A 54737-nucleotide genomic window follows, 5' to 3' on the forward strand; every position below is an offset into this window, starting at 1 on the left:
CTCGGTGAGCAGATCCAACCCGAGGAACTGCAACTGGGCGAGCGCGAGGTGTTGGCGGCGGAGCAGCTCCACCACGTCGTGCTCGGGCAACTGCCACAGGTTCTCGAAGGTCTTGCGGACCTCGCACAGCGCGGACTCCAACTCCGCGAATGCCTGCACCGGCCCGGTGTCCATGAGACGAACCTACGCGGCACCACCGACAGTTCCGGACCTGAATTCTCATCCCCACAAGGAATCTGACAAAGGGTCAGTCAAAGATGATCACCGGCCGCCCCGACGTCGCGCTCCCGCCCCCACCGACCCGTCTCGACTTCGCGCACCCGCCCCCACCAGCCCGCACCGACCCCCGTGGCGCACCCGCCCCCACCTCCAGGCCGCCCTAACCCGCCACCAACCCGGGCGTAGAACCCCCCATCCTCCAGGCCGCACTAACCCGCCACCAACCCAGCCACAGAACCCCCACCCACCGGCCACATTCCGATAACGTCCAAACGATCTTGACCAGTACCCCGCGATGTTCTGACCACACCCGGCGCTGGCGTTAACCGCTTGGGAGGTGACACGCAACCGCCTCCGGGCATTGGATTTGATCATGGACGTCCGGCGCGCATTCGGCCTCCTGGGCCTCACCGGCCTCGTCGGCGCGATGCCGCTGTTCCTCTGCTCTGCACCCATCCGCCCCCCCGCCCACGCCCGGCCGAACGCGATCGCCCTGACCTCCGTCGCCCGGGCGCTCTACACAACACCCGACCTCCGCGCCCTACCCGACGTCACCGCCGACGTCCCCGTCGTCCAAGCCCAACCGCACCCCGACTGCCTGGTCCTGCGCTGCGTCGCCCTCACCTTCGACGACGGCCCCGGCCCCTACACCACGCGCCTGCTTGGCCTGCTCGCCGCGGCCAACGTACGCGCCACGTTCTTCCTCATCGGCGAATCCGCCCGGGACTTCCCCGACCAGGTACGCGCCGAGCAGGCGCAGGGCGAAGAGGTGGGCGACCACAGCTGGTCGCACCCTCAGCTCACCCACCTCGACGACCCGCAGGTCGCCGACCAGTTCAACCGCACCGCCGACGAGATCGCGTCCCTGGACGGACAGCGCCCGACCCTGATCCGCCCGCCGTACGGCGCAGTGGACGCCCGGGTGAACTCCGTGCTCGGCGACCAGGGTGCACCGGAAATCCTCTGGTCCGTGGACACCCTGGACTGGCTGCACCGCAACCCGGACTCGGTCTACGAGCGCGCCATGCACGACGTGCGGCCCGGCTCGATCATCCTCATGCACGACATCCACCCGACCACCGTCGACGCCGTGCCGCGCCTCATCGACGCACTGAAAAGTCAGGGGTACACCCTTGTGACGGTCAGTCAGCTATTCGGCGGCACCCTGGAGCCCGGTAAGCTCTACTTCGGCCGCGAAAAAGAATGGACTGAGCACAACCAGCCCGAGCAGACGCCATCGCCGGACCCGTCCATCGCCGCGGCACTGACTGAGTAGCTCACCCCACATTGCGGCCCGCGCCGCCGTCTCCGGGAACTCCTGAATACGCCGGGCGATCCCCGCGAGCGCCGCCCGGTCCTGTTCCTCGCGCACCGCGATGGAGAACTCGATATCGGTCACCACGTCCCACCGCGTGGATGTGCAACGGTGTCTGCGGCGTGCGCAGACCCGGGTCCACCTTGCCCAGCGGCAGCAGCGTTTCGAGGTGCATCCCGCCAGACTGTCAGGCCAGCTCGAGCGCCTCGGCCAGTGCCCGATGCCCGGCGGACAGCTCGTCGCCGAGCACCTGAATGCTCACGTGGTTCGCGCCCGCCTCGGTGTGCGCGCGTAGACCGGCGGCGACGGTCTTTGCGTCGCCGTGCAGGGCGAGGGCGTCGACCAGTCGATCCGAGCCGCCGTTGGCCAGATCGTCCTCGGTGAAGCCAATACGCAGCAGACTGCGCCGGTAGTTCACCAGTTGCAGGTAGAACTGGACGGTGGGTCGGGCCAGCGCGCGCGCTCGCTCCGGGTCGGTGTCCAGCACGACCTTGTGCTCGGGGGCGAGCAGCACGTTCGGGCCCACAATCTCCCGTGCCTCGGCGGTGTGCCGCGGCGTGGTCAGGTAGGGGTGGGCGCCCGCGGTGCGCTGGGCGGCCAACTTCAGCACCTTCGGCCCGAGCGCGGCCAGGCACATCCGGTCGGCCGGTACACCCTCGGCCGCGCAGCGCTCGAGGTACTCCACGGTGGTCTGGTACGGGTCGCGGAACTGCGAGGTCTTCTCGGGGTGCCCGATGCCTACGCCGAGCAGAAACCGGCCCGGGTGCTTGGCCTCCAGGCGGTGATACGACGCGGACGCGTCCTCGGCCGGCACGGCCCAGATGTTCACGATGCCGGTGGCCACCTTGATCCGCTCGGTGGCGTCGAGGATGTCCTCGACCTCGGTCAGCTTCGCCGCGGGTGATGCGCCCACCCAGATCGAGCCGAAGCCCAGTTGTTCCGCCTCGACCGCGACGTCCGGGGTCGCCTTCGCCGTGGACTGCCAGATGCCATAGCTGCCGAGATCCATGCCGCTCTCCTTTAGTTGCCGCTCCTACCCAACCAGCGGCAACACAAGGGGCTCAACTCGGATTCCGCACACGGTCAGGACTTCGGGCAGCCGCCGGTCTTGCCGTGCCCGCCGATCGAGCCGGTGTCGTAGTTCGCCCAGGCCCCGTTGTCGTTCTGTACGCACATGCTCCATTGCTTGGTCTTGGGGTCGAACTTGTACGAGGCCAGGGAGTCCGACGGGTCCATGTACAGCCCGCCCTGCGTCATGGACTTGGCCAGCCCGGCGAGGTCGGTGGGGTAGCCGTGCGCGGCGAAGTACCCCCCCAGCCTGGGCGCGACCTGGTTCACGTCGGCCATGGCGATGGCCTCGGCTGCCTCCGGCGACAGCGTGGCGGTCGCACCGGGCGCGGCGCCGGTGGTGCCCGACGGCTTCCCCGAGTCAGTGTTGGACTTCCCACCACCGCAACCGGCCAGCAGTGCGGTGGTGGTGGTGAGAACGAGAACGAGCGCGGAAGGCTTCACCGGACCATCGTCACCGATTTGCCGCGCTCAGATGACCGAATCGACGTCGTGTCGCACCAGGTTGTCCAGCGCACGCTCGGCGACCGCGGCGATGGTCATCGACGGATTGCACGCCGCGGTGGTGCCGGGCATCAGCGCGCCGTCGAGCACATACAGCCCGCGTTGGCCGTGCACCCGCCCGTCGAGGTCACACACGGGGCCCAGGCATGCCCCGCCCAGCGGGTGCCAGGTGGTGGTGTCCAGCGTGGTGGTGTTCAGCAGCAGCGACGTGGCTCCGGCGATGCGGGTCAGCCGTTCGTGGATGCGCCGGGCGACTGCGGCATCCGACCCGGCCGGGAAGTCCAGCAGGGCCTCGTCCTTGCCGCTGTCGTAGCGGAAGGTGCCGCGTCCGGCGCTCACCCCGTAGCCGACGAGCATGGTGGTGCGGTCATTGCCGGGCACCGGCGGCACCGAGGCCTGGATGACCGTGGTGGCGTTGGCCGGTTCCGCCCACTCCTTGCTGGAGTAGATGACCGGGCCGCCCTGCGGCGCACCGAACGACTCGGTCAGGTCGGTCCAGGTGTAAATCTGGTCGCCGTTGGAGCCCCAGCCCGCGCCGACGCCGTCCGGTAGGTCGGTGATCTGCCCGCGCCCAGCCGCCTGCACCAGCAGCTTGGTGGTGTTCGCGCTGCCCGCGGCCAGTATCAGTGTGCGGGTGCTGATCAGCTTGGTCTCCTGCACCGTGCCGCTGGTGTCGATGCGTTCGACGTGCACGGTCCAGCCGTGGCGCTCGCGCGCGATATCGACCACGTGGTGCAGCGGAGCGACCTCGACCAACACGGTCGCCTCGGCCTGCTTCAGGTAGGTCACGTCGACGGTGTGCTTGCCGCCGTTGTTCACCCCGAGCGCGCAGTCGCCGTTGGTGTAGGACGGCTTCATGTCCCCGTGCAGCTCGCGCAACGCATACGACCAGTCGATGGGCATCGGCACCTTCTCGACGCGGTATCCCGCCGCCCGCGCGTGGCTCGCAAACAGCCGGGCCGCGGCGTAGTTGTCGTTCTCGATCAGTGCATCGGGCGCGGTGGCCAGGCCGAGCATGCGCGCCACCCGCGGGTAGTAGACACGGTCCATGCACTCGTATTCGATGCCGGCCGGGAAGGTGGCGGCGAACAGTTCGGCCGTCGGTTGCAGGCTCATGCCCTGGTAGGCCAGCGACCCGCCGCCCACGCCGGCCGCGCACATGATCGCCATGCCGGAGCCCTGCACCCGCTCCAGTAGCCCGGTGTACCGGCGCGGCGAGGTCGGCAGGTCGAAGAACAGCCCGGAGTTCATCCAGGAAGCCCGTTCGTCCAGCGAAGCGATGCCGGGGAAGGTGTTGGCGTTCGGCCCGGTGGGCCAGCGCTTGCCCCGTTCCAGCACCAGCACCGGGACGCCTGCCTGCGCGAGGCGCAACGCGGTCACCCCGCCGCCGAAGCCGGACCCGACCACCACGACGCGTCGGGTGTCTCGACTGAGCGGAATGCGGCGGGTGGCGGCCGCGGCCCGCGGCGTGCGCAGCAAGGGGGTGACGGAGGCCGCTGCGGCCAGCGTCCCCGTCAGGAATGCCCGACGGCTGTACATCGGCGGCCCCCGTTTCCCCATCCCCGACAGGGAGAAATGTCCCAACTTACAGCGTAAGTGTCAAGGCATGTGTCCGCTTTGGGAGGTATATACATTTCCTGTGCGCTACATATGAATCGGCATCCTTCGCTAGATTCAGGGACCATCGCTCTGCCTGTCGACGTTGTGATCAACATTGGCGCCGCTCCGACGCCCGCCGTCACAACTAAGGAGTGTGAATTCCATGCCTTCGCACCGTCGTCCACGCGTCCGCAGGTCCCGCATCGCCGCCGTCACCACCGGTGCCGCACTGGCCCTGAGCACTGTCGCTGCAGTCGCTCCCTCGGCCTCGGCTGCGGACAACCCCGGCGGCCCACTCGGCGCGCTGGTCGACCCGGGCGGAAAGTGGGCGCCGGCCGCCACGGCGACCGTCCACCCCGGCGTCGTCACGCTGACCAAGGACGCCCAGTGCACCGCCAACTTCATCTACACCGCCAACGGCCACACCTATCTGGGCCAGGCGGCGCACTGCTCCGGCACCGGCCAGTCCACCGATACCAACGGCTGCACCTCGAAGTCCCTCCCGCTGGGCACGCCGGTGAGCATCGTGGGTACCAACGTGGTCGGAAAGCTCGTGTACAACTCCTGGCTGACCATGCAACGTGACGGGGAGAAGGACCCGAACGTCTGCGCCTACAACGACCTGGCGTTGATCGAGATCCCGTCCGCCGCGGTGTCGCAGGTCAACCCGTCGATCCCGGTGTTCGGCGGTCCCAACGGGCTGAACACCACCGGGACGAAGGCCGGGGACCCGGTGGAGTCCTACGGCAATTCCCCGCTGCGCCACGGGATTGCCGTGCTCTCACCGAAGACCGGCGCCAGCATCGGTGACGATGGTGACGGGTGGACCCACTCGGTGTACACGCTGACTCCGGGTATCCCGGGGGACTCCGGTTCGGCGTTCCTGGATGGTTCCGGGCGTGCGCTCGGTGACCTGTCGACGTTGTCCATCGCGCCGACCCCGTTGAGCAATCAGGTCAGCGACCTGGCCCATGAGCTGGCCTACGCCCGCGCGCACTCCAACCTGAAGAACCTGCGGTTGGTGGCCGGCACCGAGAAGTTCACCGGCGCAATGCTGTAAGCGACGGCGGCGGCGGAGGTGCCTCGGGGCACCTCCGCCGTTTGCTGTTTCAGGGCGCGTCGTGGAACAGGATGCCCAGCGCGACCCGCCGTCCGCTGCGCACCACCGACACCCCGTGCCGGACCGGAGACGCCGACCAGCCGCGGGCCGAGCGCACCGGCCGATCCCGGGTGGTGAACACCAGGCCCCGGCCGCGGGGCAGCGCCAGCACCGTTGCCCGGGATTGGGCCCGCGGACGCTGCTCAACGAGCACGAACTCGCCGCCGGTGTGGTCGACCTCCGGGGTGGTCAGGTTGATCACCACCTGCAGCGGGAACACCAGGTCCCCGTACAGGTCGCGGTGTAACGCGTTCCAGTCGCCGGGGCCGTACCGCAGGATCAGCGGCGTGGGCCGGGTCTGCCCGGCGGCGTGACACTGCGTCAGCCACTCGGTGAAGTCGTCCGGCCAGGGCGTCGGGCGGCCGAGCTTGGTGTACCAGTCGCGCGCGATCGGCAGCAGCCGCGGATACAGACTGCGGCGCAACTCCGCCACAGCCGCCGGCAGTGGATTCGCGAAGTAGCGGTACTCGCCCTCGCCGAATCGGTAGCGACGCATGTCGATGGTGGACCGGAAGGCGTCGTCGCAGTCGTAGCCATCGATGAGGTGCTCGGCCTCGGTGGCGCCGAGCAACCCACCGGTCAACGCGCACCCGTGCTCGTCGAGCTCGGCGGCGATGGCGGACCAGTCGTTGTCCGCCACCCGCTCGGCGTATGCGGCGGCGCGATTCTTGGTGGCGGGGCTCATTGGTGCACCATCCCGCCCGGGTGCTCCACGGGGCTCATGCGGCGGCCTCCAGATCAAGCAACTGCCGTTTGATCTGCGCACCGCCGAGGTACTCGCCCATGCCGCCGTCGGCCCGGATCACCCGATGGCACGGGAGAAGCAACGGCAGGGGGTTGGTGGCGCACGCGGTGCCGACCGCGCGCACGGCCCTCGGGTTGTCCACGCCGGACGCGACGCCGGCGTAGCTCGCGGTGTGCCCGTAGGAGATCAGCGGCAGGTACTCGAGCACCCGTCGCCGGAAGCCGGTGGCCAGCGCCAGATCCACGGGCACGTCGAAGCGTTTCCGCTTGCCGGCGAAGTACTCCTCGAGCTGGCGGGCGAGCGGATCGAGCCGACGCGGTGCGGTGAGAATCCGCGGGCTCAGCCTGGCGGCCAGGATGGTCAGCACGTCGTCCAGACCCTCTCGTTCATAGGCGACGCGGACGGCCCCGGCCGGCGTCGCTGCCAGCAGCAGGGTGCCGACGGGGGAGTCGACGGTGCGGTAGGCGATGTCCAACAGCCCGGCGTGCTCGGCAGCCTCCGACAGCCGCACCCGCAGCGTGTCGAGATCGGCCGCGGTCGGAGCCGGGACGTTCAGCAGGTCGATGTCGTGCTTCTTGGCGTTCATCTCAATCCCTCTGTCTTGCGCAGGTTGGCGATGCCGTCGGCCGCGGCGCGGCGCGCAGCGGCTGCGGTGCCGCCGACGATCTCGGCCACCTCGCCGTAGGGCAGGCCGATCAGGTAGTGGTAGACGACGCAGAACCGTTGTTTGTCCGGTAGGGCGGCCAAGGCGTTGTGCAGGTCCAGGTCGCGGGTGACCGTGTCGGCCGGAACAGCAGGCAGGTCAGGCACGGGTGTGGCCTGCCGCGCCGCCCGGCGCAGCAGGTCGACGACCTTGCGGTGGGCGATGGTCACCAACCAGGCCTCGACGTTCGCGTCGGCCGGCAACTTCGGGTAGGCCTCCAGCGCGGCCAGGAACGTGTCCGCCCAGGCGTCGTCGGCGTCGGCGGGACGCAACGCGGCTCGACACACCCGCAGGATCGTGGGGCCGTGCGTGGTGACCACGGCATCGAAGGGCTGTTTGGCGTTCACCTGAGGTAGACGCTACGGGAGCGGCATACGTGAGGTGCGGTCCTCAGAGCGCTTGCAGGAGCTCGCGCAGGGGTGGCAGCCGATGCGCCCCACGCCGGATGGTGTCAGGGCTTACCCGGTGGTGATGGACTGCACGATGCTCATGGCCCTGGCGATGGGGATGGCGAACGCTGCGGTGGCGGGCTTGCCCGGTGCGGGGAACGTGCCGGCCGTGTCCACGCCGAGGACCTGGCCGGCCGTGTTCACCAGGGCCCCGCCGGAGTAGCCGGGCACGATCGGGGTTGTGGTCTGCAGCATCCCGGTGAGTGACTCCGAGGACTTGACGTGCTCGTTGGTGGCGTTGACCGAACGGCCGGTATCGGTCACCGATCCGGAGGCCCAGGCCGTGCCGCCGCCGCCGTTGGCATTGCCGATCGCGAACACGCTCTGCCCCATGGTGGCCGCCTTGTCGGCCAGCTGCGCGGTGGGCAGGCCGGTGGCGCCGGTCAACTGGAGCACCGCGATGTCCTCGGTGGCGTCGTGGCCGACCACGGTGGCCGGGTAGCTGCGCCCGGTCCCGATGTCGGTGGCGATGATCCGGGTGGCTCCGCTGATCACGTGGTAGTTGGTCAACACCTCACCGGTGGGGGTCAGCACGATGCCGGTGCCGGCCTTGGGGCCGGTTGCGGTGTCGGCGAGCACGTCGACGAGTGCCGGGGCGACGGCGTCGGCGGCTGCGGTGGCCAGCTTCTTCGTGGCGGCGAGGCTCAGCGTGGGCATCGCGGCCGGGGTCGGCTTCGCGCTCGTCTTCGTACTCGACGCCCTGGCCGGGGCGGCGGTGGCCTGGGTCGTGGACGCAACCGGCGGGATGGCCCGGGCGGTGCCCACGTCCGCCACGGTGCCGACCAGTGCTGTCGTGACGGCGCATATCGCAACCCCGATGACCCACTTCTTGGACATGGCAGGGCTCCCCCTCGGCCGTGTGCCCTCGAGACCCCCCCGTGGCAACCGGCGCAGAATCGATTATTCCCGCAGTAACTGCGCTGTCCCTGAGGATGGACTTGGTCGTCTCTGTGAACGTTCGCAGTCGAGGCGGCCCACCTCTTTTCCTGCAGTGCCTTGACGATCTCGGCAGGATTTCCGTGGGATTGTCCGACGAGGTGGGAAGGAGAACGTTATGACCGTCGAGGAGATCCTGGCCGCCGAACCCCGGGTGCTCACCCGCGCGCAACAGGAGTCGTACTTCTCCAACGGCTACCTGCTCGTCGAGCGGGCCGTGCCGCAGGAGTGGCTCGACCGGCTGCGCAGCGTCACCCGGGAGATGGTCGACCGGAGTCGGGCGTTGGCCCGCTCCGATGCGATCTTCGACCTGGAACCCGGCCACACCGCGGAGAATCCCCGCCTGCGGCGGCTGACCAGCCCGGTCGACCAGCACCCGGAGTACTGGGAGTTCGCCTCCGCCGCGGACTCGCCGCTGCCCGACATCATGGCCGACCTGGTCGGGCCGGACGTGAAGTTCCACCACTCCAAGCTCAACTTCAAGTGGGCCGCGGGCGGTGAGGAGGTCAAGTGGCATCAGGACATCAGCTACTGGCCGCACACCAACTACAGCCCACTCACCGCGGGGCTCTACCTGTATGACTGCGGCCCCGACCAGGGCCCGCTGATGGTGGTGCCGGGCAGCCACAACCGCGAGCTCCATTCCCAGTACAACGAGCGCGGCGAGTGGGCGGGCTGCCTGTCCGAGGCCGACGTCAAGGACGCGCGGACCGAGACGGCCGCGGAGTTGGAGGGGCCGGCCGGTTCCATCACCATCCACAACTGCCGGGTCGTGCACGGCTCCCGGCCGAACCTGTCCGACCAGGGGCGCCCGCTGCTGCTGAACGCCTTCTCGGCCGCCGACGCCTTCACCTACACGGCCAACCCGCTGAACAGCAGCCACGCCGGCGCCATCGTGCGGGGCCGACCGGCCCAGTGGGCGCGACACGACCCGCGGCCGTGTCAGATCCCGCCGGACTGGTCCGGCGGGTACACGTCGCTGTTCGCGTTGCAGCAGGGCGAGCAGTGGGAGGCCGACCAGTACAGCAAGGGCGCCAGGTAGCTACCGCACGGTGAACTCGCACGGCATGCGCTTGATGCCGTTGATGAAGTTCGACTGCAACCGCTCGATCGGCCCGGTGATCTGAAGGTCCGGCAGATTGCGGAAGATCTCGTCGAACAGCACGTGGATCTCGCGTCGGGCCAGGCTGGCGCCCAGGCAGTAATGGCCGCCGCCGGCCCCGAAGCCGATCATCGACGCGGCGTTCTCCCGTTCGATGTTGAAGCTGTTGGCGTCGGTGAACACCGTCTCGTCCCGGTTGGCCGACCAGTACCACATGACGACCTTCTCGCCGGCCGCGACCTTGGTGTCGCCGACGACGGTGTCCGCCAGCGCCGTGCGCCGCATATGGATGACCGGGGAGGCCCAGCGGACGAACTCCTCGGTGGCCCGCGGCGCCATGGCCTCGTAGTTGGCCTGCAGTCGGGTGCGCTGGTCGGGGTGCTCGGTGAGCTGCTGCATGCCCCAGGAGATGGCGTTGCGGGTGGTCTCGTTGCCGGCGATGGCCAGCAGCACGAGAAAGCAACCGAACTCGAACGGGTCGAGGCGTTCGCCGTCGATCTCGGCCTGCATCAGCCGAGAGCTGAGGTCATCGCGGGGATCCTCGGCGCGCTGCACCCCGAGTTGCGCGGCGTACTGCAGGAACGCCGTGGCGGCGTCGGTCAGCGCGGTGAGGTCGGGGGTGAACTCCGGGTCGCCGATGCCGAGCAGGACGTTGGTCCAGTGAAAGACCTTCGCCTCGTCCTCCGCCGGGATGCCGAGCATGTCGCAGATGACCTGCAGCGGCAGCGGAGCGGCGAAGGCCTGCACGAAGTCGCAGGAGCCCCCGGTCGCCTTGGCTGCCTCGATCAGGTGGTGAGCCCGCTGCTGCACGGACTCCTGCACCGACTGCAGCGTGCGTGGGGTGAACGCCTTGGCCACCAGGCGACGCAGCTTCACGTGCTTCGGGTCGTCCATGACGATGATCGAGCCGACCGCCAGGTAGCCGGGGTCGGGTTCGGTGGAGATGACTCCGGAGGCGGAGGAGAAGTTCGGGTTGTGGGTCGTGGCGCGCACGTCGTCGTAGGTCACCGCGGACCAGTAGCCGGGGCCCACGAAGGCCCCGCCCATGGGTGTGACCTCCTCGTGGAAGCACATGCCGCCACCGCGCCGGGTGTCCTCCCGCAGCGCGGCGAACGCCTCGTGCCGCTCGGCGAGCGGCCGCCGCCAGAACTCCACGTCACCGAGGAAAATGTCGTTGACGGTTCGGTAAGCAGGCACGGCTCCACGCTCCCTCGGCGCCCCCGGTGCCGGGGCACACGGCGCCAGCGTAGGCAGGGCGGGTTGCGCCGCGGAAGGTCCCCTGCAGATCAGTCCTCCGGCGGCTCGGCGGGTTGGCCGCAGATCGCCTTGGCGGCATCGGGGTTGTCCTTCACCGGGGGCTTGGCGTCCTTCGCGATCATCGCGGCGCAGTCGTCGGTCTTGCCCGCCTCGCCCTGCTCGCAGGCCGAGGTCGCGTCCGGCTTGTGCAGGCCCGCGTGGTGGGCACCCTGCAGGCAGGTGTCGTAGTCGTTCGCGAACGCCGCCGGTGCGGCCAGCACCCAGGTGCCCGAGGCCACCACCATCGCGCCGAGAAACGACGTCATTCGAGCGATCGGCATGCTGCGTCCCTTCCGTCACCAGCTCGATGACGCAGCCTGTTCTGCCGGGCCCCGTGCCGTCATCGGCCCGCAGCCGACGTTCGCCGGAAGTTCCCGTGCGCGTTGCAAGCGCGCAACCGGCGTTCCCGCGGCGGACTACCGGTGGGCGTGGTGACCGCCGGCCCCCCTCGAGTCGGCGGTCGTGCGCTTGCCCTGGTCGGTCACCGGGGTGCATTTGCCGTCCGGGCCGCAGTAGATCAGCGGGGTGCCGTCGGTGGGGGCGTCGGTTCCGGTGCATCCGGACAGATGCTGCGGCGTGCACGGGCCGGCCTGGTACGAGACCGGCACGAAGGTGCTGTCGCCCGCGGACGCCACGGGGAGCGGGCGCGTCATGCCGAACGCGGCCATCGCCACCAGACCCAGGACGTACAGACCCATCCGACGGGATCGGCGGGTTCTGGGCATGCGCATGACAACTCCTGGCAGCTCAATGGCTTCGCGCGCCCTCGCGCGCCGGTGCGACCTCGAATCGCGCAGGTCTGGGATCTACCCGCTCGGCCCCGGCGCTACGCGCCGAATCGATGTCGCGTGATCGTTTGGACGGGCCGAACGGTGGATGCGGTTCCCCGAATAACAACTTATTTCTCGAACTGTCAGCCGATAGCGCGACATGTGTTGATGAACCCGCGCTCGCTGCGGCTCACTCCTGCGCCGGTCGGACCCACCCGGATGCGCCCCGGCAACCGGCACCCTTGACAGCGCAGCGTTGATTACATGTAATCAACCTATGGCCGAGGTAGCGAGTTGGTTCAGTGGGCGGCTTCCGGAGTGGTTCGACGGCGCCCCGCAGGTATGGGTCGATCGCGACGAGATCCTGGTCGTGGGCACGCTGCCGCGTCCGGAATTGACGGAGGGTCAGCAGGTCGACGCGGTCGAGGCCGGCCGCATCGCGCGGTTCCGCGAGGACACCCGCGCCGAGCGCATGCGGATCGCCGATGAGGCCGAGGCCCGCTTCGGCCGCAAGATTGCCTGGGGTGCGCGCTGCGGCGACACCCAGCAGATCTTCACCTCACTGGCCGTGCCGGTGATGACCCGGCTGCGCCAACCCGAACGCCAGGTACTCGACACGCTGGTAGCGGCCGGCGTCGCGCGCTCCCGGTCAGACGCATTGGCCTGGGCGGTGCGCCTGGTGGGCAAGCACGAGGCGGACTGGATTGAGGGCATGCGGGCGGCACTGGAGGCTGTCGAACAGGCCCGAGCGGCGGGTCCGGCGGCCTGACGTACCGTCAGTCCCGCACGGACGCGTGGCGTTGTCCCGGCGGGGTAGATGGCTGGTCCGGGCGAGTTGCTCGGCAGGTGAGGAGGTCGAGATGGACCCGAAGAAGATGACCCCGTCCCCCGGAGAGGACGAGTCCGTTCTCGACCAGGCCGAGGATGCGCTGGTCGGTGACCACGAGGACGGGCAGCACCCCGGCGCCGAGGACAAGCACGACCATGAGGACACCCGAGACAGGCCGTTCCTGAAAAGTCCGTGACCCGTAGGCTGCCCAGCGCAGGACGTGCGCCCCGCGAAGGGTCCGCGATGGTGGGTCTCCCCAACAGCGTCCAGATCGTCGAGTTCGGTCCGCGGGACGGCCTGCAGAGCCAGCCGGTGCCGGTGTCGACGGCGAGCAAGGTCGCGCTCATCGAGCAGGCCCTTGCGGCAGGCCCCGCCAACTGACTTCCTTGAATGGTGTGAGCGGGATGATGTCCCGCAACTCCGAGGAGTTCTGTCAGTTCGCGAGGAGAGGCCATGTCCGGAGTAGATGCCGTAGTCCCCGCTGAACACCCCGTGTGGGTGGCGATGCACGCCCGCCGTGCCGCTGACGTCCAGCTGAGGATCGCCGATGCGATCACCAAGTTCGCCGGGTCCATGGCGTTCGTCTACCTGCACGTCGCGATATTCGCGGTCTGGATGGTGCTGTTCGAGAAGAGCCCCTGGCCCACGTTGACCCTCGTCGTCTCGCTGGAGGCGATCTTCCTTTCCACGTTCGTGATGATCGGTCAGAACCGGGCGGCGGCGTTCCAGCAGGCCAAGGCCAGTCACGACTTCATCGAGCAGGAAACCGAACTCAAGACCAATACGCAGCTCACCCGAGAGATCCACGTGCTCACCACCGAGCTCTATCGGCGCCTCCCCAACGCCGGTTCGACGTCGTAGACGTCGGCGGCTGGGGCGGCGCGCAGTCGGTCGGACACCTCGGTCTTCAACGTGGTCAGCCGGGCCTCTTCGGTGTCGGTACGACTCTCCCGGCCGGCGAGGTCGAGGAATTCGTCAGGAACGAAGCCGTCGCGCAGCACGGCCGTCACCACCACGTCGCGGTAGGTGAGCCGGAAGACGAAATGCGCGAAGGCCGGCCCGCGTTGCGGGCGCCCCAGCGACAGGTCAATCACGAAGCGCTCGTCGGTCACCGCGCGGGTAACCAACTCGAAGGAGTCGCGCCCGCCGGGGCCGCGGAAGGCCGTGCGCACGCCGATCTCGCGCCGTTGGGGAGGTCCGTCGGGGTCGAGCAGGGGCAGCGTCCGCTGCATCGCCTTGAAGGCATGGGCGACACCGGCGGCGGAGCCGCCGCCGTTGTAGTTCAACAACTCCGCGAAGGTGAACCGCAGCAGTTGCGATCCCTCCCGAACCTCCAGTGCCGCGTCCGTCATCTGCCCATACAAGCGCCAATGCGTTCCCGCGGGAACGTTTTCGTGGGAGCTGGAACGGTTCACCCGTAGGCTGCCGAGCGCAGGCGCGCTCAGGTGAAGGGTCCGCGATGGGTCTCCCGAACAGCATCCAGATCGTCGAGGTTGGCCCGCGGGACGGGTTGCAGAATCAGCCGGTGCCGGTGTCGACGGCGGACAAGGTCGCGCTCATCGAGCGCGCCATCGCAGCCGGCGCCCGCCGGGTGGAGGCCACCGCGTTCGTGCATCCGAAGTGGGTGCCGCAGATGGCCGACGCCGAAGCGGTGATGGCCGCCGTGTCCCGTCGAGCCGACGTCTCCTACATCGGCCTGGTGCTCAACCGGCGCGGCTTCGAACGCGCCGTCGAGGCCGGTGTCGACGAGGTACACATGGGCGTGTTCGCCACGGACACCTTCAATCAGAAGAACCAGGGCAAGAGCACCGAGGAAAGCCTGGCGGATTGGATTGAGATCGCCGGCTTGGCGCATCGGGCCGGGGTGCGGGCCAGTGTGAGCATCGCTGCCGCGTTCGGTTGCCCGTTCGAGGGCGAGGTGGCGGCGGCTCGGGTCATCGAGTTGGCCCGACGGCTGGCCGATACCGGACCGGCCGAGATCGGTCTGGGGGACACCATCGGCGTGGGCGTGCCGACCCAGGTCGGCGAGCTGATCGGCGGCATCCAAGAGGCCGTCGGGGCGATGCCGTTGCGCTGCCATTTCCACAACACCCGCAACACCGGCTACGCCAACGCAGCCGCGGCGGTCGCCGCCGGGGTGGCCGCCCTGGACGCCAGCGTCGGTGGCCTCGGCGGATGTCCGTTCGCGCCCTCGGCGACCGGGAACATCGCCACCGAGGACCTCACCTACCTGCTGGAACGCATGGGTGTGTCCACCGGCATCTCGCTGGACACCATGGCCCGGACGGGGCTGTGGATGGAGGAACTCGGCCTGAAACCCGAAGCCCTGCTCGGCCGCGCGGGACCGTTCCCGCGCTGAGAGCGGTGACGAGCCGGCGCGCCACGCCGGGTCGGGTCAGCCCTTGCCCTGAAAGGCCTCCAGCAGAAACACGAGGACGGCGCCGAGGAGGAGGATCAGGAAGACCTGTCGGGTGGTGGTCACCGCTTGTTTGTATACCCATCCGTCCCACCGTGACCATGCCCAAACCGTTCTCACTGCAGGTCGCGACCACGAGGCGCGGGGCGTCAAGGGCGCCGCTTCTTCATCGCGTGCTGGTATTCCTCGAACCAGATGCCCTGACACGGCCCGAACCCGATGACCCCGGCGTCGGTCTCCCAGCGGTAGACGCTGTCGTAGGCGAAGGCGTGCGGCCAGGCCACGATGGGGGAGGCCGCGATCGCCCGACCGGTCATCGCCAGCACGTTGTGCTCGCTGTCCTCGGCCTCGATCCGCTGCGCCAGCGGGAAATACAGGCTCGGATGCGTCTGGGTGACGGTGCGTTCGACCCGGATGAGGTTGCGGATCTCATCGCCGCGGCCGAGGAAGGCGAACAACGGGTCCGCCGCCTCGAAACCCACCTGGTTGAAGTACTGCCCGTCGTCGAAGTACACCGGGGTCCAGCACACCGGTGCATCGAAGCGACCGCGGCGGTCCTCGTTGCGGTCCTGGTTCCAGGACCGGTCCCGGATGGTGTTGCAGTCGATGTCGTATGTCCGGCCGTGCAGGGTGAGTTCGCCGACGCAGTGCATGAACTGCTCGCTGCCGCCGGGCTGCATCGCGCGCAGGTGGTCCTCGCCGGGAATCACCGCCGCGCGGCCGACCAGGGGGCTGAGCGCGGTCTGCTCCACCTCGAACGCGGCGCGCCCGTCCGCGCTGAGGTAGCTGATGCGCACCTTGCGGCCGAGTTCACCGAACTCGATGCGGTACCCGCGGCAGGTCGAGATGGTGGCACCGTCGACCCGGGGCCAGGGCAGCGTCATGGAGTAGTCGAGGTGCGCCATGTCCAGCACGCAGGTGTTGTCCATGCCCTGGAAGATCTGCACGCTGCCCTGCATCAGCGGGAAGTACGGCTGGTAGCGGATGTAGCTGTAGCAACCGATCTGCGCTTCGGGGATCTGGAACCCGAAGTAGTGGGTGTGCGTGGTGTGCGGCTGGTAGCGACCGGCGTGCTCGGCCGGGTCGAGCCCGATCAGATCGCTTTCCGGGGGTGCAATGTGATGGGGCATCAGCGGTGCCCGGCCCATCCGGTGACCGGCTCGGTGGGCGCGGGCACGTCCAGGTAGTCGGCGAGCATCGCGGCGGCCGGGTTGCTCAACCACATCGTTGAATCCGCCGGCAGGATGCCGGCGTCGACCATGAGGTGCCCGGCGCGCAGCACGGCGATGGCGCCGAACACCGCGGCGTAGCGCTCGTAGTAGTCCAGGTGCCGCACCGCGTGCCCGGACAGTTCGGTGAATTGATCGAGGATGGCCGCGCGGTCCGGGAATCCCGGCGGGCTCGGTGCGCGATAGCCCTGCGACCACAGGCGCAGCGCGTAGAGGAAGTACGCGATGTCCGCCTCGGGGCTGCCGATGCAGGCCAACTCCCAGTCCAGTGCTCCGGCGACGGTGAGGTCCTCGGCGAAGATCATGTTGCCGATCCGGGCATCGCCCCAACACAGCGCGGACCGCTCGCCGGTCGGTGCCTTCGCGCGCAGGTACTCCAGCCCGGCCTCGATGACCGAGTGGGCCAGGCCGCGGTTGCCGGTGGTGTACAGCCCGTCCAGATACTCGACCCCGGCGGCGGTCCCGTGGCGGTCGAGGCGCAGATCCCGCCGGTCGGGGTCCACGCGGGAGACGGCGGCGATCGTGGACACGGCGTTCTCGATCAGCCGTCGTTGCTGGTCGAAGGAGCACTCCAGAACCCAGCCGGTCAACGAGTACGGCGGATCGTCGGCCGGGATGCGCCCGTCGATGTGCTCCATGACCAGGAAGCGGCCGCCGAGGGCAGCCGGATCGAGTTCGACGCCCACCACGCGGGGAGCGGGCACTGGGGTGTGCTCGGCCAGCGCCCGCATAATCCGCGCCTCGGCGTCCAATCGGTAGTGCGGGAACAACCCCCTGCCGTCCTCGGGCGCCACCCGGGCCACGAACCTGCGCCGTGCCCGGGCGCCGTCCTGCAGCCAGTCCGCGGTGAACAGCATCGTCTCGCAGGACAACCCACTTGCGCGCGGGACCGTGATGTCGGAGACGGTCACCGCCGTTGCCGCGGGCAGCCGCGGGGCGAGCCAGCGCTGCAGGACGGGGCCAATTCGGCCGGGGTCGAGGCGATTGTGCAGAGCCACGTCGCTCCGATCATGAACCACGGCATTGTGTAGTGGCACATCACTATGGGCACCGTAGCAGTTGTGTAGTGCCACTAGTCAATGGCGGAGCCGGAGACGTCCCGCTCAATACCGATGGCGCCCCGGTGATGCGAGCCGGGGCGCCATCGGACGGGCGTTGGAACGGGTGGAACTCAGGGGTGCATCGGGCCGCCGTCGCTGTCGCCGTCGTCCCCGTCGGGCTTGTTGGAGGAGTCGGCGGAGTCGGCGCCCACCGCGCTCTTGCAGATCTCCTCGGCCTTGTCCTTGTCGTCCTTCACCGGTGCCTTGGCCTTCTGCGAGATCAGGTCGATGCACTTGTCGATGTCGCCCGAGCTGGCATCGCCACAGGCCTCCTTGGCGGCCTTCTTGTGCACACCGGCGGACTTGGCGTCCTTGACGCACGGGTCGGCGGCGGCGAACGCCGACGGCGCCCCCACCACGAAGGTGCCCGCGGCCAGCGTCACTGCGCCGAGAAACGAAGCGATTCGAGTGGTTCGCATGGTGCCCTCCCTAGGGGAATGTCCTGACGCCGCAGCTTCTGTCCGCAGGGCGACACGCGCATCCCACGCCGCGCCGCAATTCACCGGACGTTCCGCGGGATGCTGCCGACCACGCCCGGACGTTCAGGCAACGGACACCGAATCGCTGTTGCGGCGGATAACTGACTATGGGTCAGCTCAGGTGACCTGCTTGCGCGGCTCGAAGTCGGTGGTGACGGTCTCGAAACCCTTGAACTGGGCAGCCGCGGCGTGCATGGCGTAGACGCGGCGGTCGACGTCGGTCAGGTCGACGTCGTCGGTGAACGGGGTCAGCAGGGCCCGTGGCCACAGCCGTTGGTTGACCACCACGTTGACCTCGGCGGCCAACATGACGGCCAGTGAGACGAGGTAGATCCAAGCGATCAGGGCGAGCACCAGCGCGAAGCTCCCGTAAAGAGCATTGGCGTTCTGCACCTTGCGGGAGAGGTATGGCCCGGCGAGCACCTGCAGCAGTTGCCAGATCGCGGCCGTGATGACCCCGCCGACCGCGACGTCGCGCAGTCGCAGATCGGCGGAGGTGAGCAGCTTCATCGCGACCGCGAACAGCGCGGCGTTGGCGGCCACGGCGACGGCGTAGATCAGCACCTGCAGGCCGGTGTTCCAGCCGACGGTCAACCCGGTGGTGTGCGCGGCCAGCACGCTGACCACGGCCGAGACGATCAGGCCGGCGCCGAGCACCAGCAGCAATCCGAGGCTGCGCAGCCGGGAGCGGATGGGGTTGGGTTGCCGGTTGCGCGGCACGGCGTAGATCTGGTTGAAGCCGGTCTGTGCGGCCTGCATCACGCCCATCGTCCCGTAGACGGTGCCCAGCGAGCCGACGACGAGCGCCCAGCCGCTGCCGTGCAGCCCGCGCAGGTTGTCCCGGATGCTCGGCCCGAGGCCGGGGAACTGATCGAAGATCGAGCGCAGCAGGTCATCGCGCAGTCCGGGGTGCCCGTCGAGCACGAACGCGGAGACGGTGAGCAGCACCAACAGCAGCGGGAACAGCGAGACGAACCCGTAGTAGGCCACCGCGGCGGCCAGATAGGGCGCGCGGTCCTCAACGGCCTTGTAGATGACCGCGATCGGCAATCCCAGCGCCGTGTGTCGGCGCTGGGCGTGGTCCAACCGCGCGACGGCGCTCATCACCGGGGTACTTCCCCAGCAGACCCCGGGAACGCATCGCCGGCAATTGTGTAGTGTCACTGGTTAATGAAGAGACCACGCCGCGCTTCGACCGATGTTCGTGAGCTGCTGCTGCGGGCGGCCCGCGATGAGTTCCTGACCAAGGGCTACAGCGGCGCGACCACCAAGGCGATTGCCGCTCGGGCCGAGGTGTCCGAGACGGTGATCTTCAATCAGTTTCAGGACAAGTCCGGGCTGTTCACCGCGGCGTTCCTGGCACCGTTCGCCGAGGTGGTGACGGAGTACCTGGAGGCCCGTAAGGACCCGGCGCACTCCTCGGAGCGGCAGCGGGTGGAGCGCTTCGTCGATCACCTGTCCCGGCTGGCGCGGGAGTACCGGCCGATCCTGATCTCGGCGATCGCGCAGCGGGTTGACGGCACGTCAGCGCCCGCGGATGACCTGCTCGACCATGTCTCGGCGGAACTGCAGAAGATCCTCGGCCTCGGCGAGCTGACCGAGGTCCCCGGGTTCGGCCCGGTCGGCCCGGCCACCCGCGCCGGCGCCGCAGCGATGGTGCTCGGCATGGCGCTGCTGGATGACCTGATTTTCCCGCGCGATGCGCGCCGACCCAGCGACAACAGGCTGGCGGCCGAGATGACGACGATGATCCTGTGCCGACTCCGCGCCCCGGCCTGAGCCGGGCCGCTGGGGGAGACGCCCCACCCACGTTTCCCGGCCGCTGAACCAGCAATAGCCTGTGCGCACCTGGCCAGAAGGGATCGCACATGAGCCTCACCGACGACGTCCGCGATGTGCTGCACAGCCCGGACCGCTTCTATATCAACGGCGAGTGGGTCACGCCCAGCGCGGACACCACGTTCGAGGTGATCGACTCCGGCACCGAGCAGCCGATCTTCCGGGTCGCCGAGGCGCAGGCAGCGGACATGCAGCAGGCGATGCACGCCGCGAGCGTGGCGTTCGAGCGGGGCCCGTGGCCGCGCATGTCGCACGCCGAGCGGGCCGGCTACATGCTGCGCTTCGCCGAGGCGCTGTCGGCGAAGATGGCGGGGTTCTCCAACATCTGGCCGCGCGAGTCCGGGGTGCTGCACTCGATCGCGTCGTTCATGTCCCCGCAGATCCCGGACCTGTTCCGGTACTACGCGAGCCTGGCCTCGACCTACCCGTTCGAGGAGGTCGTGCCGGCCATGCCGAGTCCGATTTGGGGCGAGAGTTACGGCCTGCTCGTCCGCGAACCCGTCGGTGTGGTCGCCGCGATCGTGCCGTGGAACGGCCCGCTGGACCTGGCCGCCCTGAAACTCGCCCCGGCCTTTATTGCGGGCTGCACCACGATCCTGAAGATGTCGCCGGAGGCGCCTGCGGCCGGCTACGTGCTGGCCGCTGCGGCGGACGAGGCGGGCCTGCCGCCGGGTGTGCTCAATGTGGTGACCGCGGACCGTGAGGTCTCGGAGATGTTGGTGCGCGACCCGCGGGTGGACAAGATCGCGTTCACCGGTTCGACCGCGGCCGGGCGGCGTATTGCGTCGTTGGCCGGTGAGCGGATTGCTCGGGTGACGTTGGAGTTGGGTGGTAAGTCGGCCGCGGTCATCCTCGACGACGCCGACATTGCGCAGGCGGCGGCCACGTTGGCCGGCGCGGAGTGCTTCCTGTCCGGGCAGGTGTGCGCGTCGCTGACCCGGATCGTGGTGCCACGGGCGAAGCACGACGAGTTCGCCGAGGCCTTGGCCGCGGCATTCTCCGCGGTCAATGTCGGCGACCCGTTCGACGCTGCCACACAGATGGGTCCACTCACCTCGGCCCGGTTGCGCGATCGCGTCGAGGGCTACATCGCCAAGGGGGTCGACGAGGGTGCGCGGCTGGTCACCGGTGGCGGCCGGCCCAAGCACCTGGACACGGGGTACTACATCGAACCGACCGTGTTCGCCGGGGTGAACAACAAGCAGGTGATCGCGCAGGAGGAGATCTTCGGCCCGGTGCTCTCGGTCATCCCCGCGGACAGCGAACAGGACGCGATCGACATCGCCAACGACACGGTCTACGGCCTGAACGCGGCGGTATTCACCCCCGACAACACCCGCGCCCGCGACGTCGCGGCGCGGCTGCGGTCGGGGACGGTGGGCCACAACAACATGAAGATCGACTTCAGCATCGCCTTCGGTGGGTTCAAGCAGTCCGGCATCGGCCGCGAGGGCGGTACCGAGGGTCTGCGCTCCTACCTGGAGATTAAGACGGTGTTGCTGGACGGGCCGCCGGCCTAATTGACCTGACTGAGCATCATCTGAACCCACACGTCGACGAAATCCTGGTCGTCGACCTCGACCGGGTCATGTCCCAGCAGAAGACGGAGTAGCCGCGAGGAGAACAGGGCGCCCAGTCCGACCGCGGCGAGGACCTCGGCCCGTTGCGGGTCGAGGTCCGCTCTGTTCTGTAGCCAGCCCGCGAAACTGACGTAGGTGGTGGCGATCAGGGTGTCCACGGCGCTCTGCACGAGGTCGGGGTGGGCGCGCGCCTCGGTGAGGACGATGCGCAACAGGTCGGCCTCGTGGTCGAGTTCGGCGATGGCGTAGCGGGCGAGCACGGTCAGTTCGGCGCGCAGGTCGCCGAGGCCGGTGAGGATCGCGCGAATGTCGCGCAGCGCGTCCAGGCGCCCGAGGTGGCGTTGGATGCCCGCTTCCAGCAGGGCTTGTTTGGTGGGGAAGTGGTGGTAGATCCCACCGGCGCCGGCGGTGAGGCCGGCCGCCTTTTCGATCGCGGTGATGCTCGTGCCCTTGTAGCCGTTGTGCGCGAACAGGTCCATCGCGACGTCGAGGATTCGGTCCCGAGTTGACACTGACATGAGCTAAGTAAACACTTAGGTGGTCGGAGAAGCCATATCCGAGGGCGGTTTCGGTGGACGAGTCGAACCAGCAGCCGCGCGTCACGGGCGGACGAGTGGCCCGGGTCGCGCCGTTGGTCGGGATGGCCGGACGGACCGCGGGCGAGGCAGTGGCCGCGTCGCTGCGCAAGCGCCGGAACCCGGACGTTGATCTGACGGACTTTCATACCGTGCAGGCGCGTCGGTATGCGGAGCGGCTGGGGCGCTCGCGCGGGGTGCTGATGAAAGCCGGGCAGATGCTGTCCTTCATTCCCCTCGACCCCGCAGTGGAGACCCCTTATCGGGGCATCTACCAGGCCGCGTTCGCCCGGCTGCAGGACGACGCGCCGCCCATGCCGCCGCAGTTGGCAGTGGACACGATCACCGCCGAACTGGGGCGAGCGCCTTCGGTCTTGTTCGCCGACTTCGACGCCCACCCGCTGGCGGCGGCCTCGATCGGGCAGGTGCACGCCGCGACATTGCACGACGGGCGGCGCGTCGCGGTCAAGGTGCAGTACCCCGGCGTGGAGCAGGCGATCCGGGCCGATCTGAAGAACACCGAACTGTTGGCCACGTTCTTCCAACTCGTGTTCACCGTGACGCCCGGATTCTCCCGGATCAACGTGCGCGAGATGGCTCGCGAGGTGTCCGAGCGGATCGGGGAGGAGATCGATTACCGCGTCGAGGCGGCACACCAGCAACGGTTCGCCGACAGCTACGAGGGCCATCCGTTCATCCACGTGCCGCAGGTGCTGCCCGAGCTGTCCGCTCGCCGGGTGCTGACCATGGAACTTGTCGAGGGTCTGCGCTACGCGAAAGCCCTGTCCGCCGAGCAGTCGCTGCGCGACCGCTGGGGCGAGGCGGTCTTCCGCTTTCACTGGGCCAGCTTGTTGCAGGGGGGTCTGTTCAATGCCGACCCGCACCCGGGCAACTACCTGTTCCATCCCGACGGCTCGGTCACGTTCCTGGATTTCGGCTGCGTCAAACGGTTCACCCCCGACCAGAAGACGCGCCTGGCCGAGTACGCCGACGCGCTCGTCGCCCAGGACGCGCAGCGGTTCCTGCACGCCTCCATCGGCATAGGAATGTTCGACCCTTCCGACCCGCCCGAGGCCGAGGCGTTGCTCGCCCTGTTCAACATCTTCGAGCCGGCCTACATCGCCGCGCAGCCGTTCACCTACACCCCGCAGGTCGTTGCCGAGGCCCTGCGACACGGGGCATCGCTACGCGGCCCGTTCGGCCCCATCGCGCGCAAGCTCACCGGAGGCGGGGAGTACACCTTCGTGTCCCGGGTCGAATCCGGCATCACGTCGGTCCTCGGCGGGCTGTGCGCCACCGGCCATTGGCGGGCGATCCGCGAGGAATACGGCTGCGGCGCCCCGCCGGCCACCGAGTACGGCGCGGCCGAAGCCGCCTACCGGCAGGCCGACCGATGACCGCCGCCGCGCTGACCGGCGGTGTGCACTGGGACGCCGAACTCGGGGCGTTCCGGATTACCTCGTTCGACGTCGCCTCCGCCGTACTGCGCGGCGAGGGTTGGAGCAGCGATCTGCGGCGCAGCCCGTTGGTGAACGAGGAACTTAAGGACTTCCCGGTCGGTGGCCTGCTGTCGGCGGACCCCCCGGAGCACACCAGGCTGCGCCGTCCGATCGGCCCCGCGTTCACCCCTAAGGCCATCGAGGCCCTGCGTCCCCGTATTGCGGCGATCGTCGACTCCGTCCTCGACGAACTCCACGGCGAAGCCGGGTTCGACGTGCTGGCCGACGTCGGTTACCCGGTGGCGCTGGCCGTCATCAGTGAACTGCTCGACGTCGGCACCGAGGGCGCACAACTGTTCGCCGACCTGACCCCGGCGTTGGCCCGGGGCATCGAGTTCGACGCAACGCCTGAGGACCTGGCGGCCGCCGCGGCCGCGTCGATCGAGATGACGCTGTTCCTGACCCCGGTCCTCGCCGAACGTCGGCGGAACCCCGGCGTCGACTTCATCAGCGCCCTGCTCGCCCTGGAGGGCGAGGAACCCGAGGCCTTGTCTCTCGGCGAGGTGGCGACCATGTGCCTGCTGCTGTTGGTCGCCGGCCACGAGACCACCGCCAACCTCGTCACCAACTCCACCCTCGCGCTGCTCCAGCGCCCCGATCAGATCCCGGCATTGCTCGTCGACCCGGTGCGCGCGGTCGAGGAACTCCTGCGCTGCCACGGCCCGGTCAAACTGCTGATGCGTACCGCGCTGACTGACCACGTCATTGCGGGCCATCAGGTTCGGGAGGGTGAGACGATTCTGGTCGACGTCCGCGCGGCCAATCGCGACCCAACGCGCTTCGTCCGACCCGACATGATGGACCTGGCCCGGGAACCGCTCGGCCACCTGGGCTTCGGTGCCGGTATCCACTTTTGCCTCGGCGCCGCGCTCGCGCGGCTGGAGGCGACCGAGGCGCTCACCCGGCTGTTCGCCCGGCATCCCGGTATGACCCTCGCCGGTGCGGGAACCCAATGGCGCGGCTCGGTTGCGCTGCACGCCCTGGAGGTACTTCCGGTCACTCTCATACGCGCAGCGTCATTTTGAGGCCCTCCGCCGCCCAAAAAATGACGACCCGGGTATGACAGAGCACGCTGCGCTCATGAATGAGCGAGGAGCGCTGCGCGCCCAGCCCCACCGCAGCGAGGGCCCGGGCCCCGGCTCAGCAGTGGTGGTCCGTGCTGCGCCAGTCCGGGTTGAACTGCGCCTGCTCGGCCGGCGGGAACGAGATCGTGTTCGGGTCCCCGTCGGAGACGTAGAGCCGTTCGGGGTGCAGGCGCAGGGACTCCAAGAGGTTGTCGGCGTCGACGGTGCCGACCCGAGGGATCCAGCCGGGGTCGAAGGTCGACCAGTACGGCGGGTGCGCGGCGATCACGTCCACGCCGAACGCCCCGGTCAGGCAGTAGTTCGAGCCGTTGTACACACCGCGCAGCGCCAGCGCATGATCGACCGGGCGCAGGCCGTACGGGTAGGCCAGCGTGGTCACGGTGTAGCCGGGGACCGCGGCCTGCATCTCGGCGAGGTTCGCACCGATCTCCTCCTGCACGCCCTGCGCGTCGAGGTGGTGCAGGTCTGCGTGGCTGCGGGTGTGCGCGGCGATCTCGTAGCCGTGCGCGACGAGCCAGGGCATCACCTGCTCGTCGACGAACGGTGGGGGGTAGGTGTTGATGAAGAACGTCGCGGTCGGGTGGAAATCGGGGTGCTCATGACCGAAGGCCTGCAGCATTCCGAGGGCGGTGTCCGGGAGCGGTTCGCCGTCGGAGCCGATGCGCGCCTGACTGACGGTGGAGTCGTCGAAGGTGAGCACCACCGGGTGCATCCCGACCGGCACGTCGATCCGGCCTGCGACGAGATCGGTTGCGGTGATCGGGCGGAAGCCGCGGTCGTAGAACATCTGCAGCTGGGCCCGGAACCGCTCCGGGGTGCGGTCGTCGCGGCCGGGCCGGGCGATGATCTGGTGGTACATGACCACCGGGATCTCGCCGAGCTCATTGGCCCCGGCCACAGTGGTGTCCACGCTGGACGTCGCCCGCGCCGAGGGGCTCGCCGAGGCCTGCACGCCCGCCGGGACCGAGGCCTCGTGCATCGCGAACCCGTGCGGGCCCGACCCACACCCGGCGAGCAGCGATCCGCACGCCAGCGCCGGAACACAGAAGCGCAAGGGACCCACACCGGGAGTCTGCGGCCGAACGGATCGGCCGGATGTTCCGTTTGCGCAAAAGGTCGATCTTTTTCCCCTCGTCTCACGCCCGGCACCGGGCGCGGGCCGTCGTGCGCGTGCACGTCCCGTTGCCGGGGTAGTCACTCCGCACATACCGGAGCGCTGAGGGAGCTGGATAGATGCCGCAGACGATGGGCACGTCGCAGGACGTGGTCGCCTTCCTGAAGGAACAGCACGAGCAGATCAAAGCGATGTTCCAGCAGGTCGCCGACACCGCGGGCGAGGATCGGGAGAAGGCGTTCCTGCAGTTACGGCGGCTGCTGGCCGTGCACGAGACGGCCGAGGAAGAGATCGTCCACCCGCTGGCCCGTGAGGCGCTGGCCGAACGGGGGCCGGCCGTGGTGGCCGAGCGACTGGAGGAGGAGCGCCGGGCCAAGGAGGTCTTGCGCGACCTGGAGGACCTGGGCGTCGATACTGCCGAGTTCGGGGCACTGTTCGACGAACTGCGCGGCGCTGTGTTGGCGCATGCCGAGGCGGAGGAGCAGCAGGAGTTCGCTGCGCTGGCCCGGGAGCTGGACGACGCTGAACTGCAGCGGACGCGTCGGGCGGTGGAGTTCGCGGAGAAGACCGCGCCGACCCGCCCGCACCCCGGGGTCGAATCCGCGGTCGGGAACATGGTGGTGGGCCCGTTCGCGATGATGCTCGATCGTGCGCGCGACGCGATCAGCGGCAAGGGTTAGGACGCGCCAGGTTTCACAATCCGGAGGGTGCAGCGGTGAACAAGCGACGGTGGCGGGATCTCAGCGGGACGCAGCAGAAGGCGATCCTCACTGCGGCGGCCGTGGAGGCAGCCTGCAAGATCGTCGCGCTGGTGGACCTGCGGCGTCGACCGGCGAGCGGGGTGCGGGGACCGAAGGTGTTGTGGGCGACGGCGATTGTCGTGGTGAACACCGGCGGACCGCTGGCCTACTTCACCTCCGCCCGTCGACGCTGAGGTTTCCTGCTCACGCGTCGAGGTCGACCCGGATGGAAAGCAGGTCGCTGCCGACCGTCTTGACCGCGGCGCTGTTGAGCCGGGGCAGGGAGCGCAGCCGAGCGCGGGCATCGTCGTCGGGCAGCAGGTGCGCGGTCCCCGTGTGCCAGCGGCCGCGGACCCGTACCCGCACCATCGGGTTGGCCTGGATGTTCTTCACGTACTGCGAGTTGGTGCCGAACTCCGACACCAACCAGAACTCCGCACCGACCTTGCGGCCGCCGATCGGGGTGCGGCGCGGCACCCCTGAACTGCGCCCGGTGGTCTCCAGCAGGGTCTGGATCGGGACGTTGCGCATCAACGGATTGGCGACGTACTTCTGCACCTTGTTGACGACCCGTTGGCGGCGGCTGACGGCCATGGTGCTCCTCCGGTGGGGAGGCTTCAGCATGGCCCTCGGTCGCCGCGTCGATCAAGGTGGATCACGCGCGGTGGCCCCGATGGAACTTTCGTCCCATATTGCGACATCGGCTCATCCGGTAAGAAAGTTCGATTTGTCGGGAACCGTTCGGCTTCACGCCGACGTCGAAGCGCCCATGGACCAGACCATTCCTGCCCCGCGTACCCGGCCGCGTTCCACCGACGAGCGTTCCGTGGGCCCCGATGAGTGGTACCGGCAGGACGAGTGGGCCGCCGCGGCGGCAGCGGCGGAGGACGTGGCGGAGACCGGGCTGTGGATCCGGCGCATCGTCCTCGGGCTGCTCGTGCTCGCCTTCCTGTTCCTCGCCGACACCGCCGGCTTCGATCTCGGCCCCGCGGGCAGCCACCGCGCCGCGTGCGCTGCTACCGGTGGCCACGAGATCGACGTCCTGCTCCTGCACCGGTGCGCGCCGGCGAGCTGATTCCGCCGCGCTAGTGGTCCCCGAGGGTGTCGCGTTGCTGCAGGACGTACAGCAGCACGAAGGACGGGCCGATCAACGCCGCGGCCACCCCGGTCACCACGAGCAAGCTGACCATCGACGCGCTCGGCGCTGCCACCTCGTCGAGGCGGGCATGGGTGCCGAGCAGGTAGGGATATTGCGCCACGCCCCAGCCGCTCACCAACGCGGCAACGGCAGCGCCGGCCAGTACCCGCACCAGCACCGGATTGCCCCCGCGCATCAACGCCAGCGCCGCGAGGCCCGCGGCCGCGGAGGCGACGGTGAACGGCAGGGCCTTGCTGGTCAGCTGATCGAACAATCGCGGCGCATCGTGGTGGGCGATGAGCAGGTCAGTCGCGGCGACCACACCGGTGAGGGCGGCGGTCAGCGTGGCCCGTCGGCCGAACCACACAAGCAGCTCGGCATCGGCGGTGCGGTGCGCGTCGGCGGTGAGGAACACCGCGGCGAGGTAGGCGCACACGGCCACCGCGAGCACCCCGGTGGTGATCGAGCTCGGGTTCATCCAGCTGCGCAGCGCGTCCCCGTGGCCCTCGGTGGGCACCCGGCCGGAGGCGATGCCGCCGATGACGGTGCCGAAGAAGAACGGCGTGATCACTGAGGACAGCGCGAACATCGCGCCGTTCACCCGCTGATGTTCGGTGCGCACAACCACCTTGCGGAAGGCGAATGCGCTGCCGCGCAGCACGATGCCGAGAACCGCCAGACCCAGCGGGATGTACAGCGTGGTCATGATCGCGGCGAATGCATCGGGAAATGCGGTCCACAGCACCACCAGGCAATAGATCAGCCAGGTGTGGTTGGCCTCCCACACCGGGCCCAGGGAGTGGTCGATGAGCGCGCGTGGTCGCCGGCCGCGCTCGGCGCCACCGGCGGTCAGGTCCCAGAACCCGGCGCCGAAATCGGCGCCGCCGAACACGGCGTAGGCGACCACGCCCACCAGCAGGGCAGCGGCCACCGCGTCGGTCATGATCGACCTCCTGCCGTGGTGACCGTGTCGGGACCGTAGGGCACGTCGAGAATGTCGCGGTCGTCGTCCGCCCATCGTCGGCGCATTCCCCGCAGCACGAGGATCGCGCCGATGCCGACAGCGGTGTAGATGCTCAGCGCCCCGGCGAAGAAGGCCCACACGTTGCCCGAAGTGGTGACCGCGTCCCGGGTGAGCAGCAACCCGTGGACGGTCCACGGTTGTCGACCGACCTCGGTGGTGACCCAGCCGCACTCCAGCGACACGATCGCCACCACCCCGGCAATCGCCGAGCAGCGCAGGAACCATGCGCTGCGCGGCAGGTCGCGACGCCGCCACCAGACCAGCGCGAACCACAGGCTCAGCGCGAGCAGCGCGAACCCGGTGCCGACCATCACGTCGAAGGCCCAGTGCACGACGTTGACCAGTCGCGCCGCGGGGCGCACGTCGGCGGGGATCGCGTCCAGGCCGCTGATCCGCGTATCGGTGCGCATGCCGGACAGCAGCGAGGCGCCATCGGGGAGCTGCACGCCGTAGCGGACCTTGCCGTCGATCTGCGCGCCGCCGAGCACCTCGGGCACATGGGTCGAGGTGTGCGGCAGCGCTTCGATGGCCGCGAACTTGGCCGGCTCGTGGTGGAACACTTCCCGGGCAGCGACGTCCCCGACGAAGATCTGAGCCGGCATCACCACCGCCGCGGTGATGAAACCGATGAGGAAACCGAGGCGGTGGTAGCGATCGCGGCGGCCCTTGAGCATCCCCGCGGCGTAGACACCCGCGACCACGAACCCGGCAACGATGTAGGCGGCCAGGAACATGTGCAGGGCCTCATACCAGAACGCGTGGTTGAACAGCACCGACCACACCTCGACGTCGGTCACCCGCCCGTCGCGCATGGTGATGCCACCGGGTTGGTTCATCCAGGAGTTGGCCGCGACCACCGAGGCGGTGCCGCCCAAGCCCGCGAGGGTGACGGGGACACCGGACCAGAAGTGTGCCCACGGACCCATCCGCTTCCAGCCGTAGATGTAGATGGCGACGAAGATGGCCTCGAGGAAGAAGAAGACGCCCTCGATCGCGAACGGGATGCCGTACGCGGCGCCGAACCTGCCCATCAGGCCCGGCCACAACAACCCCAGCTCGAAGGACAGCACGGTGCCGGACACCGCGCCCACCGCGAACAACACCGCGGCCACCTTCGACCACCGCTGCGCCAACAGCAGCGCCGTCTGGTCGTTGTGGCGGATCCCGCGGTAGTTGGCCACCAACATCAAGAACGTGAACGCCACCCCGAACGGCACCAGGATGATGTGGAAGCCGAGCGTGAACGCCATTTGCTCCCGGGCGGGCAACAATTGCGGCGGATCGGTGGCCGCCGCGAAAGCCTCAGCTGGAAAGCTCAACCCCATCGGACCATCTTGGACCCCGGCCGTGGTGGGCCTCGCACCCAGCAGCCCCCGTGACTGCGCCCCTACTCATCATCCCAGTCCGCGACCGGCTCGATCGGCGGCGCCGGGGGCAGTGCAGCGACCGTGGGGACGTCGGCGCCGATGGCGCCGATGTCCTCCGCGCCACCGGGGGAGCCCAGCGGGGCATCGCGACCGGGTAGGACCTCGGTGAAGAAGCGTTCGTTCTCGGCGGCGTAACCGGACCATTGGTCGGGGAGGTCGCCCTCGTAGTAGATGGCCTCCACCGGGCACACCGGCTCACACGCGCGGCAGTCGATGCACTCCGTGGGGTGGATGTAGAGCATGCGGCTGCCCTCGTAGATGCAGTCGACGGGGCACTGGTCCACGCATGCCCGGTCGAGAACGTCCAGACAGGGTTCCGTGATCACGTAGGTCATGACCTTCTCTCGCCTTTCACGATGGCCGCCGCGCACAGGTTGGGTTCCACGAACGGCTGCACCACGGTCGCGCTCACCGGGTGGGGGTGGCGGCGCTGGTTTGCAACACGAGTGCCTGCCTGCGCTGATGAACCGTCAGGTACCGCAGGCCCGCCTCGCCGGCGGTGAACCGGCGATGCGAGCGGCGCGGCATCCAGAGCAAAGCGTCGGGCGTGAGCGGGATCGTGCCCAGTTCTGTGGCCAGCTCGCCCTCACCGGCCAGCACATAGATCAGAACGTCCAGATCGGGTCCCGCGTGCGCCTCGATCACGCCACCCGGCGGCAGCGCAATGACGTTCGAATCCAGGTCCCGCTCGCGGGCCTGCAGCTTCCACACCGCTCCCGACACGTCGTCCGTGGCGGCGGCGGCGGTGACCGTCCGGGTGTTCAGGAGGACCTGCGGCAGGGGAGTGCTGGCCAGCTTGGTGATTCGAATGCGCCAGTCGCGCATCTCGCGGTTGAGGTAGTCCCACCGGTAACTGCTTGCGTGGTCGGCCTCGAACTCCTCGCGCAGGTGTTGCGGGTCGTGGTCGTTGATCAACACGAAGGACGCGCCGACCGACAGGGCCGAATAGGTGGCGAAGATCGTGGGGTGCTTGTCCGGCTTGCGCATCCCGCGCACGTCGAGGACGTGTTCCCCGGCTGGGCTCGGATGCTCCGCTGACATGGCCGCCCTCCCGATTGATACGAAAATTATTTGGCTGAACCCTAGCTTGGCGCGGGTCACGGTCAGCCTGGTCTAACCGCCCGGAACGTTTGGCATCGGGCGAAGATGTGCAGGGTTGAGTCATGAATACCGCCACACCGGTCTGCGACGCGAAGAAGTGATGCACCGTCAGCGAGGCGCCGGACGGTATGCACCTTTCGCGTCCGGACGTTCGTTGCGTCCGCCGGGGGAGATCCAGCGGCAACTCGACGCCGCCCACGCCTATGCGCCGGTGGTGGCCGGCCTGGAACCGACATCGCACCGCTACACCGCCGGGCAGGCCGCGACCCTCGCGTGGCTGGTGGGCCTGGCCGGTGACCCGTTGCCGACCAACCCCGGCGTCTGGCCAACCGTCTCTCTGGACATCGAGGGCACCATCGCCACCGCGGCCCCGACCGCTGCCGACGTACGTCGGCTCAAGCGGCAGACACGAGAATTTCTCGGCAATACCCGCGTGCTGCCCGAGAACGTTGACGATCCGGACCCCGCCGAGGTCCTCAGCCACTCCTACGTGGCGGGTGTGGCCCACGTGTGCGACTGGGCGTTGCGCTACACGCCGACTCCGCCCTTCCGTATCGCTCCGTGAACGGAAGCGGGTAGGAAACCCCGGCGGGCATCGAGGGCGGTCGACCCATGGGCATGCCCGGCGGCGTCGGTCTACCCACCCACAGCGCGGTCAACGTCAACCCCACGGCGAGGCCGACGACGTGCGCGGGGTAGGCGACGTTGCTGCCCGCCTGCCCGACCAGCCACGACGGGCCCGGGAACGGCACGAGCAGCGGGATCGCGAGCAAAGGGATGACGGGGTCCCGTGGCCGTAGCCAGATGTGCGCGGCGACCACGCCCGCGATGGCCCCGGACGCGCCGATCAGCGGGCTGGTGTCGTTCGGCGCGCTGAAGGCGAAGCCATACGCCGCGGTGTACCCGCACATCAGATACAGCGCGGCGAAGCGGGCCGACCCCATCCGGCGTTCCACGGCGCACCCGGCGGCCAGCAGCACGATCAGGTTGCCGATCAGGTGGGCGGCGCTCGCGTGCACGAACATCGAGGTCAGCGCCGACACTGCGGGGTTCTTGTCGAAGTCCGGCGTCGGGCAGTGGACAATTCGCCCGGCCACGGAGGCGACCGGGTCGACGGACGATGCCTGGTTGTGCGTCAACTCCCAGGGCACAGCCCCGTAGCGCTGCTCGAAGACGGCCCGGGCACACTCGGCCGAGCCCCCCTGCGCGTTCGCCCGCGGCCCGAGCAAGTACACGGCCGCGTTCACCCCGATCAGGGCAAACGTGACCAGGGGGATGCGCCGCTTCATCACCCACACCCTGCCGGGGAAAGTCGACCTGCGCAGGGGGTTCGGGCAAGAACACAGGACGCCCACAGCACACAGCTGAACGCCGCCGCAGCGACCACCCATCGTGATGGCGACCTTCTCCGACCGGCCGGGTCGCGACGACACCTCCGCCGACAAGCTGATCGCCCGGGCGCCGCCGACGCGGTGCCGGAGCTGCAGTAAGACTGCGACTGAAGCGGGCTGTCAGGAGCTTCGCTCGGATCCGGAGGGACCATGGGAGTTCGCGACGGCGTCGACGTGGTGGGATGGCGGAACCGGGCGGTGGGTTGCCCGGTGGCGGTAGCCCGTCGTGGTCGGCTGCGGGGTCGCCTGCCGCAGCTCGGATCGGCGGTGTTGATCGCGGTTCTCGGGTGTTCCGGGGTGAGTGGGTGCGGCGGTGGATCGGGGACGGCTGCTGCGGTCACCCCGTCGGGGACGGGCACGGTCGATGTGAGTGCTTTCCGGGCGGCGTTCTGTCAGGCCCGGGCGACGTTCGGCGCCCGGATGTCCGCCGATGCGGCGGTGGTGGCCAAGGGTGCGACCGGCGCGAGCGGGGTGAGCCGGACTAGGGCGGTAGCGCTGGGCAACGTCGATGCGCTGGTGCGGGACTTCAATGCGTTTGCGGCCGCGCTGAGGGCGGCGGGGGTGCCCAGGGTCGCCGGTGGCGATGCGGCGGCGGCAGCTCTGTCCCGGACCATGCAGGACGCCACCTCCGCGCTGGGGTCGGCCAGGGCGACCTTTGTTGCCGCGAAGATGAATGACGTCGCGGCCTATAACAAGGCCGCGGCCGCACTGCGGTCCGGGGAGCAGAACGCGGCGCTGGGCCTGGAGTCCGGCTTGGCCGGGGTGGTTACTGCCTCACCGGCGCTGGACAAGGCCATCTTCTGTTCCTGATCTGGGCCGTCGCTCGGTGATGAGGTGATGGCCGCGATCTGGGCGCGCTCGCCGGACCCGCCGGATCTCCGCCGGGTGAACAGGAACTGACCCGACGTCAGACCAGTGCTGCCCGCGCGGCGTCGAGCCGGTACTCCTCCAGACTCGAGCGTTGCTCGTCAGCCCGGCGAGCGAGGGCCTCGAGGTCGAGGTCGATCTCCAGCCCGGCCTCCCGGGCGGTGATCAGAGCTCGCCACAGCTCACTCTTGCCCACGATCCCGAGGGAGAGCATCTCCAACTGAAGCAGGCGCTTGAGGTCGGTGTTTCCGTGGAATGTGTCCGTCAGCTTGATGCGACTTGCCTTCTCGGCCACCCAGGCTCCGGCCTGCTTGAGCGGGTCCGGCTTCACCCCCAGGCGCTCCATCAGGCCCTCCAGGGTTTCCCTGTCGTGCTCGACCTGCCGGGAGAGGTCCGCGAGGAAGGCACCCAGCGGTCCTGCGGCATTGTCGGCACTGAGCTTCGCGGCGAGTTCGCTGCCTCCGGTGGCTCCCGCCAGGTGATCCTTCAGGTAGACGTCCAAGCCGCTGCTCACGCTCATGATTGCGCTCCATTCAAAAGGTGGCCCTCACTGCTGCGCACTTCCCCGTACCGGGTGGCGCAACCGGGGCGGCGGGAGGAGGACGCGTGGGTTCACTTGGCACGCCCGTCCGGCTTGTGCCACACCGCACTCCGCCCGGGGCCGAGCCGGCGATCTTGAAACCCTTCGAAAGGGGCTTCTGACCTGCGGTTTTGCGTGGAGTGGGCGACCGGGATCGAACCGGCATGACCAGCTGCTTGCGCGGGGCGCGGGACTACCTCACGCAGGACGCCACGCACCGCGTCGGTGGACACCGGGTCGGAGGTCACCGGACAATTAGGCTGCGGATTCCCGCGCGACACGTTGCAGCATTCGGTAGGGCCCTTGATGGTGCTGGTCTCCGCCGGGTTCTGACCACATGGCGAAGGAAGTGCAATGGAGACTGTGCACGGCGTGCGGGCCGCGTTGGCGCTTGACGACTGGGTCGTCTTTGGTGATGACGTGATCCAGGGGATGGCCGGCACGACCGTTCACTTGTTCGTGACCACGACTGACGGTGAGGAGCACGACCTGGGGAGCACGCGGATCACCGAGGTCGAGATCACCGACGCCGGGGGTTGGGTGACCTTCGATTGGCCGACGGGTGCCGAGGCTGACCTGCTCGCCCGGGCGGGTCAGTTCGACATCTCGGGCGAGGCCGGCCTCATCGGCCACGTGAAGCTGCCACTTCACCCCCACGTGTCCTGAACCACCGCCAGGGTCCGGCTGCCGCGCCCGGTGTTGGAGTTGAGCGGGCATGGCCCTTCCGCACCCGCCGACCAATGCCCGGTCCAGGTCGCGCGCACCTGACAGGTGGATAACAGCCACTGGTACGTCTCCTCGCCGAATACGTGGTACTCAGTTCGGGGCGGGTACCAACAACTCGACAGTGCCGGTCGACCCGTCGACGCGGCAGCGGTCGCCCGTTCGCAACGCGCGGGTGCCGTCGCCGGTGCCCATCACACAGGGGATGCCGATCTCCCGGGCGACAACGGCGGCGTGGCTGATGATGCCGCCGATGTCGACGACGAGGGCAGATGCGAGATACATCAGCGACGCCCAGCTCGGGTCCGTGGAATGGGCGACGAGGATGTCCCCAAGATCGATGTCCACGTCGCTGGGGTCCGTGACGACCCGCACAATTCCTTCGACGACCCCGGGGCTCGCCGGGGTGGCCTGGAGTCGTACATCTCGCGCGGCGGTGCTCGGTGTGAGAGCTTGCGGCAGTGGCTCGGGATCGAGGTTGCCCTGCCAGTAGTTGGGGATGTCGAGCGCCAGGTAGTGCTGCCGCCGTTCTTTCCGCTGATCGACCAGCGTCCGAGCCTCCTGGGGCGGGGTTGAGGTGATCTCCTCGGCGGTCAGGTAGAAGACGTCGTCGATCTCGTCGATCTGATTGCGCTGAACCAGATGTTGCCCGATGCGGCGGGCACTGGCTCGGGCTATGTCGAGAGGTTGGAGGTAGGACACCTTTCCGACGCCCCGCAGTGGCAGGTAGGTGTGCGCGAGGGCCAGGACGGCGCGGGCCCCGGGTCGCCGGTGGCGGGGCAGACCGGCGATGAGCCGCCGTTCGAGTTCGGCGCGCTCGGTGGCCTGTCCACGTTGCAGTTGGGTTGGCTCACGGTCTTCGGGCAGCGCCCGGTAGGACTCGATGAGCTTGATGACCGGGTCGGGCGACTCGCGCCACACGTGGGCTTGGATGGAGCCCTCTTCGGGGCCGTGGTAGCCGTGTCGCTGCAGGAACGTGTCCAGGTGCATCCTGTCGCGGGAGCAGGCCCACAGGTCCTCGATCATCGCGGCTTCGGCGTGTGACCCGTACCCGCGCATCAGTGCGGTTGCGCCGGACTCGTCATTCCCGAAGGTGGTGGTGGCCAACTTCTGCAGCTGTTCGTAGACGGGCTGGAACCCACACATGACCGCGATCGACTGGGGCGCGGTGTTTGCCATCAGCACGTCCCGCGCCCGGCTGAATGCGCGTTGTGCGCCGGGCAGGTCCAGGCCGGAAACGCTGGTGATCTCGTTGGCGTACCAGGATTCGGTCTGCCGCCTGATCCGGCGAGCGCGTCGCGGGATGGCGACGAAGGTGGCGGGCATCTGCACGGCGACGACGGGGTAGCGGCGGCGCGAGCGTTGGGTGGTCAGATTGGGGGGAACGAAGTCGAGCAAGTTGCGGACAACTGCCTCGCCGCTGGTGCCGGGCATGCTCTCGCCCATGCGGAAGAAGAAGTCGACATTGAGCGCGATCCGACCGTAAAAGATGCTGTACGCGCGGTCCTCGGCCCGGTCCGGCGGTCCGATCTCATTGCGTGGCAGTGCGCCGGTCGCGGCGAAGGCGCGTCGGCACGCGTGCTCGCACACCGGACCCCACACCGACCAACCGAGCGGAGTCAGGACTCCGGGCATCGCCTCGGCGACATTCGTGCGGCTCCAGTACGTCGCAGGATCTGACGGGTTGCTAAGCGCATCGGGTTCGGTCATCGGAGTTCCTTCGCGAGCGTCGACGTGGTCATCGTCAGGTCGCGCAGCGGTCGGCAGCGTTCGATCCAGCCGTAGGCGGATTCGCCGTCCCAGGTGTACCGGGCGGCGCCCTCCACCGCAATGAGGGTGGATGCGTCGACGTCGACGACACCCGGCAGGAACCCGGTCGGCCGGACCAACGTGTAGGGAAGTCCGTTCAGCACGGTGGTGGTGATGCCGACTGATGCCGAGTCGGTTTCCAGCTTGATCTCGAATTCAGCCGGGCGTCCGAGCGTGTCGAACAAAGGCACCGGGTCCAGCCGGCGGACCTCCGAGGTTCCGTTGCCGTCGCGGATCACGCCGCTGAACCACACCGCGCCATCGGTGTGCCACGTCTGCAGCAGGTCGATGCTGCGGCCGCTGGGGAAGGTGCAAGTAGCCCACCACTCGCCGGCCAGCGTGGTGAAGTCCCGCGGTCCGCGGGTGTGGTCGCGGCCTCCGGCGAAGTCCACCGCGACGGTGCGGGAACCGAACTTGACGGTCCCGCGGATCCGGCCGAGTTGGTGGATGTGCAGCGTGCCCCAGTCCTGCCCGGAGACGTCGGTGTCGTGCACCGGACTCGTGCCACTGAACTCCAGGTCGACGCGCAACGGCTCGTAGGGGTCCCTGGGCGCGGCGGAGGTGCCCGGTCCGTGGACCAGGGACACCGGTCGCGCGCCGGTGTCGGCCAGGGCGATGCGCTGGGCGACGCCGTCGAGGTGAATCGCCCAGCGCTGCGACGGCTGGGTCGGCTCGTAACGAATCTGGGCCGTGGCGGGCGTCAGGACCGACCGGCCGATGGAACGGTGGCTGAGCACCGAACCGTCCGGAAGATAGAGCGCGAAGATGCCTTCCCAGATCGAGCCGTCCGGTGCGAGCCGGCCCATGTGCGACCAGAAGGACAAGCCCGTGTTCGGGTCATGACCGAAGAACACCAAGTTCTCCGACTCACCGGGTATCGGCGGAATCGGTGTGTCGATCAACGGGTCGACGCGGGCGTATCCGACGGCCGCACCGGCGCTCGGAAGCTGTCCGTTCCTCTGCACCATTACCTCCACTGCGGGATTCGGTGCCTCCAGCACACCGGCTGGCGTCGGCCGCCCACATGAGTTCCACTTACTCAAGTGGACGGCGCATTGACCTGAGTAGGCTGCTCGGGCCGGAGGAGGCGCGATGGCTGCCAAGTGGCCCCTGCTCGGCCGGGACGGCGACCTCGGCCGGGTCCAACGGGTGTGGTCCGCCGGCCCCACCAGCGTCGTGGTGGCGGGGCCGCCCGGGGTCGGCAAAACCGTGTTCGCCCGGGCTTGCCTCGACCAGGCCCGATCCCGGGGTTGGCACACCGAACTGCTCATGTCACCGGCCGCGACGGCCGCGTTGGATGCAACCGGGGCCCCGATGCTCGTGGCGCTGCTCGACCGTCTGACCGCCAACGAGGGCACCACGGTCCTGCTCGTCGACGACGCGAACCTGCTCGGCGAGGCCGAGGCGGCATTGGTCTATGACGCGGCGGTCCGACGCGGCATCGTGGTGCTCGCCACCCTGCGCAGCGAGGCGCCGACGCCCACTGCGGTCACGGCCCTGTGGAAGAACGAGGTCGCGCTGCGCCTGGAGCTGGCCGCGCTGAGCGAGGACGACGTCTCGCGACTACTCACGACAGTGCTCGACGGTCAGGTCGAGCGGGCCACGGCCGCGAGGTTCGCCGAACACAGCGAGGGCAACGCGCTCTATCTGCGGGAACTGGTGCTGGGCGCGCGGGCGGACGGCACGCTGCGGCGTTCCCACGAGTTGTGGCGTCTGGTGGGTGCACTGCGGCCGTCGGACCGCCTGGCGGAACTGGTCGCCGGCGAGCTTCACGACCTGCCGGCCGTCGACCGGCGGGCGCTCGAGGTCGTGGCCTACGCCGGCACATTGACCCACGAGAGCCTGCAGCAGCTGGTGGCCGCCGAGGTGATTGACAACCTGGAACGAACCGGTCAGCTGATCAGCACTCGTGCGGGTGATCATGTCGAGCACCACCTCCGGCACCGGGTCCACCAGGACGTGCTGCGCGCCGGGTTGTCCCCGGCCCGGTCGAGGACGATCTCGCGGCAGCTGATCGACGCCGTCACCGCCACGACCGCCGCGCAGGACGATCAGCTCCAGCTGGCCGAGTGGAGTCTGGACGCTCATGCCGGCACCCCGGCCGAGCTGCTCACCGCGGCTCGTACCGCACGATGGCGTTACGACTTCGCCCTCGCCGAGCGACTCGTGGCCGCGGCCATCCTGGTCGGCGGCGGTTTTGAGGCCGAGCTGCTCGCGGCGCAACTGGCCGGGCTGCAGGGCCGCAACGCCGACGCGGAACGGCAACTGGCCGAACTTGCCCACCGGGCCACGACCGACGCCGAACGTGGCCAGGTGGCGGTCGGCCGGCTCGACAACGGCGCGATCTTCCACGGGGAGATTGAGTCGGGTTTGCGGATCGCCGAAGACGCCGAACGCACCATCACCGACCCGCGGTGGCGCGACCACGTCCGCGCCGCGAAGCTCACCCTGCTGCTGGCCGGCCGCGGGCCGCGGGCCGCCGCGGACGCGGCCGAACCGCTGCTGCGCAACGCCGGCGGACTGGTCCTGGTGCGCGCCTGCGGTAGCGCTGCGTTCAGCTTCGTGCGGACCGGGGCGATCGATAAGGCGCTGCGGGCCAGCGAACTCGGACTTGCCGCGCATCGAGACCTCGACGAACCCACCGATCGCTACCCCTGGTTCCACGTGCTCACCCGGTGCATGGCGCTGGCGCAAGCCGGGCGCCTTCTCGACGCCGAGACCGAAGCCCGCGAGCAGCACGCCCGGGGCGTCGCCGAATCCTCGCCCGAACGACAGGCGTTTTTCTCCTGGCACCTTGCTCGAGTGGTCGGCGATCGCGGCCACATCCGGGAGGCCATCCAGCACGGCCGGGAGGCGGTCAGCCGCTTCCGCGAGCTCGGCCATGTCCAGTACGCGCGCGAGGCCCAAGTGGCGTTGGCGCTTGCGCTCGCGTTGGCAGGCCGTGGGACGGAGGCCGAGGCCCTGCTGCACGAACTTGACGAGTTCGAGGCGCCCGCGTTCTTGTACACCGCGGCGGACCGCGACATCGCCCGCGGTTGGACGCTGGCGGCCGGCGGCGACCTGCCCGGGGCCGTAGAGGCATTTCGGTCCGCCGCTGCGCTCGGTATCGAGATCGGCGACCTCACCGCCGCCACCGCAGCGCTGCACGCGATCGCTCGCCTCGGTCACCCCGACGACGTCCTTGATGAACTCGTGGAGATCAGCGCCGCCGTGCAAGGTGAACTGGCGGGCGCTCGGGTCGCCCACGCCAAAGCCATCAGCAGCGGCGACCCCGACGAACTGAACCGGTGCGCCCGCCTGTTCGAGACGCTGGGCGCCGATCTTCTCGCGGCCGAGGCGTCCGCCGATCACGCGGAAGCGTTGCTGCGCGCGGGACGCCGCCGGGACAGCAACGCCGCTCGCCGGCACGCGGAGGAACGACTGGCGCGCTGCTCGGGGGCCGCGACCCCGGCCTTACGTCGCCTCGACATCCACGCCTCGCTCACCCGGTCCGAGTACGAGATCGCCCTGCTCGCGGCCGGCGGTGCCACCAGCACGACCATCGCCGAGCAGCTCGGCCTGTCCAGCCGGACCGTGCAGAACCACCTCCAGCACGCCTACGACAAGCTCGGCGTACACAGCCGAGCCGAGTTGTCCGATGCGTTGGGCGGGACCGCCCCCCGACGGCCTACTCAGAAACTCCATTCGCGAATCTGAGCAACTACTGCTCACGCCTCCGGCGTCGATGTATCGGTCAATTGCCCGAGATCGACGTGCAGATCCACGTGCAGGAGGTGCCCGGTGAGGACAGACATCGTCGGCTGGCTCCGTCTGCAGTGGGACCGCGTCGCGGCCTGGGCGTGCGTGCTGGCCGGTGCCGTCACGTTGTTCGTCGGGTGGCTGGGGGTGAGCGCCACCGTGTTCACGGTCAAGCAGATGCCCTACATCGCCAGCAACGGACTCGGCGGACTGTTCCTGCTGGGCACCGGCGCGATGCTGTGGTTGTCGGCGGATCTGCGCGACGAGTGGCGCAAACTGGACTCGATCGAGGCCGCCATCCGGGAAGCCGGCCTCGGCACCCGCGGTACCGGTGAATCGCTGCCGGCGACCGGGGGAGCATCGTGAGCGCGTCCCCGTGGACGCGTCGCGACGTCCTCGCATCCGCCGCGGTGATGGCCGTCGGGACGGCAATCTGGATCGTCGGGTGGTACCGGGTCGCCGAGCGTGCCTCCATGCAGGGGCAGCGGGGCCCGTTGAACCTGGCGGCGGCCGGGGTGCTCGTCATCGGCGTCGGACAAGCGACGTGGTTCCTGTCCGGTCGACGCCACATCCGGAATCGGTACGGCTTACTGCTGGCCGCCGTTCCCGAAGGGGTGCGCGAGCGCGCCGGCCGGGCAGCCGCGGTGCGCTGCGCGGAACCGGGCGCTGATGAGGACCGGTACGTCGGCAGCGAGCGCTACTTCCACCGTGCGCATTGCCCGATGGCGAACGGGCGCCCCTGGGTGCCCTCCCCGCGATCCGAGCAGCTCGAGGCGAACCGAGCCCCGTGCGGGATGTGCGCCCCGTGAAGGGGCGCTGGGCACTGCTCGCCGCCCTGCTGACGGTCGTCGGGGTGCCGCTGGCCAACGCGCGGGGCATGTGGCCCTTCGTGCTCACCGGGATCGCCGACGGAGCGGTGTATTCATTCGCCGCCCTGGGGTTGGTGCTCACCTTCAAGACCTCGGGGATCTTCAACTTCGCGATCGGCGCACAGGCCGCCGCGTCGGCCTATCTGTTCTACTCCTTGCGAATCGAGGCAGGTCTGCCGTGGCCCATCGCGGCCCTGGCCGCGTTGATCCTCGTCGGACTGCTCGGCTCGCTGCTGCTCGAGCGCATCGCGTTCTGGTTGGAGGAGGCACCACCCGTGATGCGGGTGGTGGCGATGATCGGTCTCATCGTGCTGCTGCAGTCGGTGCTCACCGCGCACTACGGAACGGCCGCCCTGCAGTTCCCGCCGTTCCTTCCGCAGAATGCGATTTCCATCGGTGGGACACGGATCCTCGCCAGTCAGTGCATCGTCGTGGCACTGGCCCTGGCGGCGACCATCGGGCTCACCGTGTTCTTCCGCCGAAGCCGGATCGGCGCGGCGATGCAGGCCTTGGTCGACGATCCCGACCTGCTCGCCTCGCAGGGCACCAGTCCGGCCGTGGTCCGACGGTATGCCTGGGCCATCGGTTCGTGCTTCGTGTCGATCTCCGGCATGTTGATCGCGCCGATCCTCGGCATCGACGTCGGCCTGATGCTGCTGCTGTTCATCACCGCGTTCGGGGCCGCCGCCCTTGGTGCCTTCGACAGCTTGCCGGTGACCTTCGGCGCGGCGATTGCCATCGGCATCGTCACGAATGTGACGGGTAATGAGCTCGCCCGCTTCCACAGCGCGTGGGTGAGCGGCCTGTACACCCAGGTGCCTTTCGTGGCCCTGGTGGGCGCGCTCGTGCTGGTCCCGCGGGCCCGGCTGACCGAGCGGGGTTCCCGGCGCGTGCGCAAGATGGCGCCTGTCCGTGCACTCCCGGCACGGTTGAACGTGTTGGTCGCCGCGGGGACACTCGCGCTGTTCCTCTCGTTGCCGATGTTCGTGCCGGGCACCGATCTCGCGCAGCACGCGAGCGGGCTCGGCTTTGCGCTCGTGCTGCTGTCGCTGGCGCTGCTGCTGTGGACGTCCGGTCAGATGTCGTTGTGTCAGATGGCCTTCGCCGCTATCGGAGCCTCGACGTTCGGGCACCTGCAGCAGTTGGGGCTGCCCTGGGCTCTTGCCCTGATGCTCGCGGGTCTGGCCGCCGTCCCGGCGGGGGCTCTGGTGGCGATCCCGTCCTTCCGGCTGTCCGGGGTCTATCTGGCCGTTTCCACCTTCGGCTTCGGCCTGTTGATGCAGAACCTGATGTACACCTCGCCGGCGATGTTCGGGATCGAGAACCATGTGCCGATCCAACGGCCGGCGCTGCTCGGTCTGCACACAGCTTCGGACAGCGGCTACTACTACGTCGTCCTGACCGTCGCCGGAATCTGTGCCGCCCTTGTGCTGCTGGTCCGTCGCAGCCGGCTCGGACGCATCCTGGCGGCGCTGGCCGATTCGCCGGCTGCCCTCGAGGCCCATGCCGTGCGCACCAAGGTCACCCGGCTGTCGGTGTTCTGCTTCTCGGCGTTCCTGGCTGCCATCGGCGGCGCCCTGATCGGCGGGGCATCGCACGGGGCCGGTGGCGACCCGGCCGGCCCGTTCAGCTACTTCAACTCACTCGCTCTCGTCGCGGTGTTGGCCTTCTGCGGCCGGCGACCCGTGCTGGGGCCGGTCGTTGGGGCGTTCCTGTTCTTCGTGGCCAAGATCTACCCACCCTTCGACGGCGAGTTCCTCACGCACTACCGCGGTGCCTTCTTCGGCCTGCTGGCACTTGGCGTCGCCGTGTTCCCGGCAATCCGGTTGCCGCAACTGCGCGAGCGGGGTGCGCAGCGATCGGGACGCTCGCCGGTCGCGGCACGCCGGCGCATACCGCACGGCCGCCCGCCCCGGGCGGCGATCCGCAGCGAGGCGAGCGCGGTGGGGATTGTCCGATGAAGCTGATGCCGGATCTCACCATCACCGAGCTGTCGGTTCGCTTCGGTGGCCTCAACGCCGTGCAAGGTCTGTCGCTGCATGCGGCGGCCGGCACCATCACCGCTCTCATCGGGCCCAATGGCGCCGGAAAGACCACCACCTTCAACGCGTGTACCGGGGTCGTCCGACACACCGCCGGCCAGGTTTATCTGGGTCAGCGACACCTCGACCGACTTTCCACTGCGGCACGGGCCGCAGCCGGTCTCGGGCGGACCTTCCAGCGGATGGAGCTGTTCGATTCGATGTCGGTGCAACAGAACGTCGCAATGGGCCCGGAGGGTGTGTTCTCCGCGCGTCGGCCGTGGGGACAGTTCTGGGCGCCGTCAGCCGAACGAAGCGAAATCGGCGCGCGGGCCGCACAGGCGCTGCGCCGGTGCGGGCTGGACGGCATTGCCGACCGCCGGGTGCGTGATCTTTCGACGGGACAACGTCGACTGGTGGAGCTCGCCCGTGCCATGGCCAGCCCGTTCCGGTTTCTCCTGCTGGACGAACCGTCATCGGGCCTGGACGTCCACGAGACCGAGGAATTCGGCGCGGTGCTCTCGCAACACGTCGCGGACACCGGCATCGGCGTGTTGCTGGTTGAGCACGACATGGCGTTGGTCGCCCGGGTCTGCACGCAGGTCTACGTCCTGGACTTCGGTCGATTGATCTGGTCCGGTCCCACGGCCGAGGCGCTGGCTGCGGAGGCCGTTCGTGCGGCGTATCTCGGCGGGGATGTCGAGGACTGTGCCACCGATCCGACTCAGGAGCGGGTCAATGCTTGAGCTTCGGGACGTCAGCGCCGGCTATGAGACCGGACTCGTGCTGCGCGACGTGAACCTCAAGGTCCCGGCTGCCTCGGTGGTGGCCCTGCTGGGAGCGAACGGGGCGGGCAAGACGACGCTGTTGCGCGTCGCCTCCGGCCAATTGCGGCCGACCCGCGGACGGGTGACCCTCGACGGCAAGGACGTCACTAACCAGTCGCCGGAACGGCTTGCCCGGCGCGGCGTGTGCCACGTGCCCGAGGGCCGCGGGGTGTTTCCCTCCCTCAGCGTCGCCGACAACATCCGGTTGGCGGCCTCTCCGGGGATGGATCGGCGTTCCGCGATCGCGCGAGCCACCCGCGCCTTTCCTCGTTTGGGTGAACGACTCGAGCAGCGCGCCGGATCGATGTCCGGCGGCGAACAGCAGATGCTCGCGTTGGCCCGGACCTACCTCTGCAATCCGCGAATGATCCTGCTTGATGAGGTCTCGATGGGTCTTGCGCCGCGCGTGGTGGACGAGATTTTCGTGCATCTGCGCGCACTCGCCGGTACTGGCCTGTCCCTGCTCGTGGTGGAGCAGTACGTGTCTCGAGCCCTCGACCTCGCCGACTACGTCTACATCCTGGATCGGGGCCGGCTGACCTACGTGGGCGAGCCGTCCGAGATCAGCGAAGAAACCGTAGCGCATTCCTACCTGGGAGGCCTCGCATCATGACGTCACGTCACTCTCGTCGCGGCCGCGCGCGAACTGCCCGTCGCGGCATGGCGTTCGGTGCGGCCGCGACCCTGGCCGTGGGAGCGAGTGCGCTCATCCCGATCAGCCGGGCGTACGCCGCCGCCGGGCCACAGATCTTCAACATGTCTGCCCAGGCCGTCGCACTGCAGTCGACACTGACCGACCCGGGGATCCCGTTCGGGCTGCCATTCTCGGTGGGCTCGTACGGCGCGAGCTCTGCGCTGGACTCCAACGGGGGCAGCACCGCCGACGCAGGCGCTCCGTACGCACCGCTGGTATCCACATTGCCGAGCACGGGCAACGGGACCCTGCGCAGTTCCGCAGGGTTCGGCATTCCGGTGGTACCCGCCTTCCCCGGCTACGTCATCGCCAGGGATCCAATCGCTCCCTCGGCGTGGCAGAGCGCGGGTGGTTACGACCTACGCGCGAGCGCGCTGCCCAGCCGCGCGCTCGGCGAGGTGAGTGTCGGGGCCCAGGGTGGCTTCTCCCCGGAAAACAACGCCTTCGCCTACGCCAAGAGCCTGCGAACCGAATCGGGCGTGCGGTCCGAGGGCGCCGCAGGCGTCCACGCTCTCACCTTGGCGGGCATCCTCGACCTGGCCAACGTCTCCTCTTTCGTCCGGCTGGCCAAGGACGGCGACGGACGCACGGTCGCGGTGGCGACGACCGATCTGGGCACGGTGTCGTTCGCGGGCGTCACCACCGGCGTCACCCGCGGGGGCATCGGGCTGCTCGGTGCCGCGCCGACCCCCGTGTCGCCCGACAGCCTGGCCGCCATCAACGACGCGCTCAGACAGGCCGGGATCACCGTGACCTACGTGCCCGCGCACTACACCTACACCGACGGCAGCGTGGGTATCGGTCCGGCGGATTCCAAAAAGGAGGTCGCGGCGTTGACCTCGGCAGCGTTGCGGGTGTTCCTCACCAACACCTCCGAGCGCGGGACGACTACCCAGACGGTGAACATCGGGCAGGTGACCGTCGGTCTCACCGCAGTCGACCTCAGTTCCGAACCGGCACCCGGGCCCAGCGTCGGCGCGAGCACCACCGTCGAACCCGGAGCTCCAACACCGGCCGGTGACGGCGATGCGACTGTCCAGATGGCCGCCGCGCCCCTGGCTGTGCCGGCAACGACGGCGATGGGGACCGCGTCGGGCAGTGGTGTTCCGGTTGATGCCGTTGCAGCACGGCGGCTGTTCCGTCCGGCCTCGGCGCCGGTGGCGCTATTCGCTCCGCGGGACGCGACCTCGTTCGAGGATGCGTACCTGATCCTGGCCGCTACCGCCGCCGTCACATTCCTGGTGGGACAGGCGATCCGCGGGCTCGCCGTCCGCCGCCGCTGACCGCATCCACCGGCCGAGGCGCTCAGCGCCGAGGCGCAGACAGAAGAGGAAGCGCCCAATGTCATCGCCATTGCTCGTTCAGCGCTATCGCACACCGTGTCGGGTGGCCGCGGTTGTGGTCGCCGGCGCACTCGTCATGTCCGGCTGCGGTACTCGCGCGTCGGACCAGGAAATCATCGACGGCCTGCGCGCTGCCGCAGCCCCGGCCGGCGTCGGGCAGAGCCAGCTCGCCGATTCCGTCGACAGCTCGTCGAGCGTGGCACCGGACGGGGGCGCGTCGCTCGCTGGCAGCACCGTCCCGACGGGCGCGCAGGGTGCACCGACCGGTACGCACTCGGGGGCCGGCACAGCCCCGGCCGCGGCCGTCGCGCCGGGCGCCCGCGCCGCCCACCCCGTGGTGCACTCGATCGTTTCCGCAACCTCGGCCGGCGCGGATGTCCCGAAGGACTCCGCGGCGATACCGGGGGCCAATGCGCCCACGGTGGTGAACAAATTGCCGATCCGAATCGGCACGCTCGGTTCGTTCTCCGGGGTCATCGGCGCGGTCACCGAGGGCTCGCCGAAGTCCCTGGGCGCCTGGGTCGGCTACACCAACGCTCACGGTGGACTGGGGGGCCACCCGATCAAGTTGATCGTCGCCGACGACCAGGGCGACGCCGCGACATCGCTGACGCTGGCCAAACGGTTGGTGGAGACCGACCACATCGTGGCCATGGTGGCCAATGTCACCGTGTTCGGTTTCTCGCAGGTCGAGGAGTACGCCCGCGCGAAGAACATTCCGCTCATCGGTGGCGATGCCGTCGACGGCGGCTGGACCAAGTCGACCGTCGCTTTCCCGGTATCGCCCGGGGTCTCGGTCCAGGTCATCCAGGGCCTGCGGATGATGATCAACGCGGGCATCCACAAGTTGGGCATGCTGTACTGCCTCGAGGTGAGCGCGGTCTGCACCTACCTGGCGAACGAGGCGCAGAAGTCCGATGTCGGCAGGTACCTCCTGGAGAGCACCCAGGTCTCGCTGGTCGCGCCGAGTTACACCAGTCAATGCCTGCGGCTGAAGCAGGAGGGTGTGCAGGCCGTGTCTTTGGTGATGGATACCGCCGGCGCCGCCCGGGTGGCCAAGGACTGTGCAACCCAGGGCTACCAACCCAAGATCATGCTGCTCAGCATCGACGCGACCAAGGACATGCCCCGCACGCCCGGTCTGGAGAGTGCCCTTATCCCCGGCGGAACGGTCTCACCGGCGGCCCGGGGTGTGCCCGGCTTGGACAAGTACCGCGAGGTCATGCGGACGTATGGATCGAACGTGGGAGACAGCGGCTTCGGTCTGCTGGCCTACGCGGCCGGTGAGTTGCTCCTGCTGGCAGCCAAGAACCTCTCCGACAACCCCGCGCCCGGCGACCTGTTCCAAGGTCTGTGGCAGATCAAGAACGAGACCCTGGGCGGTCTGACGGTGCCGCTGACCTTCGCGAAGGGGCAGCCGCCCGCTGCGAAGCCGTGCATCTTCGTCTGGGGCGTGACCGGCGGTCACTTCTCCGCCCCCCAAGGCGCCGAGCAGAACTGCTGAGCCGCCCACGCGGTTCGCGTCCACGAATCACCGCCCACGACCGCTTCCGGCGGTCTCACGAGCAGAAAGGGGTGCATTGGCGTGGCCGATTACGTCGAGGTGCATTGCGACCACAACGGTCCGGAGTTCGCCGCCGATCCCGCCGGTACGTTGAACGTCCTGAGGGACAAGGCGCCGCTGGTGTACAGCACCGCCTATGGCGGGTTCTGGATGGCGCTGGACTACGAACTGGTGGCGGCGGCGTCCCGCGACCACACCACTTTCTCGACCTCGCGAGAGGTACACGGCAAGAACGCTCTGTCGATGATCATCCCGCTGGAGTGGGAAACCGAGCCGCTCACGCCCATCGAACTCGACCCACCCCTGCACACCCCGTACCGCCGCATGCTCATGTCGGTGCTGTCCAAGACGGCGATTGAACGGGACCTGCGTCCGAAGCTCGAGGCGATTACCGACTACTGCATCGATCGATTCATCCGGACCGGCCGCGGTGACCTGGTGAACGACGTCTCCGGCCCGGTGCCGACGATTCTCACGTTGTCCTGGCTGGGCATGCCCACACAGCACTGGCCCCGGGTGGCGAAGATTCAGCACAACATCGTCGGGTACCACCCGACCTCGCCGGAGTTCGGAGAGGCAATCGCGGACCTGGCATGGCAGAACGACCTGATCACGCAGACCATCACCCAGAAGCGTATCGAACCGGCCGACGACGTCATCACTTTCCTCACCCGCCAGGAAATCGACGGACAGCAGCTGTCGGACAAAACGATCCACGAGATGGTCACCCTCATCATCGCCGGCGGGGTCGACACCACCACAGCACTGATGGGTCAGGCTTTCAGCTACCTGGAGGGCCGTCCGGAGCTGCATCGGCAATTCCTCAGCGACCCCGAGTTCCGGGAGACCGCCATAGACGAGTTTCTTCGCTACTACACGCCGAACACCGCCCACGCGCGCACCGTTACCTGCCCGGTGGAGTTCGGCGGCCAGCAACTGAAGCGCGGTGACCGCGTCCTGCTCTGTTGGCTCGGCGCCAACCACGACCCGAAGGTGTTCGAAAGCGCCGATGAACTCGTCCTGGACCGAACGTCGAACAAACACGCCGCCTTTGGTCTGTCCGTGCACCGCTGCGCCGGCGCCAACCTGGCCCGGCTCGAGATCGACGTCATGTTGTCGAAGGTGTTGGAGCGGCTGCCGGACTACCGCATCGACCGCGACAAGGCACACCTCTACCCGTCTCAGGGCGGGACTTCCGGATGGTCGTTGATGCCGGTGAGCTTCCCGCCCGGCGAATCGATCGGTGACGGTGACCTCCCCTCTTGAGAATGGAAAATGTCATGACTGACCATCAGATTCTTGCCGACCTGCACCAGGTCGTGACCGCGTTCTGCCGGGGAGTGGACCGGCGCGACCCGGAGATCCTGGCGTCGTGCTTCACCCCGGACGCCACCGACAACCACGGCGTCTACCGCGGTTCCGCGGCCGGCTTCGTCACCTGGGTCACCGAGGCCACCGCCGCCATGGGGTTCATGCAACACGCGGTGTCCAACCTGCACGTGCTCAGCGCCCAAGACGACCGGGCAACCTCGGAGACCTACTACCACATGCGCTGTGTTGGTACCGACGGCGAGATCGCTGCGGTCTTCGGCCGGTACCTGGACACCTGGGCGCGCCACGACGGTCGGTGGCTCATCGCCGACCGCCTCTGTCTCGTCGAATGGTCCTCGCCGAACTCGGGGTTCCCTGCCGATCTGTTCGAGAACGGTGCCACCGACCGGTCCGACCCGTCTTACTCGCTCACGCCCAGCCACGCCTGAGCCGGCGCTGCCGTTCCATCGGCCGAACCAGTAGGGAGTCATCATGCTCGCAGGACTTGCCGGCTCGACAGCCGTCGTCACCGGTGCCGCCGGGGGAATCGGGCGCGCGATATGCGCACGACTGTCCGCCGAGGGCGTACGCGTCGTCGCGGCCGATCTGGATGTCGCCGCGGTGGAAAAGGTCGTCGCCGAACTCCCCACCGAGGCCTTGCCCCTGCATGCCGACGTAACCGATGAGGACAGCGTTCGGTGGATCGTGGAGTGCGCGGTTTCCGCGTTCGGCCGGGTCGACATGATGCAGATCAACGCCGGAATCGAGTCGGCCGCGCTCCCCGTCGCGGAGTTCGACATCGTCGACTACCGCCAGGTCTTCGACGTCAACGTGCTCGGCGCTTTCCTGTGCGCGCGCGCCGCCGTCCGGCAGATGTCCAGCCAAGCGACCGGCGGCCGAATTCTGTTCACCGCGAGTGTCTCGGCACTCAAGGGCGATCCCGGAGTCTCCGTCTACGTCGCGTCCAAGCACGCCGTGCTCGGCCTGGCCCGCTGCCTGGCCAAAGAGACGGCCACCGCGCCGATCCGGGTCAACACGCTGTGCCCGGGACTGGTGGACACCCGGATGATGCGCTCACTCGAGGAACGCATGGGCGCCATGACGCAACTGAACCCCCAGCAGATGAAGAGCGCCCTGGAAGGAATCGTCCCCAAGGGACGCTACGCGTGCCCCGAGGAGGTTGCGGCGATCTCCGCCTGGATCCTCAGCGACGAAGCGTCCTACTGTCACGGCGAGGTCTTCACCGTCAGCGGTGGCCTGGCCCCGTGATCGCGGATCTGGAACCGGACATGGGCAACGAGACCGTCGTGCACACGGTGTGCCGCATCTGCGCATCGTCGTGCGGCATCGACGCGACGGTCGACGTCGACCGGAACAAGGTGTTGAACATCGCGCCCGATAGGCACAACGTGCAGGGGTGGCGCGACTTCTGTCGGAAGGGCCAGACCGCGCACGAGGCCGTCGATCACCCCCGGCGGATCCGTCGACCGATGCGTCGGGTCGGCGATCGGTACGTCGAGGCCTCCTGGGCGGAGGCCACCGCGGATATCGCCGATCGACTGAACGCGATTATCGATCGCCACGGCCCGGATGCCGTCGGTTCCTACAGCGGCAACCCGATGGGGATGGCTTTCGGGGTCACGGCGTTCTACACCGGTCTGCTGGACGCGATCGGCACCCAGAACCGTTACTGGGTCGGGTCGATCGATCAGAACAACGTGCACGTGGTCGCCCGCGCGCTCTACGGCAGCGAGCTGATCTCCCTGGTACCCGACATCGACAGCTGCGACTTCTTCCTGCTGATCGGCATGGACCCGGGCGTCAGCAAGTTCGGCTGGGTGGATTGCGTCCAAGAGGGTTGGCACCGCATGCTCGCCCGACAGCGCGAAGGCGCGCAGGTCGTCGTGGTGGACCCGCGTCGCTCCTTCACCGCGCAACGGGCCGACCTACACATCGCACCGGCGCCTGGCTCGGACTGGGCGCTGCTGCTCGGCCTGGTCAAGACCGTCCTCGACGAATCCCTGCAGCGACCGAACCCATCGCTGCCGCTGAGCGGGCTGGAGGAGATCCGACGGTTGGTCGACCGGGCCGACCCGGCGGATCTGTCCCGCCGCTGCGATGTTCCCCTCCCGGTGATCCAGGACCTGGCCCGACGGTTCGCCGCAGCCCCGCGCGCGATGTGCTTGACCCACACCGGCGTCGCGCACAGCGAACACGGAACCCTCGGCGAGTGGCTCGGGCAGGTGCTGAACCTCCTGACCGGGCGCATCGATGCCGCCGGCGGTCGTCGACACGAACGCGGCGTGGTCGACGCCGGCATGGTGGCCGCACTGTTCACCCCGCAAAACCCGCACCGGACGCGGTTGCGTGACCTGCCGGCCATCGCAGGCGCGCACTCCCTCGCCGAGCTGCCCGACGAGATCACCACAGCCGGCCCCGGCCAGATCAGAGCCTTGCTGATCGGGAACGGTAATCCGGTCACGTCGGGGCCCGACGGATCGGCGTTGGACGATGCCCTGAGCACGCTGGAGCTGCTCGTCGTGTTCGACCTCGTCCAACGAGAGAGTCACCGCCACGCGCACTGGCTCATCCCCGGGACGCATTGGCTCGAGCGTGGCGAACTGCACCCATTTCTGTGCAGCGTCTCGGAACAACCGGTCGTCCAGTACGGACGCCAAGCCGTACAACCGTTGCCCGGAATCAAGCCCGAATGGGAATTCTTCACCGATCTCGCGCTCGCGATGGACCGCAACCTGTTCGGCAAGCCCGGCGTGAACCGCATCATCCGCGCCTTGCGTCGGCTGGCGAAAGTGATCGGCAGACCAGGACTGCAATTCAATCCGGAATGGATCAGCCGACTCATGGTGCTGGTCGGGCGGCGAGTGCGCTGGCGCGACATCCTGGCCGCGCAGCACGGCCTGCGCTACAGCGAGCGTCGCTACGGCGACCTCACCCGAGCGTTGCGGACCCCGGACCAACAGGTGCACCTCGCGCCGGCCTCCTTCGTTACGGCCTGCCTCGACGCCCTGGCGCAACCGGCGGAGCGCTCGGCCGAATATCCGTATCTGCTCATCAACCGTCGCCACCGCGAGTCGATGAACTCCTGGCTCAACGATCTCCCCGGCCTGCACCGAAACCACCGCCGCAACGTCGCAGAGCTGCATGACGCGGACGCTGAGGCCATCGGCGTCCGCAATGGCGATCTGCTCGAAGTCGCCTCGGCGACCGGGTCGTTCGTGGTTCCCGTCGAGATCTCCGACGCCGTGCGCCGCGGCGTCGTGTGTGTCCCGCACGGATGGGGCAGTCGCACCTTCGACCCACACGGCGAGCGTCCACCCGGAGTGCACGGGTCGAACCGGAATCTCGTGGTCAGCAATCGGGCCATCGATCGGCTCTCCCAGACTCCGGCCTTCAATTCCACGCCCGTGTGCCTGCGACGTGTCGACCCGTTCTCCGATGCCGAGGCAGCCGTCGAAGACGGTACGGCGCTGCGGGGGCTTCGATCTGCACAACGTGTCTGAGAAATCAACCGATGAGGGAGGTCTGACGATGAGCCTGGACGAGAAGGTGGCCGTCATCACCGGTGGTACCGGCGGGATCGGCTTCGGTATTGCCCGTGCCTTCGTCGACGCCGGGGCCAAGGTGCTGGTTACCGGGCGCGACGTCGAACGGGGGGAGAAGGCGGTAGCAGAACTCGGGGGAGAGTCCCGAGCCGGCTTCTTCGGCGGCGACGCGATGGATCAGGCCGCCGTCGAAGCGTGCATCGACCGCGCCGTCGATGTGTTCGGTCGACTGGACATCCTGGTCAACAACTCCGGCGGGGCGACGCAGTTCGGGCTCGTCGCCGACCTGCCCGACAGCGCCTGGGAGCAGGCGATCCGGTGGAACCTGACATCACCGTTCTGGGCCTGTCGGCGGGCGCTGAAGTATCTGGTGCCGCAACGCTCCGGGCGGATCATCAACATTTCCTCGGTCGAGGGCAAGCACGGTCGCCCCGGGATCGCGCAGTACGTGGCGGCGAAGCACGGCGTCATCGGCCTGACGAAGGCGCTGGCCCAGGAGGTCGGCACGCTCGGCATCACGGTGAACGCCATCTGCCCCGGGCTGGTGATGACTCCGTTGATCCGCGCGCAGTCGGCCGGCCCCGCCGCGCTGCAGAACATGAGCCCGGAGGAGTTCCTGCAGGGCTATGCCGACGATGCCGCAATCAAGCGGTTCATCACGACCGAGGAGGTCGGGGCGATGGCCGTGCTCATCGCCTCCGACGCCGGCTCCGGTATCACCGGCGCGGCCCTGAGCGTGGATGGCGGCACCGCCGGCTACTGAGCCGGTCACCCACCGGCCCCACTGAGGAGCATCGGATGTTTCCAGGCGCGATCGACCGAATTCCCACCACTGTCGAGGATCTCGACCCGGCCTGGCTCACGCGAATCCTGCGGCAGAGCGGAGCGCTGGGCGTCGACGCGGAGGTCACCGGCCTCGTCCCCACTTCACTGGGGGTGGGCGTCGGGATGATGTCGGGCCTGGTGCGCCTGGGCCTGCGCACGGACGGTCCCGGTGATCGCCCCAGCCTGGTGTTCAAGTTCGCCAGCCCGAGCGAGACCAATCGCGCGGTCGCCGAGGGTTTCCGGATGTACGAGCGAGAAGTGCGCTTCTTCTCCGAGGTGGCGCACACCTTGGGCGACGCGGCGCCTGCCTGTTATCTGGCCGTCCACGACCCGGTGACCGGGGCCTTTGCTCTGCTGCTGGAGGACCTGGGCGACTATCGGGCGGGGGATCAGGCATCCGGATGCTCCCTCGCCGACGTGGAGCGCGCGGTCGAGCGGGTCGCGCGGCTGCACCTCGGGACCTGGGGAGCCCGCGGCAATCCGGCATACGCCGCCTGGCCCACCTGCGACGGCCCGTTGTACGTGCAGGGCCTCGGCGCCGGGGTCGCAGCCGGATTCGACACGGCGATGGCCGCCTTTGACCACGTCCTCGCGCCGGAGATCGCGAAGGCCGGTGATCGGTTCCGATCCGGCATACCCGTGTTGCACGCGCAGATGGCCGAGGGACCCCAGGCACTCGCGCATGGTGACCTGCGTGCGGACAACCTGATGTTCGCCACGGCGGAGCATCACCGCCCGCTCGTCATGTTGGACTTCCAAGCCCCGATTGTGACCAAGCCCGTGCACGACCTCGCGTACCTGCTCACGCAGAGCGTGGATGTCACACTCCGGCAGGCCGAAGAGCGTCGTGTTCTCCAGGAATACGCCGCGATGCTGCGTCAGGCGGACCCCGGCTACTCCGACGAGCAGTGCTGGCAGGACTACCGCCTCGCCGCCCTGCACTGCTTCGAGTACGCCGTGGTCGTCGCCGGCACCCTCGACCCGAGCAACGACCGCGGGCGGGCCTGGATATCGGCGATGATGGAACGGTCGAGCGCCGCGATCATGGACCTCGGTCTGCTCGCGCTCCTACCCTGATGGCCCGGCGTCCCAGCCGTCGCGAGCACATCATCTTCGTCAGCTTGCCTCCGGCGACGGTGAACGGTTCTGTCGCCGTTTTCGGCTGCTTGTTCTCTCCACGGGTGGTGGTCATGGGTTTGCTGGGACGACCCCGGGGCGTGCCCCGGGTCGGGGCGTAGATTGCCTCGTGGAGCTGACGACACCTCAGAAATGGGAATCACCGGGTTGTGCGACACCGCGCGACTTCGAAATCGCGTGGAGTTCAGCACGCGGCTTTCTTCGACGTCCATTTGGGCAGGAGGGCGATTTTGTGCTTGCTGATCGGCGGATCGAGCGGCCGGCCGTGAGCACGCAGGCAGGTGGTGACGGAGTGGGATTTGATGGGCCGCAGGATGCCGTCGTCGTCGACGAGGTACTTCTTGCCGGAGGGGCCCTCGACGATGTGGCCGGGGAGGGCCTGCGGAATTCCGGCTTTCTTGCGTATCCAGGCGGCGGTGGCTTGGTTGAACACGG

Annotated in this window: 59 protein-coding genes (1 of these 59 running past the window's edge); 32 read left to right on the plus strand and 27 right to left on the minus strand. The window is 68.7% G+C overall.

The window, feature by feature from the left end; all coding sequences use genetic code 11:
• Positions 1-592 precede the first annotated feature (592 nt).
• Positions 593-1495, plus strand: a complete 903-nt coding sequence (locus tag VGJ14_02990) for a polysaccharide deacetylase family protein (GenBank protein ID HEY2831365.1) — start codon at positions 593-595, stop codon at positions 1493-1495.
• 226 nt (positions 1496-1721) lie between these two features.
• On the opposite strand, the gene VGJ14_02995 is transcribed toward VGJ14_02990, so the two are convergent.
• From VGJ14_02995 to VGJ14_03005, 3 genes are all read right to left on the minus strand, one after another.
• Entirely contained in the window at positions 1722-2543 is an 822-nt protein-coding gene (locus VGJ14_02995) for an LLM class F420-dependent oxidoreductase (GenBank protein ID HEY2831366.1), read from the minus strand.
• Positions 2544-2617: 74 nt separating this feature from the next.
• A complete protein-coding gene (locus tag VGJ14_03000; GenBank protein HEY2831367.1) occupies positions 2618-3046 on the minus strand; it encodes a hypothetical protein in 429 nt (142 codons plus the stop codon).
• Positions 3047-3073: 27 nt separating this feature from the next.
• Entirely contained in the window at positions 3074-4645 is a 1572-nt protein-coding gene (locus tag VGJ14_03005) for a GMC oxidoreductase (protein ID HEY2831368.1), read from the minus strand.
• A 223-nt stretch (positions 4646-4868) separates the two neighbouring features.
• On the opposite strand from VGJ14_03005, the gene VGJ14_03010 reads away from it, so the two are divergent.
• A complete protein-coding gene (locus tag VGJ14_03010; GenBank protein ID HEY2831369.1) occupies positions 4869-5765 on the plus strand; it encodes a serine protease in 897 nt (298 codons plus the stop codon).
• 49 nt (positions 5766-5814) lie between these two features.
• Here VGJ14_03010 and VGJ14_03015 read toward each other — a convergent pair whose 3' ends face one another.
• The 4 genes from VGJ14_03015 to VGJ14_03030 all read right to left on the minus strand — a co-directional run bounded on the left by VGJ14_03015 (position 5815) and on the right by VGJ14_03030 (position 8598).
• Positions 5815-6549 carry a 2OG-Fe(II) oxygenase gene (locus tag VGJ14_03015; protein HEY2831370.1) on the minus strand — a complete coding sequence of 245 codons (735 nt, stop codon included), beginning with the start codon at positions 6547-6549 and terminating at the stop codon, positions 5815-5817.
• A 34-nt stretch (positions 6550-6583) separates the two neighbouring features.
• Positions 6584-7195 (minus strand): methylated-DNA--[protein]-cysteine S-methyltransferase, encoded by a 612-nt coding sequence (locus VGJ14_03020; protein ID HEY2831371.1) that lies wholly within the window; start codon positions 7193-7195, stop codon positions 6584-6586.
• The gene (locus VGJ14_03025; GenBank protein HEY2831372.1) at positions 7192-7659 is read right to left on the minus strand and encodes an RNA polymerase sigma factor; all 468 of its coding nucleotides are present in this window, start codon (positions 7657-7659) and stop codon (positions 7192-7194) included. Before VGJ14_03025 ends, VGJ14_03020 begins: the two co-directional genes overlap by 4 nt.
• A 111-nt stretch (positions 7660-7770) precedes the next feature.
• Positions 7771-8598 (minus strand): S1C family serine protease, encoded by an 828-nt coding sequence (locus tag VGJ14_03030; GenBank protein ID HEY2831373.1) that lies wholly within the window; start codon positions 8596-8598, stop codon positions 7771-7773.
• A 217-nt stretch (positions 8599-8815) separates the two neighbouring features.
• On the opposite strand from VGJ14_03030, the gene VGJ14_03035 reads away from it, so the two are divergent.
• Positions 8816-9739: a phytanoyl-CoA dioxygenase family protein gene (locus VGJ14_03035; GenBank protein ID HEY2831374.1), complete on the plus strand. Its 924-nt coding sequence runs from the start codon at positions 8816-8818 to the stop codon at positions 9737-9739.
• Here VGJ14_03035 and VGJ14_03040 read toward each other — a convergent pair whose 3' ends face one another.
• The 3 genes from VGJ14_03040 to VGJ14_03050 form a co-directional block, all read right to left on the minus strand.
• Entirely contained in the window at positions 9740-10996 is a 1257-nt protein-coding gene (locus VGJ14_03040; protein HEY2831375.1) for a cytochrome P450, read from the minus strand.
• An 89-nt stretch (positions 10997-11085) separates the two neighbouring features.
• Positions 11086-11376 carry a hypothetical protein gene (locus VGJ14_03045; protein ID HEY2831376.1) on the minus strand — a complete coding sequence of 97 codons (291 nt, stop codon included), beginning with the start codon at positions 11374-11376 and terminating at the stop codon, positions 11086-11088.
• A gap of 135 nt (positions 11377-11511) precedes the next feature.
• The gene (locus VGJ14_03050; GenBank protein ID HEY2831377.1) at positions 11512-11826 is read right to left on the minus strand and encodes a hypothetical protein; all 315 of its coding nucleotides are present in this window, start codon (positions 11824-11826) and stop codon (positions 11512-11514) included.
• Positions 11827-12142: 316 nt separating this feature from the next.
• Between VGJ14_03050 and VGJ14_03055 the strand changes: the two genes are divergently transcribed.
• The 4 genes from VGJ14_03055 (at position 12143) to VGJ14_03070 (ending at position 13555) form a co-directional block, all read left to right on the plus strand.
• The gene (locus VGJ14_03055) at positions 12143-12634 is read left to right on the plus strand and encodes a hypothetical protein (protein HEY2831378.1); all 492 of its coding nucleotides are present in this window, start codon (positions 12143-12145) and stop codon (positions 12632-12634) included.
• Positions 12635-12725: 91 nt separating this feature from the next.
• Positions 12726-12890: a hypothetical protein gene (locus VGJ14_03060; protein HEY2831379.1), complete on the plus strand. Its 165-nt coding sequence runs from the start codon at positions 12726-12728 to the stop codon at positions 12888-12890.
• A 47-nt stretch (positions 12891-12937) separates the two neighbouring features.
• Entirely contained in the window at positions 12938-13075 is a 138-nt protein-coding gene (locus VGJ14_03065; protein ID HEY2831380.1) for a hypothetical protein, read from the plus strand.
• A 123-nt stretch (positions 13076-13198) separates the two neighbouring features.
• Positions 13199-13555, plus strand: a complete 357-nt coding sequence (locus tag VGJ14_03070; protein HEY2831381.1) for a DUF1003 domain-containing protein — start codon at positions 13199-13201, stop codon at positions 13553-13555.
• On the opposite strand, the gene VGJ14_03075 is transcribed toward VGJ14_03070, so the two are convergent.
• Positions 13519-14046: a hypothetical protein gene (locus tag VGJ14_03075; GenBank protein ID HEY2831382.1), complete on the minus strand. Its 528-nt coding sequence runs from the start codon at positions 14044-14046 to the stop codon at positions 13519-13521. The genes VGJ14_03070 and VGJ14_03075 overlap by 37 nt on opposite strands.
• Positions 14047-14153: 107 nt before the next feature.
• Here VGJ14_03075 and VGJ14_03080 point away from each other — a divergent pair, with 107 nt between their 5' ends.
• Entirely contained in the window at positions 14154-15053 is a 900-nt protein-coding gene (locus VGJ14_03080; protein HEY2831383.1) for a hydroxymethylglutaryl-CoA lyase, read from the plus strand.
• Positions 15054-15259: 206 nt separating this feature from the next.
• On the opposite strand, the gene VGJ14_03085 is transcribed toward VGJ14_03080, so the two are convergent.
• From VGJ14_03085 to VGJ14_03100, 4 genes are all read right to left on the minus strand, one after another.
• Entirely contained in the window at positions 15260-16240 is a 981-nt protein-coding gene (locus tag VGJ14_03085; protein HEY2831384.1) for a tyrosine protein kinase, read from the minus strand.
• Positions 16240-17337: a phosphotransferase family protein gene (locus VGJ14_03090; protein ID HEY2831385.1), complete on the minus strand. Its 1098-nt coding sequence runs from the start codon at positions 17335-17337 to the stop codon at positions 16240-16242. Before VGJ14_03090 ends, VGJ14_03085 begins: the two co-directional genes overlap by 1 nt.
• Before the next feature lie 173 nt (positions 17338-17510).
• Complete coding sequence (locus VGJ14_03095; protein ID HEY2831386.1) at positions 17511-17858, minus strand: hypothetical protein; 348 nt, start codon at positions 17856-17858, stop codon at positions 17511-17513.
• Between the two features lie 177 nt (positions 17859-18035).
• Entirely contained in the window at positions 18036-19022 is a 987-nt protein-coding gene (locus VGJ14_03100; protein HEY2831387.1) for a YihY/virulence factor BrkB family protein, read from the minus strand.
• Positions 19023-19088: 66 nt separating this feature from the next.
• On the opposite strand from VGJ14_03100, the gene VGJ14_03105 reads away from it, so the two are divergent.
• Complete coding sequence (locus VGJ14_03105; GenBank protein HEY2831388.1) at positions 19089-19697, plus strand: TetR/AcrR family transcriptional regulator; 609 nt, start codon at positions 19089-19091, stop codon at positions 19695-19697.
• Between the two features lie 89 nt (positions 19698-19786).
• On the plus strand, positions 19787-21277 hold the full coding sequence (locus VGJ14_03110; GenBank protein ID HEY2831389.1) for an aldehyde dehydrogenase: 1491 nt from the start codon (positions 19787-19789) through the stop codon (positions 21275-21277).
• On the opposite strand, the gene VGJ14_03115 is transcribed toward VGJ14_03110, so the two are convergent.
• Positions 21274-21855 (minus strand): TetR/AcrR family transcriptional regulator, encoded by a 582-nt coding sequence (locus VGJ14_03115; GenBank protein ID HEY2831390.1) that lies wholly within the window; start codon positions 21853-21855, stop codon positions 21274-21276. The genes VGJ14_03110 and VGJ14_03115 overlap by 4 nt on opposite strands.
• A gap of 53 nt (positions 21856-21908) precedes the next feature.
• Between VGJ14_03115 and VGJ14_03120 the strand changes: the two genes are divergently transcribed.
• Together VGJ14_03120 and VGJ14_03125 are read left to right on the plus strand one after the other, a co-directional pair.
• A complete protein-coding gene (locus tag VGJ14_03120) occupies positions 21909-23309 on the plus strand; it encodes an AarF/ABC1/UbiB kinase family protein (protein HEY2831391.1) in 1401 nt (466 codons plus the stop codon).
• A complete protein-coding gene (locus VGJ14_03125) occupies positions 23306-24436 on the plus strand; it encodes a cytochrome P450 (protein ID HEY2831392.1) in 1131 nt (376 codons plus the stop codon). Before VGJ14_03120 ends, VGJ14_03125 begins: the two co-directional genes overlap by 4 nt.
• 115 nt (positions 24437-24551) lie before the next feature.
• On the opposite strand, the gene VGJ14_03130 is transcribed toward VGJ14_03125, so the two are convergent.
• Entirely contained in the window at positions 24552-25559 is a 1008-nt protein-coding gene (locus VGJ14_03130) for a polysaccharide deacetylase family protein (protein ID HEY2831393.1), read from the minus strand.
• A 170-nt stretch (positions 25560-25729) separates the two neighbouring features.
• Between VGJ14_03130 and VGJ14_03135 the strand changes: the two genes are divergently transcribed.
• Together VGJ14_03135 and VGJ14_03140 are read left to right on the plus strand one after the other, a co-directional pair.
• Positions 25730-26290: a hemerythrin domain-containing protein gene (locus VGJ14_03135; protein ID HEY2831394.1), complete on the plus strand. Its 561-nt coding sequence runs from the start codon at positions 25730-25732 to the stop codon at positions 26288-26290.
• Positions 26291-26325: 35 nt separating this feature from the next.
• Positions 26326-26544, plus strand: coding sequence for a PLDc N-terminal domain-containing protein (locus VGJ14_03140; protein HEY2831395.1), 219 nt, complete (start codon positions 26326-26328; stop codon positions 26542-26544).
• 10 nt (positions 26545-26554) lie between these two features.
• Here VGJ14_03140 and VGJ14_03145 read toward each other — a convergent pair whose 3' ends face one another.
• Complete coding sequence (locus tag VGJ14_03145) at positions 26555-26944, minus strand: nitroreductase/quinone reductase family protein (protein HEY2831396.1); 390 nt, start codon at positions 26942-26944, stop codon at positions 26555-26557.
• 175 nt (positions 26945-27119) lie between these two features.
• Here VGJ14_03145 and VGJ14_03150 point away from each other — a divergent pair, with 175 nt between their 5' ends.
• The gene (locus tag VGJ14_03150) at positions 27120-27425 is read left to right on the plus strand and encodes a hypothetical protein (GenBank protein ID HEY2831397.1); all 306 of its coding nucleotides are present in this window, start codon (positions 27120-27122) and stop codon (positions 27423-27425) included.
• 10 nt (positions 27426-27435) lie between these two features.
• On the opposite strand, the gene VGJ14_03155 is transcribed toward VGJ14_03150, so the two are convergent.
• The 4 genes from VGJ14_03155 to VGJ14_03170 form a co-directional block, all read right to left on the minus strand.
• Positions 27436-28431, minus strand: a complete 996-nt coding sequence (locus VGJ14_03155) for a cytochrome d ubiquinol oxidase subunit II (protein HEY2831398.1) — start codon at positions 28429-28431, stop codon at positions 27436-27438.
• Positions 28428-29831 (minus strand): cytochrome ubiquinol oxidase subunit I, encoded by a 1404-nt coding sequence (locus VGJ14_03160; protein ID HEY2831399.1) that lies wholly within the window; start codon positions 29829-29831, stop codon positions 28428-28430. Before VGJ14_03160 ends, VGJ14_03155 begins: the two co-directional genes overlap by 4 nt.
• Before the next feature lie 68 nt (positions 29832-29899).
• The gene (gene fdxA, locus VGJ14_03165) at positions 29900-30274 is read right to left on the minus strand and encodes a ferredoxin (GenBank protein HEY2831400.1); all 375 of its coding nucleotides are present in this window, start codon (positions 30272-30274) and stop codon (positions 29900-29902) included.
• Positions 30275-30347: 73 nt separating this feature from the next.
• Entirely contained in the window at positions 30348-30980 is a 633-nt protein-coding gene (locus VGJ14_03170; GenBank protein HEY2831401.1) for a DUF2249 domain-containing protein, read from the minus strand.
• 214 nt (positions 30981-31194) lie between these two features.
• Between VGJ14_03170 and VGJ14_03175 the strand changes: the two genes are divergently transcribed.
• Entirely contained in the window at positions 31195-31605 is a 411-nt protein-coding gene (locus VGJ14_03175; GenBank protein ID HEY2831402.1) for a hypothetical protein, read from the plus strand.
• Here the strand turns inward: VGJ14_03175 and VGJ14_03180 are convergent.
• Complete coding sequence (locus VGJ14_03180; protein HEY2831403.1) at positions 31517-32329, minus strand: rhomboid family intramembrane serine protease; 813 nt, start codon at positions 32327-32329, stop codon at positions 31517-31519. The genes VGJ14_03175 and VGJ14_03180 overlap by 89 nt on opposite strands.
• A 252-nt stretch (positions 32330-32581) precedes the next feature.
• Between VGJ14_03180 and VGJ14_03185 the strand changes: the two genes are divergently transcribed.
• On the plus strand, positions 32582-33241 hold the full coding sequence (locus VGJ14_03185) for a hypothetical protein (GenBank protein ID HEY2831404.1): 660 nt from the start codon (positions 32582-32584) through the stop codon (positions 33239-33241).
• A 97-nt stretch (positions 33242-33338) separates the two neighbouring features.
• On the opposite strand, the gene VGJ14_03190 is transcribed toward VGJ14_03185, so the two are convergent.
• Positions 33339-33818 (minus strand): hypothetical protein, encoded by a 480-nt coding sequence (locus VGJ14_03190; GenBank protein HEY2831405.1) that lies wholly within the window; start codon positions 33816-33818, stop codon positions 33339-33341.
• Between the two features lie 414 nt (positions 33819-34232).
• Between VGJ14_03190 and VGJ14_03195 the strand changes: the two genes are divergently transcribed.
• Entirely contained in the window at positions 34233-34544 is a 312-nt protein-coding gene (locus VGJ14_03195) for a hypothetical protein (protein ID HEY2831406.1), read from the plus strand.
• A 150-nt stretch (positions 34545-34694) separates the two neighbouring features.
• On the opposite strand, the gene VGJ14_03200 is transcribed toward VGJ14_03195, so the two are convergent.
• Positions 34695-36311, minus strand: a complete 1617-nt coding sequence (locus tag VGJ14_03200) for a PEP-utilizing enzyme (protein ID HEY2831407.1) — start codon at positions 36309-36311, stop codon at positions 34695-34697.
• The gene (locus tag VGJ14_03205) at positions 36308-37378 is read right to left on the minus strand and encodes a hypothetical protein (protein HEY2831408.1); all 1071 of its coding nucleotides are present in this window, start codon (positions 37376-37378) and stop codon (positions 36308-36310) included. Before VGJ14_03205 ends, VGJ14_03200 begins: the two co-directional genes overlap by 4 nt.
• Positions 37379-37502: 124 nt before the next feature.
• Here VGJ14_03205 and VGJ14_03210 point away from each other — a divergent pair, with 124 nt between their 5' ends.
• From VGJ14_03210 to VGJ14_03275, 14 genes are all read left to right on the plus strand, one after another.
• Positions 37503-40106, plus strand: a complete 2604-nt coding sequence (locus VGJ14_03210) for a LuxR C-terminal-related transcriptional regulator (protein HEY2831409.1) — start codon at positions 37503-37505, stop codon at positions 40104-40106.
• Positions 40107-40190: 84 nt separating this feature from the next.
• The gene (locus VGJ14_03215) at positions 40191-40514 is read left to right on the plus strand and encodes a hypothetical protein (protein HEY2831410.1); all 324 of its coding nucleotides are present in this window, start codon (positions 40191-40193) and stop codon (positions 40512-40514) included.
• Positions 40511-40957: a hypothetical protein gene (locus VGJ14_03220; protein HEY2831411.1), complete on the plus strand. Its 447-nt coding sequence runs from the start codon at positions 40511-40513 to the stop codon at positions 40955-40957. The genes VGJ14_03215 and VGJ14_03220 overlap by 4 nt, the downstream gene beginning before the upstream one ends.
• Complete coding sequence (locus VGJ14_03225) at positions 40954-42978, plus strand: ABC transporter permease (protein HEY2831412.1); 2025 nt, start codon at positions 40954-40956, stop codon at positions 42976-42978. The genes VGJ14_03220 and VGJ14_03225 overlap by 4 nt, the downstream gene beginning before the upstream one ends.
• Entirely contained in the window at positions 42975-43784 is an 810-nt protein-coding gene (locus VGJ14_03230) for an ATP-binding cassette domain-containing protein (protein ID HEY2831413.1), read from the plus strand. The genes VGJ14_03225 and VGJ14_03230 overlap by 4 nt, the downstream gene beginning before the upstream one ends.
• Positions 43777-44478 carry an ABC transporter ATP-binding protein gene (locus VGJ14_03235; GenBank protein ID HEY2831414.1) on the plus strand — a complete coding sequence of 234 codons (702 nt, stop codon included), beginning with the start codon at positions 43777-43779 and terminating at the stop codon, positions 44476-44478. The genes VGJ14_03230 and VGJ14_03235 overlap by 8 nt, the downstream gene beginning before the upstream one ends.
• 47 nt (positions 44479-44525) lie before the next feature.
• Positions 44526-45842 carry a hypothetical protein gene (locus VGJ14_03240; GenBank protein HEY2831415.1) on the plus strand — a complete coding sequence of 439 codons (1317 nt, stop codon included), beginning with the start codon at positions 44526-44528 and terminating at the stop codon, positions 45840-45842.
• Positions 45843-45945: 103 nt separating this feature from the next.
• Positions 45946-47406: an ABC transporter substrate-binding protein gene (locus VGJ14_03245; protein ID HEY2831416.1), complete on the plus strand. Its 1461-nt coding sequence runs from the start codon at positions 45946-45948 to the stop codon at positions 47404-47406.
• An 81-nt stretch (positions 47407-47487) separates the two neighbouring features.
• Positions 47488-48732: a cytochrome P450 gene (locus VGJ14_03250; protein ID HEY2831417.1), complete on the plus strand. Its 1245-nt coding sequence runs from the start codon at positions 47488-47490 to the stop codon at positions 48730-48732.
• A 14-nt stretch (positions 48733-48746) separates the two neighbouring features.
• Positions 48747-49226, plus strand: a complete 480-nt coding sequence (locus tag VGJ14_03255) for a nuclear transport factor 2 family protein (GenBank protein ID HEY2831418.1) — start codon at positions 48747-48749, stop codon at positions 49224-49226.
• 43 nt (positions 49227-49269) lie between these two features.
• A complete protein-coding gene (locus VGJ14_03260) occupies positions 49270-50046 on the plus strand; it encodes an SDR family oxidoreductase (protein HEY2831419.1) in 777 nt (258 codons plus the stop codon).
• Positions 50043-52298: a molybdopterin-dependent oxidoreductase gene (locus VGJ14_03265; GenBank protein ID HEY2831420.1), complete on the plus strand. Its 2256-nt coding sequence runs from the start codon at positions 50043-50045 to the stop codon at positions 52296-52298. The genes VGJ14_03260 and VGJ14_03265 overlap by 4 nt, the downstream gene beginning before the upstream one ends.
• Before the next feature lie 28 nt (positions 52299-52326).
• Positions 52327-53103, plus strand: a complete 777-nt coding sequence (locus tag VGJ14_03270) for an SDR family NAD(P)-dependent oxidoreductase (GenBank protein HEY2831421.1) — start codon at positions 52327-52329, stop codon at positions 53101-53103.
• A 35-nt stretch (positions 53104-53138) separates the two neighbouring features.
• Positions 53139-54242: a phosphotransferase gene (locus tag VGJ14_03275; GenBank protein ID HEY2831422.1), complete on the plus strand. Its 1104-nt coding sequence runs from the start codon at positions 53139-53141 to the stop codon at positions 54240-54242.
• 244 nt (positions 54243-54486) lie between these two features.
• Here the strand turns inward: VGJ14_03275 and VGJ14_03280 are convergent, their stop codons facing one another.
• Positions 54487-54737 carry the 3' end of a trypsin-like serine protease gene (locus VGJ14_03280; GenBank protein ID HEY2831423.1) on the minus strand. The gene runs 835 nt beyond the window's last position, so 251 of the gene's 1086 nt are visible here — the last part of the coding sequence; its start codon lies off the right edge, out of view; it ends in the stop codon at positions 54487-54489.

Source organism: Sporichthyaceae bacterium (assembly GCA_036493475.1).
Classification (GTDB): Bacteria; Actinomycetota; Actinomycetes; order Sporichthyales; family Sporichthyaceae; genus DASQPJ01.

What these genes read in the sequence shown, in the direction of transcription:
- VGJ14_02990 (HEY2831365.1), top strand. Translation starts at nt 593, where the DNA reads ATGGACGTCCGGCGCGCATTCGGCCTCCTGGGCCTCACCGGCCTCGTC.
- VGJ14_02995 (HEY2831366.1), bottom strand. Translation starts at nt 2,543, where the DNA reads ATGGATCTCGGCAGCTATGGCATCTGGCAGTCCACGGCGAAGGCGACC.
- VGJ14_03005 (HEY2831368.1), bottom strand. Translation starts at nt 4,645, where the DNA reads ATGTACAGCCGTCGGGCATTCCTGACGGGGACGCTGGCCGCAGCGGCC.
- VGJ14_03010 (HEY2831369.1), top strand. Translation starts at nt 4,869, where the DNA reads ATGCCTTCGCACCGTCGTCCACGCGTCCGCAGGTCCCGCATCGCCGCC.
- VGJ14_03015 (HEY2831370.1), bottom strand. Translation starts at nt 6,549, where the DNA reads ATGAGCCCCGCCACCAAGAATCGCGCCGCCGCATACGCCGAGCGGGTG.
- VGJ14_03020 (HEY2831371.1), bottom strand. Translation starts at nt 7,195, where the DNA reads ATGAACGCCAAGAAGCACGACATCGACCTGCTGAACGTCCCGGCTCCG.
- VGJ14_03030 (HEY2831373.1), bottom strand. Translation starts at nt 8,598, where the DNA reads ATGTCCAAGAAGTGGGTCATCGGGGTTGCGATATGCGCCGTCACGACA.
- VGJ14_03035 (HEY2831374.1), top strand. Translation starts at nt 8,816, where the DNA reads ATGACCGTCGAGGAGATCCTGGCCGCCGAACCCCGGGTGCTCACCCGC.
- VGJ14_03045 (HEY2831376.1), bottom strand. Translation starts at nt 11,376, where the DNA reads ATGCCGATCGCTCGAATGACGTCGTTTCTCGGCGCGATGGTGGTGGCC.
- VGJ14_03050 (HEY2831377.1), bottom strand. Translation starts at nt 11,826, where the DNA reads ATGCGCATGCCCAGAACCCGCCGATCCCGTCGGATGGGTCTGTACGTC.
- VGJ14_03055 (HEY2831378.1), top strand. Translation starts at nt 12,143, where the DNA reads ATGGCCGAGGTAGCGAGTTGGTTCAGTGGGCGGCTTCCGGAGTGGTTC.
- VGJ14_03060 (HEY2831379.1), top strand. Translation starts at nt 12,726, where the DNA reads ATGGACCCGAAGAAGATGACCCCGTCCCCCGGAGAGGACGAGTCCGTT.
- VGJ14_03065 (HEY2831380.1), top strand. Translation starts at nt 12,938, where the DNA reads ATGGTGGGTCTCCCCAACAGCGTCCAGATCGTCGAGTTCGGTCCGCGG.
- VGJ14_03070 (HEY2831381.1), top strand. Translation starts at nt 13,199, where the DNA reads ATGCACGCCCGCCGTGCCGCTGACGTCCAGCTGAGGATCGCCGATGCG.
- VGJ14_03075 (HEY2831382.1), bottom strand. Translation starts at nt 14,046, where the DNA reads ATGACGGACGCGGCACTGGAGGTTCGGGAGGGATCGCAACTGCTGCGG.
- VGJ14_03080 (HEY2831383.1), top strand. Translation starts at nt 14,154, where the DNA reads ATGGGTCTCCCGAACAGCATCCAGATCGTCGAGGTTGGCCCGCGGGAC.
- VGJ14_03085 (HEY2831384.1), bottom strand. Translation starts at nt 16,240, where the DNA reads ATGCCCCATCACATTGCACCCCCGGAAAGCGATCTGATCGGGCTCGAC.
- VGJ14_03095 (HEY2831386.1), bottom strand. Translation starts at nt 17,858, where the DNA reads ATGCGAACCACTCGAATCGCTTCGTTTCTCGGCGCAGTGACGCTGGCC.
- VGJ14_03100 (HEY2831387.1), bottom strand. Translation starts at nt 19,022, where the DNA reads ATGAGCGCCGTCGCGCGGTTGGACCACGCCCAGCGCCGACACACGGCG.
- VGJ14_03105 (HEY2831388.1), top strand. Translation starts at nt 19,089, where the DNA reads ATGAAGAGACCACGCCGCGCTTCGACCGATGTTCGTGAGCTGCTGCTG.
- VGJ14_03110 (HEY2831389.1), top strand. Translation starts at nt 19,787, where the DNA reads ATGAGCCTCACCGACGACGTCCGCGATGTGCTGCACAGCCCGGACCGC.
- VGJ14_03115 (HEY2831390.1), bottom strand. Translation starts at nt 21,855, where the DNA reads ATGTCAGTGTCAACTCGGGACCGAATCCTCGACGTCGCGATGGACCTG.
- VGJ14_03125 (HEY2831392.1), top strand. Translation starts at nt 23,306, where the DNA reads ATGACCGCCGCCGCGCTGACCGGCGGTGTGCACTGGGACGCCGAACTC.
- VGJ14_03135 (HEY2831394.1), top strand. Translation starts at nt 25,730, where the DNA reads ATGCCGCAGACGATGGGCACGTCGCAGGACGTGGTCGCCTTCCTGAAG.
- VGJ14_03145 (HEY2831396.1), bottom strand. Translation starts at nt 26,944, where the DNA reads ATGGCCGTCAGCCGCCGCCAACGGGTCGTCAACAAGGTGCAGAAGTAC.
- VGJ14_03150 (HEY2831397.1), top strand. Translation starts at nt 27,120, where the DNA reads ATGGACCAGACCATTCCTGCCCCGCGTACCCGGCCGCGTTCCACCGAC.
- VGJ14_03155 (HEY2831398.1), bottom strand. Translation starts at nt 28,431, where the DNA reads ATGACCGACGCGGTGGCCGCTGCCCTGCTGGTGGGCGTGGTCGCCTAC.
- fdxA (HEY2831400.1), bottom strand. Translation starts at nt 30,274, where the DNA reads ATGACCTACGTGATCACGGAACCCTGTCTGGACGTTCTCGACCGGGCA.
- VGJ14_03170 (HEY2831401.1), bottom strand. Translation starts at nt 30,980, where the DNA reads ATGTCAGCGGAGCATCCGAGCCCAGCCGGGGAACACGTCCTCGACGTG.
- VGJ14_03180 (HEY2831403.1), bottom strand. Translation starts at nt 32,329, where the DNA reads ATGAAGCGGCGCATCCCCCTGGTCACGTTTGCCCTGATCGGGGTGAAC.
- VGJ14_03185 (HEY2831404.1), top strand. Translation starts at nt 32,582, where the DNA reads ATGGGAGTTCGCGACGGCGTCGACGTGGTGGGATGGCGGAACCGGGCG.
- VGJ14_03190 (HEY2831405.1), bottom strand. Translation starts at nt 33,818, where the DNA reads ATGAGCGTGAGCAGCGGCTTGGACGTCTACCTGAAGGATCACCTGGCG.
- VGJ14_03195 (HEY2831406.1), top strand. Translation starts at nt 34,233, where the DNA reads ATGGAGACTGTGCACGGCGTGCGGGCCGCGTTGGCGCTTGACGACTGG.
- VGJ14_03200 (HEY2831407.1), bottom strand. Translation starts at nt 36,311, where the DNA reads ATGACCGAACCCGATGCGCTTAGCAACCCGTCAGATCCTGCGACGTAC.
- VGJ14_03205 (HEY2831408.1), bottom strand. Translation starts at nt 37,378, where the DNA reads ATGGTGCAGAGGAACGGACAGCTTCCGAGCGCCGGTGCGGCCGTCGGA.
- VGJ14_03210 (HEY2831409.1), top strand. Translation starts at nt 37,503, where the DNA reads ATGGCTGCCAAGTGGCCCCTGCTCGGCCGGGACGGCGACCTCGGCCGG.
- VGJ14_03230 (HEY2831413.1), top strand. Translation starts at nt 42,975, where the DNA reads ATGAAGCTGATGCCGGATCTCACCATCACCGAGCTGTCGGTTCGCTTC.
- VGJ14_03235 (HEY2831414.1), top strand. Translation starts at nt 43,777, where the DNA reads ATGCTTGAGCTTCGGGACGTCAGCGCCGGCTATGAGACCGGACTCGTG.
- VGJ14_03240 (HEY2831415.1), top strand. Translation starts at nt 44,526, where the DNA reads ATGGCGTTCGGTGCGGCCGCGACCCTGGCCGTGGGAGCGAGTGCGCTC.
- VGJ14_03255 (HEY2831418.1), top strand. Translation starts at nt 48,747, where the DNA reads ATGACTGACCATCAGATTCTTGCCGACCTGCACCAGGTCGTGACCGCG.
- VGJ14_03260 (HEY2831419.1), top strand. Translation starts at nt 49,270, where the DNA reads ATGCTCGCAGGACTTGCCGGCTCGACAGCCGTCGTCACCGGTGCCGCC.
- VGJ14_03270 (HEY2831421.1), top strand. Translation starts at nt 52,327, where the DNA reads ATGAGCCTGGACGAGAAGGTGGCCGTCATCACCGGTGGTACCGGCGGG.
- VGJ14_03275 (HEY2831422.1), top strand. Translation starts at nt 53,139, where the DNA reads ATGTTTCCAGGCGCGATCGACCGAATTCCCACCACTGTCGAGGATCTC.